We start from the raw sequence: 57671 nt of genomic DNA, 5'->3' as shown, positions 1-57671 counted from the left end.
GCCATGTTTGTTCGTGGATCAGTTAAAACCTGCATAGCACCTTGAGCAACTACACCAGCAACATCAGCACTGGGCGTCATCACAGTTGGATCAGCGCCTAATTGCTTAAGTGTATCAACAAGCAAGAACATGTGCTCAGCTTCTTCATTACGGATATGCTGAAACTGTTTAATAAGTTCCTTTTCTTTAAAGGCTGTAGCTTTTGCAAGTGCTGCTTCATAGAGTCTTATACCACCACGCTCATAAGCTAGTCGTTCACCTAATTTATCAAGCAATAGCTCAGGTTGATTACCTAATAGCTTATCTAACCCAGTCTTAACGGCACCCTTTGCTGAACCTGGTAATGGAATGCTACCAAGAATATTATCTTTTTCGGTAAGGCGAGCCCGTTCTTTAACTAACTTACTGGTATCACCTTCTATATCAGCAGGGTTTTTCTTTACAAAGTCTAATAAATTTTTTGTATCCATGGGTGACATCTGCGTGCCAGTATGATTCATACCCATATTCACTGTCTTAGCCATAAAGAGCTCCTTAAATTGGGCGATTTAATTCAGTTCCTGGTTGCCAATTATAGCCTGCAGAGACTATCTCAGCAGGAATACCGTCAGCATGGTAATGTTTGCGATAAATTAAAGAATCATTATTTTCTTTTTCACGTTTGACATAATTAACACCATCAGTACGTAAATCAACTTCGGCAGCTAATACTTTACGAACAAACTCTCTTTGGCTTTTAAATTGAACCATTTTAGGTAATTTACCTGTCAAAATTTCAGCAGGATCACGATTTTCATATTTTTTTAATAAATCACAAGCAAGTTTTAAATGGGTAATTTCATAATCTAGAAAACGTTCCCAGATTTTTTTTATTCGATTATTAGTTTCTTGCTCAGCGCAAGACATATAATTGTAAATTTCCGTTGCTTCATGCAATATCCATTTTTCAATAAAAGTTTCTCGCGTATCCATGAGTGAACCATACTGAGTTACATGCTGCTCTTCGATAGAAGCGATTTCCGCGTAAAGTTGCCGAGCAATGGGATCTGCAAATGTTGGCCCTATGTTCATGTAGTAATCATGAGTCTGATATTCAGCAGCCGTAATCATCGTGGCATGCAATTTCGTAATTAAAGTTGCTTTATCCTTATTATAAGAAGAGCGTAAGTCATTACTTGGTGAGCGGTGATGTTCTGTTGTTGGTCGCCCTGGAACAATATCGGTATAGCCTTGTAAAATATTATTCGCATCTTTACCCTCTAACCTATCTAATAAAGCGGAGTAGCGATAAAGATGATCAAAGTCTTCGAGTAATCCGAAGCGATAAGTTTGTGCCTGATAAGGGTCAGGTTCATTTTGCGCTACCGCTGCGGTGACTTCGATTGCCACTTGCTCATAAGCTATTGTTGTTTCGAGCGGTGAATGATCGGCTGAAAGTAGCCAATTAATCATTGTCGCTTGATGCTGCTCAACACGGCGAATTTCTGCCAGAGGCAATTGTAAGCTTTTATTAAAACGGGCGCCGAAATGCTTAAGTCGTAGCGCATCTAACTCAATCCCATTCATTAGGATAATTCGTATTCGTGTAAACGCATCATCATCAAGCTTACTAATAGGCGTACCGCCCAACTCACGCCAAGTAAAATATTGTTTATTCAGTGACGATGATTTTTCCTGTAATAAATCCATAAAATTAATATCCATATAAAGCTCCTTTTAGACGGGGCTCTTCCCTAATTATAGTTGCCTTAAATTAGTATAGACTGTTCATTCATAAACTCCACAAGCTTCAGCTAATTTCATTTAAATGGTTTATAATTATTTCTCATCTAAGCAAAAATTGGTAAACTCGGCACTTTATTAGGCTTGGATAGACTTAATGATTTCTGACTTAAAGGGATTTAAATTAAATTTTAAAAAACTTAATCATTTAAACCTAGCTCTTGCTTTTTTATCGCTCCTTAGTCTAAATTTAGGAACTTTAGCAGCTAGCCAGAAAGATGTCACCGTGACTCTTTTTCAATGGCGATTTGACTCCATTGCTAAAGAATGTACGACAACTCTAGGCCCTTTGGGTTATGGGTATGTAGAAATTTCACCACCTCAAGAACATATTCAGGGTCCACAATGGTGGACATCATATCAACCTGTCAGCTATAAACTTATAAGTCGTCTAGGAGATGAGGTTTCCTTTAAAGCGATGATTGAGCAATGTCATGCAGCAGGCGTTAAAGTTATCGCAGATGCGGTCATTAATCATATGTCCATGCTAGAAAAAGGCGTTGGTGTAGGTGGTTCCATTTTTACTAAATATGACTATCCTGGTTTTTATCAAATACAAGACTTCCATAACTGTCACTCTGAAATCAAAGATTATAGCAATCGTTATGAGGTGCAAAATTGTGAATTAGGCGGACTTCCTGATTTAGACACAGGCAGTCCCTATGTTCAGGCTAAAATTGCTGAGTATTTAAATAAATTGCTTGAATATGGCGTTGACGGCTTTCGCATTGATGCCGCCAAACATATCTCAGCGCAGGATTTACAGCAAATTCAATTAAAACTTACTCATGCTAATAAGATTTGGATACAAGAAGTGATTTATGGTGAGGGTGAAGCCATTCACCCAAACGAATATATTGATCTTGGCCTCGTTGATGAATTTCGTTATGGCCGTGATTTAAAAAGGATATTTGAGCAAGAACGATTAAGCTATCTAAATAACTTTGGCCAACCTTGGGGCTATTTACCTCATGATAAATCTCGCACATTTATCGACAACTGGGACACTGAACGTAATGGCTCTACTCTAAATTATAAAAGTGGCACCAATTATATTCTTGCTAATGTATTTATGCTAGCCCATCCTTATGGTTCTCCTAATATCTTTTCGGGCTATGAATTTTCTGATTTTAACAGTGGACCTCCTAATAAAGGTAAAGTCATTGACTGTTTTCAAGATGGTTGGACTTGCCTACATAGAAGGCGGCAAATTGCTAATATGGTCAATTTTCGTAATGTAGTTGCTGGTGAGCCATTAACTAATTGGTGGTCGAATGGTTATCAAGCAATTGCTTTTGGCCGAGGTAATAAAGGCTATATTGCTATTAATCATGAAGCAACTCCCTTACAAATGACATTTCAAACGTCATTACCTGCTGGTATTTATTGCGATATTTTACATGCAGAGTATAAAAAAGGTAAAAGTTGCATTGGCCCTCAATATACAATAGATAATAATGGTCGTTTTACAGCGAGTGTCCAGCCAAATGATGCCCTAGCATTTCATATTGGTGCGACAAATTAGGGTGTATAAGATAATTCTTTTTTGGTGGCTAGACTTTCAACCGCTTCCATTACTTTTTCAAGATCTTTACCAGGCTCAATATAACTGAAATGAGGATGATCGAACTTTTTAATTGTATTTAAAAAAGAAACAATCAGATCATTATCCTCTAATTTAAGTTTATCTACTGCATACTTAAGCGTATCGGAATGCTCTACACATTTTGAAGACATTGAAGGAGCAAATAAAATCTTTCCATTTTTTAGCCACAACATCTCATCACTAATAATTAATGATTGATGATCTGGAATGATATTTTCTAATTGCGATAAAACATAATTTAAATGGGAGAAATTTGTATGTGAAACAAGCACAAATTGCACTTCTTCATGTTTATCTAAAAATTTTTTAAATTTCGTTATACGCGCCAATGAGCTTTTATCAAGTTCACACATCGAGTTAAAAATTTTATTAAATTCAGTAAAAGGCATATCTACTTGAAAATATTTATTAAATTGTTCACAAAATTGTTTGACTGTAATATTTCCAAGTCGTAAAGGTGTAAGATTATTAACCATCCATTGCCACACTACCTCACCAGAAACCTCTTTTTTCTGAGCTGCGAACCAATTTTGGAATCCAAGCTTTAAAATATCAAGTTTTGAAGAAACAAATTGCCCTAAGGAGAAAACTGCAATAATCATACATACCACCACACGCATTTTAAAATGAATACAATGATACTAAATTAAATTATAGTTGTCTTGGCTTTCCTGCCCATTAATCTGGCATTTATTCTCTAGGTCGCGCTGCGCAAATAGGCCATGTAATTGAGTAGTTGAATTTATACATTGCGCAATTTTAAGAGAATTAAGTTTGTTCTTAAAGGCATCTGTACAATTGATCAGAGTTTGAACCAGCTCATATGAAGAATTAGGATCATGCTTGCCATCAACGAATCGATACCATAAATCAGGCTTTATTTTTAATAAAGCATCTATTAGTTTCTGCGCAAAAATGGGCGGTGCCTCAGTATCTGCAGCACCTTGAACAATACGAACATCAATTTTTTTAAGATTTACTAAAAGTTCATCACTTAAAAGATTTAAGCCTTTGTAAGCCAACCTGAAAAGAGTACTTTCAAAAACAGCGAGTGTTTTATCAATGGGTTCTATCTTCTCTGGAATGTTTCTTAAATTTTCTAATGCTTCCTTAGTAGGATTGTCATTGAAATCTTCAAACATAGTCCATAAATATTGTGCCCCAAGATCATTTTCGTTAACACAAAGCTGATAGTAAGCTTCTACAAAGCTTTGTGAAGAGTTAGGATCAATAAGAAGTCCTTTTAAATGAGCATACGAAACTAAAATATCAAAAGCTTCGGCGCCCAGTTCAGGAAAACGTTCTTTAAAAAGTTTTTCATTAAAATAAACATCCATTTCCTCAATGGTGTTTAAGAAAATACCGTAAATAATAAGGCCAGTCACATATTGTGGATATTTAGCAGCATAATATAAAGAAAGAGTTGATCCCCAAGAGCCACCAAAAACTAACCATTGCTTGATATTTAAAGCTTGCCTTAATTTATCGAGATCCTGGGCCATATCATCAATAGTTAAGCTACCAAATTGTTTTGGATGAGCAGTTTGATTACCAACAGAGGGTTTGGATTGACCGGTACCCCGCTGATCATAAAGAATAATATTATAGTAATCAGGATCAAACCATTGACTACATTTAGGCGCTGAAGCGCCGCCAGGCCCACCATGATTATAAACAACAGCAGGCCCATTAGGATTACCTCGTTGCTCATAATAAATAAAAGTGTCTTTAGTTACTTCTATAAACCCAAAGCAATGGATTTTCGCAACAGGATATTTATCTAAATCAGGCATAATTATTTTTATTTATATAGTTTGTTAAATTATAAAAATTAAATTAGATTAAAAGCTATTACTATTTTCTAGCTAGTTAAATTACAACATATTTTCTTCTATGTGCTATGATTTGTTTGCGGCATCCAAGCGTAGGCTTGGTAGATACTTATGTTTGAAAATATAACAATTGGACCTGCAAGGAATTATTAACTTGACCTAATTACTCTTTTTATTAAGATTCTCAGCTAACAATTCTTTAATCTCTAACAAAATTTTATCTTGATTACTAAGCTCCGTAAACGTTTCCTCTTTCCTTCGTTGTAAAAGATTAATAAACTTAATAACGATAAAAATAGCAAGTGCAATTAAGGTAAAATCAAAAACAGACTGTAGAAAGGCGCCCCATTTAATAACCGCCTGTCCTATTCTAAATACTTTATCGGTGATATTAATACCGCCTAACAATAATCCTATACAAGGCATAATAATGCCATCGACTAACGAAGACACTATTTTACTAAATGCGCTGCCAATAACGACCGCAACCGCCAAGTCAACCACATTGCCACGCATGGCAAATTGTTTAAACTCGCTTATGAAGCCCCGCATTTAGTGCCCTTTATTTTAATGTGAATTCGACACAAAAAATACTTGATATTTTTTAGGTCGAGCTCACGTTATTTTATTTGTGCTGCGACAGTTGCTTTAACTTCATTAACTTTACTGGCGAGATCTTCTGGAACTTGACCGCCTCCTTGTGCCATATCATCTCTGCCACCCCCTTTTCCGCACAAAAGTTTAACTAATGTTACAGCTGAAGGCGCACGATTGATTAAACTTTTACTTAATCCCGCCACTACATTAATTCGTTGTCCATCAATCATATATAAAACCACCACAGCATTATTAAGACTACCTTTTAACTGATCAAGTGTAATACGTAAACCCTGACTATCCATATCAAGTTGTTTGATTAACAAGTTAACATCACCAATTTTTTCTACTTCTTTAGCTAACTCACTGCCTTGATTCGCTGCAAGTTTTGCTTGTAATTTTACTATTTCTTTTTCCTGCTGCTTAAAATCATGTAAAAATTGATCCACTTTATCTAATGCTTTATCAGTATTTACTTTGAAACGTTGTGCTACCTCTTCAAGCTGCCGAAGTTGTTGATTAACCCATTCTAAAGCATAAGCACCTGTTACAATTTCAATTCTTCTTACACCGCTTGCAATACCATATTCAGAGATAATCTTAAACAAGCCAATATCACCTGTTCGCTTGACATGCGTTCCGCCACATAACTCTTTCGAAAAATCACCTACTGATAAAACTCTTACCTCATCACTATACTTTTCACCAAATAACGCTTCAGCACCGCTTTTTTTAGCCTCATCAAGTGACATATGCTGGGTAGCGACTTCTATATTTTCTCTTATCTTATTATTTACCAAGGTTTCTAATTGTTGCAATTGATCCTTAGTTAATGGTTCAAAATGAGAAAAGTCGAAACGGGCCCGACTTGCATCAACTAATGACCCTTTTTGTTGTACATGGGATCCAACGACATTTTTAAGAGCAGCATGCAAAAGATGAGTGGCCGTATGATTTAAACGGATGGCATTACGACGTTCTGTATTAACTTCTGCTCTTATGTTTTGTCCTACCTGTAACTGACCTTGTAAAATTTGACCGTAATGTACAATAGCCTGACCGATTCGCTGTGTATCTATAACTTGAAAGCGCCCCTCAGGACTGATCAAATATCCCTGATCACCAACTTGGCCGCCGCTTTCTGCATAAAAGGGGGTATTGTCGAGAATAATTGCGCCCTTTTGCCCTTCCCCAAGCTGATCACTCTTCCGGTCTTCATGCAAAATAGCTAAGATTTTACTATTCATATGATCACTATTGTAACCATGAAATTTAGAAGATTCCTCTTGAATTAGCACGTTAGAATAATCAGCTGTAAATTGACTTGCTGACTGTGATAAGTCTCGCTGCTGTTGCATGCAATTATTAAAACCCTCAACATCTACCGAAAGACCCTGCTCCCGCGCAATATCTTGTGTTAAATCAAAAGGAAATCCATAGGTATCATATAATTTAAACGCAACATCGCCTGGGATCTCCTTGCTGCTTAGACCATTAATTTGATCTTGTAATAATCGCAAGCCTTGCTCAAGTGTTTTTTCAAATTGATTTTCTTCTTGGATAAGCACACGCTCAATTTGATCTTTATTAGTCAATAACTCAGGATAAGCCTCTCCCATTACTTCAATAAGGGGATTAATTAATTTGTAAAAAAAAGGCAAGGGTAGATTTAGCTTACTACCGTGGCGCACAGCACGACGAATAATACGTCTTAATACATAACCTCGACCTTCATTACTAGGTAAAACACCGTCAGCAATTAAAAAAGCGCAAGCTCGAATATGATCAGCAATAACCTTTAAAGAAGGATGATTGGCATTAACTGAAGGTGATAAAGCGATAATAGCTTGTATAAGATGTTGGAAACTGTCGACATCATAATTATTATGAACACCTTGAACAACAGCAGCAATTCTTTCTAACCCCATTCCTGTATCAACAGAGGGTTTTGGTAAGGGTTGCAAATCACCTGTCTTATCACGGTTATATTGCATAAAGACTAAATTCCAGATCTCTATATAACGATCGCCATCCTCATCAGGACTGCCTGGTGGGCCACCTGGAATTTCAGGGCCATGATCATAAAAAATTTCTGTACAAGGGCCACAAGGCCCTGTCTCGCCCATTGACCAAAAATTGTCTTTCTCGCCACAACGTGAAAACTGATTAGGCGAGATACCTATTTCATTTAGCCAAATATTAGCTGCCTCATCATCATTTAAATAAACGGTAATCCATAATTTTTCTTTAGGAAGTTTTAAAACGTTTGTTAGAAATTCCCAGGCATAATGGATCGCTTCACGCTTAAAATAATCACCAAAACTAAAATTACCAAGCATTTCAAAAAAAGTGTGGTGCCTTGCTGTGTAACCCACATTTTCAAGATCATTATGCTTACCACCTGCTCTCACGCAACGTTGAGCACTCACTGCGCGAGTATAAAATCTTGATTCAAGACCTAGAAAGATCTCTTTAAACTGAACCATACCTGCATTAGTAAATAATAAAGTAGGATCATTAATAGGAACAAGTGAGCTAGAAGGAACTAAATGGTGATTTTTTTCTATAAAAAAATCAAAAAATGCTTGTCTAATTTCAGAGCTTTTCATAATTACAAATTCATCGTTAATTGCTAATCAAGTTGGTATTTATTCCAGTTAGGAAATATATCGTTTTCTTAAATTTATAAATAGCTAATTTATTTTATATAAGACCTTTATTTAGTTTACCGAACTAAATAGTCTCTAATTTAGAAAGGTACTTAAACTTTTAAACTAACTCGCCTTAAACTTAATTACAGTAAGCTCAACCTAATAACTATTTTATAACTTTTACGCCGAACTTATTTATAACTTTTATGCCGAACTTAAGTTACATATCTAATAAGCCAAGTTCAGACGAAAACTTGCCACAGTATACTCATTAATTTATAAAAACTCACTTTTTATAAATTATATGAAAATATAGATTAGGTAGCGAGAAAATTATTAAGGATGCGCAATGGTCTTGGTGAGTAAATTGTAAAAGAAATTGAATAGATTATTTTTTGTTATGTACAATTTTTGCAGCAATTTCAACTGGAAAGCCACGATAAAGTAGAAAACGTATTTGTTTTTGTATATCAGAAATGAACTGGCTATTTGCATCTTTAAATTTTTTTTGCCACACAAGGTAAGCTTGTTCTTCCCACTGCTCTTGATAGGATTCTAGCGTTTGAGCTATTAATTCCTTATTAATATATTTAGCCTGTAGTTCTTGCATAATCCTTACAGGCCCATAACCTTGTTGCAACCTGGTATAACAAAGTGACTCTGCAAACCGCTTATCACTTTGCAAATCAAGTTCTTGACATCTTAAGACAGCATCTTTGCTTTCCGCTAGAGGATAGCCTTTGCTAGCTAATTTATTAATTAATTCACGCATTCCATGTTCGCGCCTTGCTAATAAACGCACGGCGCAATCATAAGCCTTAGTCATCCATAGACTCTAATTCTTCAACAGGTGCAATTGCAGCTTCAGTTTGAGCAGCAACTTTTTTATTTAATAATTCTGCTCTAATTTGCTTTTCTAACTCTGAAGTAACTTCTGCTTTTTCTTTAAGATAAACACGCACGTTCTCTTTACCTTGGCCAATTTTTTCTTGCTTATAACTATACCAAGCACCTGATTTTTCAATCAGACCTAACTGCGTACCTAGATTGATGATTTCACTCTCACGTGAAATACCTTCATTATAAAGAATATCAAAATCAACAGTCTTAAAGGGAGGCGCGACTTTATTCTTAACTACTTTGACGCGTGTCTCACTACCTAGTATTTCTTCACCCTTCTTAATTGAACCAACTCGGCGAATATCTAAACGCACTGAAGCATAGAATTTTAAGGCATTACCACCTGTTGTTGTTTCAGGGTTGCCAAACATCACACCAATTTTCATGCGAATTTGGTTAATGAAAATAACTAAGGTATTCGAACGTTTAATATTGGCTGTTAATTTACGAAGTGCTTGCGACATAAGTCGAGCTTGTAACCCTACATGCGCATCACCCATATCCCCTTCAATTTCTGCCTTAGGGGTTAGAGCTGCAACGGAGTCAATAATAATAACATCGACTGCTGCTGAGCGAACGAGCATGTCTGTAATTTCTAAAGCTTGCTCACCTGTATCAGGCTGAGAAATTAATAAATCATCAACATTCACACCTAATTTTGCAGCATAGCTAGGATCCAATGCATGCTCTGCATCAATAAAAGCAGCCGTACCGCCTGCTTTTTGGCATTCTGCAATGACTTGTAAGGTTAAGGTCGTTTTACCTGATGACTCAGGACCATAAATCTCCACAATACGACCTTTAGGTAGTCCACCGATACCTAATGCAATATCAAGACCTAATGAACCTGTTGAGATTGCTTCGATGTCCCGGCTTAATAGATGATCATCACCTAATCGCATGACAGAACCTTTACCAAATTGACGTTCAATTTGTGCGAGAGCGGCGCCTAAAGCTTTTTGTTTATTAGTTTCCATGATGTTATCCACAATAGTCTACAAAGAGTAAATTATCCCACATAACGTCACCTGCATCAAACAATTATTAACCATTTGATAAATTATTAAGACAATTAAATAGACGGTATGAACACAAAAAACGTATGCTTTTGAAGTGGTTGATTTAACGATAGAAATAAAAAATTGCGACATTTGAACACTAGCCTTGTCAATTTGTTAATTTCACTAATTAAATTGATGTAAGCTTCTTCTAGTTTAGTAAGGCTTGAATACCTTTAAAAGCTTGTTGACAGGCAAGCAGGCGAATCTTTGTCCGTGTTTTAGCTTGAAAATAATGCTGTTCAATTCGAGGTTGTTGATCTCTTAAGGCATAGGCAAAACAAACTGTTCCTACCGGTTTTTCCAGACTTCCGCCAGAAGGGCCAGCAATGCCTGTAACCGCTAAAGCAACATGAGCAGTACTTCGTGCTAAAGCGCCTTGCACCATTGCTTGAGCTACTTCCCCACTAACAGCCCCATGCTTATTAATGAGTGCTAAATCAACACCAAGCATTTCATGCTTAGATAAATTACTGTAAGTTACAAACCCTCGGTCAAACCAAGATGAACTGCCAGGCAATTCAGTTAAAAAACTTGCTATTAATCCACCTGTACAGGATTCTGCAGTAGCAATTGTAAATCGTTTTAATTGCAATGCATCAGTTAAATTTAATAACAGTATTTTTAAATCATTCATGACTAAATTAAATGAAAAATGGTGGAAGAACTAGTTTGTCTGAACTTACAAATCAGGCCAATCTCATTATTAAATTTATAGCGTCACCCACTAAGCTCTATACTGCATTGCAAGTTCACTCGGCTCAGTCATGTACTTAACACTCCTTCGCCTCGCTTCACTTGCGCCTTGTCTAAAGCTTAGTGGGCGGCGCTATACCAATTTAACCAATTAACTTATTTAACGTGCTAAAAATGATTCCTCCATCTAACTGGAGGAATCTAGCATGACCATCCTAAATCAGTCTTTAGAGCTTTATTAGAAACAACTTAGCAAAATAACCCAACCCTTTCTTATGGGTTAGTAGTACCTGTAGTACCTGTACCTTGATTTTTGTTTGCGTCGCTTGAAAGCTCAGCATTAACATCTTTATTAGCATTATTTAAATTGCTTTGTGATTGAGTATCAGTGCCAGTAGTTGGCCTATTATCTCTGTTTTCACCGCAAGCAGTTAATAACAAAGCCATAAAAGTAGAAGCGATCAATAGGGCTAAACGTTTCATAATATTTCTCTCCATAGTTAAAATTCTATTAAATGCCGTTTACTAGTCTAGCAAAAATTTATCTTAAGTGAAGGACTTAAGTTAAAAAACATCTTTATTATTATAGTCATACTTAATCTATTTTGCAGAGTTTGTTAAAATGTCCAAATTTATAGCAGTGAGTTGTTATGTCTACTAACCATACGCCAATGATGCAACAATACTTAAGCATCAAAGCTCAATATCCTGATATGCTCTTGTTTTATCGCATGGGTGATTTTTATGAGTTGTTTTTTGATGATGCAAAAAAAGGAGCTCGCTTATTGGATTTAACTCTAACTCATAGAGGACAATCAGCAGGCAAACCTATTCCAATGGCAGGAATACCTTATCATGCTGTTGAAAACTATTTAGCTAGACTCATCAAAAAAGGTGAATCCATTGCGATCTGCGAACAAATTGGTGATCCTGCTACAAGTAAGGGACCTGTTGAGAGGCAAGTAACACGTATTATTACACCAGGTACCATCACCGATGAAGCCCTATTAGATTCTCGAAGAGATAATTTATTGCTTGCTATTTACTCTCATCGCCAACAATTTGGCTTAGCTTGGGTAGACTTAAGTGGCGGCCGATTTTATCTATCAGAGGCCAAAGATAAAAGCCAATTGCAAGCGACTATTAATCGCCTCAAACCCGCTGAGATTCTTATTGCTGAGAATTTTTCGTTTTCTAACTTTCAAATCAACCAATCGGTTATAAAGAGTCGACCTGTTTGGGAATTTGATTTACAACGAGCTCGCCAATTACTTTGTGAGCAATTTGCTGTAAATAACCTTAAAGGATTAGGTGAACCAGACTATATTAATGCTTTTCCTGCTGCAGGTTGCTTATTATTTTATTTACAAGCTACCCAACGACAAAGCTTACCTCATTTAAAACACTTAACACTTGAAAAAGATGAGGATTATTTGCAAATAGATGCAGCGACACAAAAACATTTAGAGATCTTTGAAAACTATCAAGGTGAACGTACTAATTCCCTTCTCTCTATTCTCGATCAGACTGTTAATCCTATGGGTAGCCGACTACTAAAGCGTTGGTTAGGTAGGCCGCTGCGCCAACATACACTGCTTCAGCAACGTTTAGATGCCGTAAGTGAATTACTTATCAATCGGCAAGATATTAATCTTCATGCCTTATTAGGTGAATTGTGTGATATTGAAAGAATATTATCTCGGATTGCTTTACGCTCAGCCAGACCACGTGATTTGGTTAGCTTAAGACAAACATTAGCTTTATTGCCTTGTTTATTAGAAACTTTAAAAACTAATGAGACTTCTTTAATCACAAAACAAGTTAGTCAATTAGTTCCGCAGCCTGATTTAGTTGATCTTTTAACTAAAGCTATTGTTGATAATCCTCCTATTCTTATTCGTGATGGCAATGTTATTGCTTTAGGTTTTGATGAAGAACTGGATGAATTACGTGCTTTAAGCACCAATGCCAATGAGAAAGTTTTAGAATTAGAATCCAACGAAAAACAGCGTACAGGCTTATCGTCATTAAAAGTAGGATTTAATCGCGTTCAAGGCTATTATATTGAATTAGCCCGAGGACAGGCTGATAAAGCGCCTGCTAATTATCAACGTAAGCAAACGCTTAAGAATGTAGAGCGCTACATTACGCCTGAATTAAAATTATTTGAAGACAAAGTTCTATCCGCTCAGGCAAAAGCGCTTGCACGAGAAAAATGGCTTTATGATAATTTATTAACCGCGCTTATTGATTATATTCCAACTTTAAAAAATATTGCTGATGCTTGCGCAAAGCTTGACGTATTAGCAAATTTTGCAGAACGTGCTTACACCCTTAATTGGTGTAAACCAACACTCATACCAGAAGATATCATTCAAATTGATAAGGGACGTCACCCTGTTATTGAGCCAATTTTAAAAGAAGAATTTATTGCTAATTCACTTATGCTTAAACCTAAGCAAAATATGCTTCTTATTACCGGTCCTAACATGGGAGGTAAATCAACATTTATGCGTCAGAATGCCTTAATTGTGTTATTAGCACATTTAGGCAGCTATGTACCTGCAAAAGATGCTCGAATAGGCTCTATTGATAAAATCTTTACTCGTATTGGCGCAAGTGATGATTTAGCTTCGGGACGCTCGACTTTTATGGTTGAAATGACAGAAACAGCGCATATTCTGCGTCAAGCAACTGACAAAAGTTTGGTGTTAATTGATGAGATTGGTCGAGGTACAAGCACTTATGATGGTATGGCACTTGCCTATGCTACTTGTGCATATCTCGCTAGCAAAGTAAAAGCTTATACTTTATTTTCCACCCATTATTTTGAATTAACGCAATTACCACAAACTTTCTCTTGTATTAAAAATGCTCATTTGCAAGCCAAGCTAACTCAAGATAAGATAGTTTTTCTATATCGTTTGGAAGAAGGTTATGCAAATCGTAGTTATGGGTTAGAAGTTGCACAACTTGCAGGTATTCCAGCTGAAGTGCTTGAACTTGCTAATCAATATCTACAGACCGTATCTTCAGTTAAAGAGCCTGAACCTAAGGTTAAGGCTGATGAGAAAATAATTAGGCATGAAACTAATATTCTTAAGCTTTTAACAGAGCTTGATATTGATAATTTAACGCCCCGTATGGCTTTTGATCTAATTTGTAGATTAAAACTAGAAACAGACCGCGTATTGAGTTAGTATATTAGCCAATATGATCAATAAACATTCATTATTAACTAGTCTTCTTGTATTTTGCAAGAAGATTATCAAAGCGGTTGGCCACAAAAGTATAGTTGAGAATTAAGTATGAATAAAAAAGCCCGCTTGCTCATTATTATTTTATGCTTGCCGCTATTTATTGCTGCCGAAGATGTTAAAGGCATTCAAATTAATGGTGTAGGTGGGAAATTACTTAATAACATTCAAACAAGATTAACTGAGATTGCACAAAATAAACCGTTAAAAGAAGAATCAGAAGAAGAATTAAAATCCCAGGTTGAAAAAGCTTTGGCCCCTTACGGCTTTTTTAAGCCGACTATCCGAATTTCTTATCGACCTAATAAAATTATTTTTAATATTAATCCAGGGCCAAGATTAATAGTTACTAAACTATCCACCAGTATTATTGGTGAGGGAAAAAATAATCCTCGCATTATTCAAGCCTTAAAAGAATTACCCATTAAACCAGGTAAACCGTTCAATAGCGCTCATTATGAAACAGTTAAACAAAATTTAATGAGTGCAGCTGAACATGAAGGTTATTTACGAGCTTCTTTTGAAAAATCTGAAGTATTAATTGATAGAAATCAATATACAGCTAGTATTATTCTTATTTTTGATACTGGGCCACAATATTATTTCGGTCAAGTTCGTTTTGACCCAACTTATATTTCACCTGATCTTTTACATCGCTTTATTCCTTTTAAATATGGTCAGCCCTATTCAGCTGATCAAGTTTTAGAATTGAATAATTATTTAAGCGGTAGTGGTTATTTTAAAGCTGTTACTGTGCAGCCCAAACAAAATGAAAATTCACAAACTATTCCTATTGATGTTCACTTGCAGCGAGCAGGAAGAATTAACTACTCCTTAGGTCTAGGTTTTGGCACAGATACGGGCCTTCGTGGTAGAGCCGGTGTACATGTTGTACCCGTTAATCGAGCAGGACATAAATTTAATGCAGTTGCTTTAGGCTCGTTTAATGAAAATACCTTACAAACTCAGTATATTATCCCTGGCAAAAATCCTATTACCGATCAGTATGAAGCGCTAGGTAGCTTTTCAAATTTAAATTACAATGCAGCTTATAGTAATTCGCTATTACTTTCCTTAGCACAACGTCACAATTTACCTACATTCCAGCGTTTACTGTCTTTAAATGCTCTTAATGAACGCTTTAATTATGACAATCAACCTGTATTTGAAAAAAAGACTAAAACCACTTTATACCCTAAAGCAACCTTTACTTGGCTTAATAAATCTGACCAACTTTTTTCACCCAATGGTTATAAGTTAACTTTAACTGGCTTAGGCGCAACTAAAGCGCTGCTTTCCGATATTAATTTTTCACAAGCACTTCTTGATGCACGGGCTGCCTATAGGGTAGAGCCTATAAGAACTCGTTTCTTCTTGCATACTATTCAAGGGATAACACTGATTAATGATATTTATCAACTGCCTGTGTCTTTAGGTTTTCTATTAGGTGGCGCTGATAATTTAAAGGGTTATAATTATAATGCCCTAGGCCCTGGTAAAATTTTAACCTATGGCGGTATCGAGGTTCAGAAAGAAACAATAGAAAATTGGTATGTTATTGGTTTTTATGATGTCGGTGATGTGTATAAACCTCGCTTTAAAGATATTAAACAAGATGTTGGTATTGGCTTGATGTGGGTATCCCCGGTTGGGCCTATTAAAATTGGTATAGCACAAGCGATTGAGTCAGACTTTAAAATGACTTCCGGTAAAAAACCTAAGTTAGTTATTAATATAGGACCTGATTTATAATGCGTGTTATTTATCGAACACTTAGAATTTTCTGTTATAGTTTGCTAATTACTCTTTTACTATTAGCGAGTACTGCACTTTTTTTATTAGGAACCAGACCTGGTTTATGGACGTCAATAAAGATCGTTGAACGCATCGTACCAGGAAAATTAAGGATTAATACTGTTAAGGGCAACTTTTTCAATCATATTGTACTTAAAGATATCGCCTACTCTGATAAAGATCTAGCTGTAAACATATCTAATTTAGATTTAAATTGGTCTTTATCTGACCTATTAAATCGAAAATTAATAATTAATAATTTACAAATTGATAAAATTAACCTTGTCACAGTCTCAACAGAACAAGAAAAAGTATCCTGGGAACCGAAACCTAAATTTAGTTTACCTCGTTTAAATTTACCTCATTTACCTCTAACTATTGTTATTCATAACGCCGATATTAACAGTATTAAAATTAGCCAAATTAACTCTACTAAGGAAATAGAGGATATTCATCTACAAGCTAAACTAACTAATCAGCAGTGGCAATTTCAGAATATTAGCTTATTAACTAATGGTCATATTATTCAAAGTAATGCAGTTATTAGCTCAATGATGCCATATCCGGTGACTGTATCTGCTCGAATTCAGCCAGCTCATTTAACTCAAGTTGGTTTAAATGGAGAAATTCTCTTAAGCGGTAACTTTCTCGATTATTCCCTCACCGGGCAATTTACCAACCCAACACCTTTTACTTTTAAAGGCGATATCATTAATGGTTCACATCTAAATTTAGCTGGCGACTGGGAAAATCTGGCTTGGCCTATTAATAAAGATTATCAGCTCGTTAGCGAACACGGCCAATTAAAGGTTATGGGGGAATTACCTAATTTAACCCTTTCACTAAATGGAAAAATTAGTGAGCCTCTCTCCTCTACTCTACATGTAGACGCTTCTACCAGCGCTACAGAGGTACATGCAAACGCAACACTTTCATCTAAAGCAGGTAACGTCAACTTAGATTTATCTTACGATAATAGCCACCTACCTCACTTAAAAGGGAATTTAAAATCCCGCTTGATTGACGAGGATGAACGATTAGGTTTACCGATTAAAGAGGTTCAAACTGAAAATTATTTTTCTGGTGAATCACTCTCTACTCTCTCACTTCATAGCCAAATTACGGGGCGCTATAATGACAATCCGGTTAAAGTAATAGTTCATTATAATAAACAAACGCTAAACGCTGCCCTAGATTTAGGGCCTAACCATTTTCAAGTGAATGGCTCTGCGCCATTCCCCTGGCACTTGAAAGCATCTATACCACAACCATCACTATTACATCCTTCTTTAAATGGCCTTAATACAACCATTACAGGTCAAGCGGCACTTTTAGGCGAGCAGAAAGGTGATTTACAACTTTATATCAACAAGGGCGAGTTTAAATCACCTGAGTTTTCTAAGGTAAAATTCAGCGGTGGTAACATCGCTGCAAAGCTTGATGAAACACAACTAAAAGCGACTGGGAATCTAATTCTCGATGACGCCAAAAAACTGCTCTTATCATTTAGTTTACCCAAGTTTAATTATTTTAAAGGTGACTTAAAGCAGCAAAGCGTTAACGGTAATTTAAAACTTATGGTAAATTCCTTAGCCTTTTTAAGTGATTTCAGTCCAGAGATTAATAGCCTTCAAGGCCGTCTAAGAGCGAATTTAAAAGTAACAGGTACACTTGGTAAACCTACTATAGATGGTGAAGTGCAACTAAGGAAAGCGAGCATAGCCATGCCTAGCTTAGGTATTAATCTTAACCCAATCCAATTAACTCTACTAAGTAGCAATAAAAAATGGCAAGCGCAAGGTGAGGCCCTTTCACAAGGGGTGCCTTTAATCATTAATGGCAATGGTGAACTTTCGCCTACTGTTAAAGGAGCACTTACAGTTAAAGGTGAGCAAGTTCCTTTAATCTCGAACAAAGAGTATTTAATCCATGTTTCACCTAATTTAAACTTTGAATTTACACCTTCTGATCTAAAAATGAAGGGACATGTTCTTATCCCTAAAGCTATAATTAAACCGCAAACATTTTCAAACTCGGTAAGTTTAACTGATGATGTAGTCTTTGTAGATAAAAAGGAATCGTCAAATCCTTTTAATATTGATACCGATGTTAAAATTAAAATGGGTGATAATGTTATGCTGACTGTGAAAGGGTTAGAAGGCCATTTAATTGGCGCAATTAACCTTCGCCAGTTTCCCCAAGGACCTTTAACAGCCACAGGTGAACTAAACGTAAAAGATGGTAAATATCAAGCCTATGGACAAGATTTGACTATTGAAAAAGGCCAGCTCTTATTTACTGGTGGATTAATCAATAATCCTGCTATTCAAGTACGTGCCATTAGAAAATTCAATAATACCACTAGTAATACGCTTGCAGGTTCAAATCATTTATTTGATTTTAATTCTTCTAATATTCAAACACTCGATTTTGGTAAGCACACAACCGTGGGCATTGAGGTGAAAGGACGTTTAAGTAAACCTAAAGTAGAATTATTCTCAGTCCCAGCCACCTTATCTCAAGCTGATATTTTATCAATGCTTCTCCTAGGCAGACCAGTAAACCAGGCTGATAAATCAGGCGCCCAATTAATATTAGCTGCAGTCTCAGCTCTTAACCTTGACTCCAGCCGTGGCGGTACGCAGCTACTATCACAGTTAAAACGAAGCTTAGGTGTTGATTTTAATATAGAAAATAATATTCAATACAATCAAAAAACTAACGAAAGCACCGATAGCACAAGCCTGGTTATAAGTAAATCTTTGTCAAAAAGGTTATCTCTAAGTTATAACGTAGGTTTATCAAAGACAGATACAAATGTTTTAACGCTCAAATATTTACTCAATAAATTTTTTAGTGTGCAAGTAAATGCTAGCACGACAGGTAGCGGCATTGACTTACTCTACACTCATCAAAAGGAATAAGTTGTATGATAGATTATCATTTGCCTTTACGTTTAAAGAGATTACGTCGCACCCCTTTAATTCGAGCACTTGTGCAAGAAACTCGTCTGCATCCACAACAGTTTATTGCCCCAATCTTTATAGATGAAACAATTGATGTTAAACGTGAAATTACTAGTATGCCAGGTCAGTTTCGACTACCCATTTCTGCGTTAGCACAAGAGATTGAAGAGATTTCCAACCTTAATATTCCAGCTGTTTTATTATTTGGTATCCCTACTCATAAAGATGCTGTTGGCAGCGCCTCTCTAAAGTCCGCAGGAATTATTCAGCAGGCCATTCAACGTATTAAACAAATTAATCCTAATCTAGTAGTTATTGCTGATGTTTGTTTTTGTGAATACACAAATCATGGCCATTGTGGTGTTTTACAAGATGACTTTATTGATAATGATGCTACCTTGGCACTATTAGGCGAGCAAGCAGTTAGTTATGCAAAAGCAGGCGCAGATTGGGTTGCTCCTAGTAGTATGACCGATGGCATGGTTGGCGCCATTCGTCAAGCGCTTGATAACGCAGGTTTTCAGCAAATAGCCATTCTAAGTTATGCTGTAAAATATTGCTCTAGTTTTTATGCTCCTTTTGGTGAAGCTGCGCAAGGTGCCCCGCAGTTTGGTGATCGTAAAACTTATCAAATGAATCCTGCTAACAGCAATGAGGCTTTAAGAGAGGCGGCTATCGATTTGGAAGAAGGCGCTGATATGCTTATGGTTAAGCCTGCTATGAATTATCTAGATATTATCTATAAGATTAAAAATCATTTCCCTGAAGTACCCTTAGGTGCCTATCAAGTGAGTGGTGAATACTCCATATTAAAAAATGCTATACAGCAAGGTTTAATTAATGAGGAACGAGCAATAATCGAAAGCCTTTTAGCAATCAAACGTGCTGGAGCTGATTTAATTATCTCCTATTTTGCTAAAGACATAGCTCGTTTGTTAAGTCAATCAATGTAACTTGTCTTGAAGTCAGCCACTAATTCCTAATTACCATGGTTCGCTCTTAAAGAGACGAAAACTGTTTTGGGGCACTACGTGAATGCTATTCTATAAAATGCGAAATATTATAAGAAATCTCAAGCAAAAATAGGCATTCATTAATGAACAAAAATATTACTCACTTTCATAAGGTTATAAAAATGAGCTTTGTAAGCTCACCTTTTTAATGAGTATATTTATAATTTTAAGTCTAATGATTTAAACCAAGCTTATTCTAAAGCTTTATCCCTTGTAGACATGCTCACATTGACCGGACACTGCTCTTTTACTGACCTAACAGAGTTAAAAACTCTATTAGGTCAAAATCATATTATTTAGTCATGACAGGTGGTTCAACACTATCCATAGTCCATACAGCTTGTAGCGCAACTAAATCTGCAGAACCTTTAGCTCTTGCATTAATAGTATAAGTACTACCAGCGCCAGCAGGATCAGTTTTATTAATAGGCGCTCTTCCTATACCAAATAAATGAGTATAACCTAGGTCAACACCTAAATTTTGATTATATTGATAATGTGCACCTGCTGCTAATGCCCAACGATCAGCATCGGCTATTCGTATATCACGAAACTCATCAACCGTTGGCGTCTGATCATAACCACCGCCCACACGAATTAACCATTGAGGATTAACTCGATAATTAGCACCGATAGACGCACGCCAAGTATTACGGTAGTCAGTAACAGATTCTGAAAATAGTCTAGCTTGCCCTAGTCCAGAAGCAAAACCAGCTACTTTGTATAATTGGATACTACGTACAGTATGCCAATTGGTATATACAACTGAACCTAATAACGCCAAACTTTCATTAACATCGTGGTAGCCACTTAAAGTAACGATGTCTGGAAACTCAACACTGTTACTAGAAAGATCCGTACTCCAGAATACAGCATCGCCTCCCGTTCTATTCGCAAAAATAGCGCTTGTTGGGGTCACACTAACTAGGCCCGGACTTGCTAGTGGGCCTGTTAAACGGCTCCAACCATGAAATTTATGATTAACTTGCGATTGATAAGTCAAACCAAGTCGTGAGTGGTTCTCATTAAACATAGCCATAGCGCCAGCATGGAAACCAACCCCAAATGAATCCCCTTTGTTATAAGAGTAAGAATCAAGAACAGTTGGACTTAAGCCTGGTATAGGTAATTGACCAAAGGCTGGTGCTCCAAGTACGCGATTAAATTTTACTCGTGAATATTGTAAATCAATACCAAGCCCTAAGGATAAATTTTCAGTAACTCTACCACCTATTTCAGGTGCAATATTGGTTGTAATTAATTCACTGTAGGTCGCCGCATAACGGACAGGACCTGTTCGACTCCAATTGGTTGCTAAACCAAAGGGAGAGTTAAAGGTTAGGCCAGCGGTAGCATTTGGTCCTAAAGGATAAGCAAGGTGAAAAAAGGGTACAAATGCATCATCTGCACCATCTAGATCCCGAAATGATTGGGTATAAGTTCTTAAAGCAGGAATAGGAACAGTTGAAGTAAAAAATGTACTGGTCCCCGTAATTTTAGAGGAAGGAAATACACCTACACCACCACTTACTGCTTGTGGATTACGTATTAAAGATAAGCCAGCAGGATTATACCAGCCAGTTGATGCGTCAGCTGCTTCAGCAGCAATACCTGCACCATAATTCCCAACTGCTACAGCACTTGATTCCGTATAAAGGGAAAAACTTCCAGCATAAGTATTACTTACTAAAATAGTAGCGATTGTAGTACTCAGGATTGTTCTCATAGGTTTTTGTAGACTCGACACGCCTAACTCCTTACATTATAAAATGCATCCTAAATCTGCAGAGCAGAACATAATAAAGGAATTAGAGTTATTTTCAAATGGTTCTATTAAAAAAAGTATAATTAAATCAGTGTATTATACATATTAAATCCAAAGTGAGTATTGATAAGGCATAATGGTTTTTTATTACAAAATTAACTAGCCAACTTGTAAGATAAAGGACTCCATGATAATGTGGTTTTTCTTTGTGCGGACAATTTTATGCAACAAGTAGTGACCAAATTTGGTGGTACCAGTGTCTCTTCTCTACAAACCTGGGAAAATATTGCACAAATTACAAAGCAGCATATTAAAAGTGGGGTTCAGCCAATCATTGTCTGCTCAGCTATGGCACAAATTTCTAACAAGCTTGAGAAAGCAACTGAAGCAGCACTATTTGATCAACATAAAGCGATTGAAGATGACATTATTCAAAGTTATTTTTCCCTTGCCAAAGCGCTTGATGTTTCACAAGATTTAATTAAGATTGAGATTGCCGAACTTAATCAATGGCTAACTGGAATTGCGCTACTTAAAGAAGCGCCCGCTAAAACACGAGCCCAAATTTTAAGTTTAGGCGAATTGATGATGACGCGCCTTGGCCATGCTTTTTTACAAAAAAAAGGAATTTCCTGCCTATGGTTTGACGTACGTGAAGCCTTAGTTTCAGTGCCTGTCCCAGGTAATGATACTTTTAATTTTTTAACAGCCCGCTGTCATTGTGAGCCAAACCCTGAACTTAGAGAAAGGTTACTTAACTCAGGTACGCAAGCCATTATTACTCAGGGTTTCTTTGCTGCTAATCCGCAAGGTGATACTGTTTTATTAGGCCGCGGTGGCTCGGATACATCGGCAGGTTTACTTGCCGCCATTGTTGGCGCTCAAAGTTGTGAAATTTGGACCGATGTACCTGGGATTTATACAGCTAACCCTCATCAATTCCCACATGCGCGTCTTCTTAAGCAGCTTAATTATGATGAAGCACAAGAAATCGCCTCTATGGGCGCTAAAGTTCTTCACCCCAATTGTTTGCCGCCAGTACGACAAGCAAATATACCCATGATTGTAAAATATACTCATATGCCTGAACATTCAGGCACACGTATTACTCAAGATAGTGATGAATTAGCTCCGCCAATTAAATCAATTCAGATTAAACATAGTATTGTTTTAATTTCGATTGATACCTTAAATATGTGGCAACAAGTAGGCTTTCTAGCTGATGTTTTTGCCGCATTTAAACAACATGGTTTTTCAGTCGATTTATTGTCTTCATCAGAGTTTAATGTAACCTTATCATTAGATAGCAATGCAAAACTTCATGAAAGACACAATCTTGAAGCACTTATAGAAGATTTGAATCGATTTGGTAAGGCAAAAATTATTGAACCTTGTAGTGCTATTAGTTTAGTTGGCCATCATATTCGAACAATTCTCCCTCAATTAGGTCCTACCCTAGAAGTCTTTGAAGCTAAGCAAATATACTTAATGTCCTTGGCTTCAAATGACTTAAATTTAACCTTTGTTGTTGATGAATCACATGCAGAAAAACTATGCCAGAAACTTCACAATTTACTTATTGAAAGTAATCCGCAGAGTTTTTACTACTCAAAAAGTTGGCATGAGGAGTTTGGCAGTCCTGGACAACGTAATATTCCTTGGTGGGAAAACAAACGTGATAAGTTACTTGATTTAGCGTATAGTCATTCGCCCTGTTATGTTTATGATCGAGAAACTCTCGCAGGAAGAGCAGATGAATTATTAAAATTGCAAGCAATTGACCAACTTTTTTATTCGGTTAAAGCGAATGCTAATAGCGAGATTCTAAAAACCTTTTATAATAAGGGTTTAGGGTTTGAGTGTGTCTCAATCAATGAATTGCAATTTATATTAAAGCTATTTCCCGATATTGATCCAAAGCGACTCTTTTTTACCCCTAATTTTGCGCCTAAGCAGGAGTATGAATTTGCTTTGTCTCTCGATTGCTATTTGACTATAGATAGTTTGTATCCTTTAGAAAATTGGCCAGAATTATTTAAAAATAAAGCTATTTTCTTACGCGTTGATCCAGGAAGCGGTGCAGGTCATCATAAATTTGTCTGCACAGCTGGAAATGAATCAAAATTTGGTATACCGCAAAGTGATTTAGAGATAGCACACAAACTCCTTGCTGAGCACCAGATTTCGGTTGTAGGTCTTCATGCCCATTCTGGTAGTGGTATCTTAACAACAGAGCTTTGGCAGAATACCGCCCAAATGTTAACCATGTTATTGTCCTTATTTCCCGATGTAAAAATTGTAAATTTAGGTGGCGGTTTAGGTGTGGTTGAAAAACCAGGACAACAACCTTTAGATTTAGCAGCATTAGACGCAGCATTACTTGCTGTAAAAACCCGTTTTGCACATTTATCCTTTTGGTTAGAACCTGGGCGCTATTTTGTTTCCGATGGCGGTGTCATTCTAGCTAAAGTCACGCAGTGTAAAGAGAAAGGTAAAGTACGTTTTATTGGTATTGAAACCGGTATGAATTCCTTAATACGTCCTGCACTATATGGCGCTTATCACGAAATCGTTAATTTAACTCGCTTAACAGATGAAAAAACTGATTTTGCTCATGTTGTTGGTCCTATTTGTGAATCTTCTGATACCTTAGGATATGATCGTATTTTCCCCAGAACCTTTGAAAACGATATTATTTTAATTGCTAATACGGGCGCCTATGGCTATTGCATGAGTTCCCATTATAATTTAAGGCCTCCTGCACAAGAATTAATAGTAGATTAATATGCTTAAGGATAGTAAGCAGCGTGAACAAGCGACCGATCCGAGTTACTCTTTTATTGTTCAAGCGCCAGCTGGCTCAGGTAAAACAGAGTTATTAACGCAACGCTATTTAAGACTACTCAGCACGGTCACTTCTCCTGAGCAAATTGTTGCTTTAACCTTTACACGTAAAGCAGCCAGTGAGATGCGTGAGCGGATTATAACAGCCTTACAACGTGCAGAAGAAGGTGTTGAAGCCAATACACCTCATCAGCAATTAACCCTAGGCTATGCTAAGGACGCTTTAAGGCATAGTCAAAAATACAATTGGCAGCTTCTTAAGCAGCCTGGCTGCTTAAAAATTATGACTATTGATGCACTATGTCAAACTATTAGCCAAGCTATTTTTTTAAATGACGAACAAATTCCTTATGCTAAAGTAAGTGAAGATCCGTATGATCTTTACCAACAAGCTATACGCGATTGGTTGACTGATGTACTTAATAAGGATTTTTTGCATGAGCCATTAAAAATATTACTTCATCATCTTGATAATCGGCAAGATCGCCTGACTCTCTTATTAAGTGATCTACTTAAAACACGTGAGCAATGGTTACCTGCCGTTTATGCAGCGCATGAGCAAACAAAGGAAAATTTTGAACAAGCTCTCTGCTTAATTGAGCAACATGAATTACAACGTTTTCTTTCTAGTTTGCCTCTAACCGAGTTTGAAGAGTTACGTAAGCTATGCTCTCAATTTGCCATGCTTGACTTAGAGATAAACCAAACAAGGCAGCCACTACGAGAGTGGACGACAATAAATCAATTTAATCGCGCGATAGCAAATTGCTTAGCTTCATTATTACTGACTAAAGACAATAAGCTACGTAAAAGCTTTGATCATCATGTTGGTTTAAAACGAGATAATTGTAAAAAAGAGATCTATGAGGATTTAAAAGCTAGAAGTAAAAATATTTTATATAAATTAAGCACCATACCGCATTTTTTAAAATTATTAATTCGTTTAAAAAATCTTCCAGAACCCTATTATAATGATGAGCAATGGGAAGTTTTACAAGCGTTACTTGCGCTTTTGCCTTTGTTAGCTGCTCACCTGCATGTTACGTTTTGTACCAAAAATCAAGTCGACTTTACCGCTATCTCACAGCAGGCGTTACTTGCACTTGGCGATGATTTATATCCTACAGACTTAGCCCTTTACCTCGATCATACAATTCATCATATTCTTATTGATGAGTTTCAAGACACGTCTTTGCAGCAATTTCAGTTACTTAAAAAGCTTGTACAAGGCTGGAGCCCAAATGATGGTAAAACATTATTTATTGTGGGTGATCCTATGCAATCAATCTATCGTTTTAGACAAGCTGAAGTAGGATTATTTATTAAAGCCCGTGAAGAAGGGCTAGGTAGTATTAAGTTAACGCCGCTTGAGCTTAGTGCTAATTTTCGCTCCACTTCTGTTATTGTTGATTGGGTCAATGAGCGCTTTAACGCTATTTTTCCTCCTAATGATGACATTGAAACAGGCGCTATTTCCTTTCACGCTTCTACTGCTGTAATAAATTCAACATCCGATAGCTGGATAAATGCGCAGCAATTTAATGATAAACGGCAAGAAGCAGAGGCAGTCATCCAATTAGTTGCACAAGAATTAGTTAAATACCCACAAGATACTATTGCTATATTAGTGCGATCGCGTACCCACTTAGCAGAAATCATCCCCTTACTAAGACGAAAGAATATTCCTTTTCAAGGTGTAGAAGTTGAAAAGTTATCTAGTCTAGCTCACTTAGTTGATATTTGGTCATTGACTAAAGCACTACTTATGCCTGCTAATCGTCTAGCTTGGTTAGCTGCTCTAAGAAGTCCTTGGTGTGGACTCTCTTTAAAAGATTTATATCATATTGCTAATTTTAATAAACATCGCTCAATTTATTACGCGCTTGCTCATTTAGATAAATTAACGCAGTTAAGCAATGAGGGTTTAATTCGCGCACGCTATTTTTATACCGTTATGCAAAGGGCTTTAAACGCCCGTCAACAAAAACCGTTAATAGAATCCTTAATTGAACTTATTAAGCAATTGCACGGGGATTTAATTTTAAGTGATTCGCAACAATTAGATATTGAACAGTTTTTTACTTTGCTAAATAAGTTTACAAAAGATGGACAAGTTAATGATATTAAACAACTTGAAATAGAGTTCAAGCAGCTCTACTCCCAAAAAACATCGTCTTCACGATTACATATTATGACCATTCATAAATCAAAAGGCTTAGAGTTTGATACGATCATTCTACCAAGTCTAGGCAGTAAATCGCAGCAACAAGATAAACCCTTACTTCGCTGGTTAAAACTGCCTAGACAGGTTGGCGATGATTTACTTCTCATGTCTCCTATTCGCGCAGCACAGCAAGATCAATGTCTTTTATATAATTATTTATCGGATATTGATGCTGAGAAAGACAGCTATGAACAACAACGCCTGCTGTACGTTGCTGTAACGCGAGCTAAAAAAAGACTTTATCTTTTTGATAATCAACAAAAATTAACGTCTAATACCTTACGTGAATTCTTAAATAAGCAATCATTTACTTCCATGGATTGGCCGACTCAAACATCGAATTTACAGATGCTATTGCCCATACTAAGGCGCCTACCTTTAGAGCACTATATGCAACAGCCGCCCATAGAAATATTACCGCTAGCAAAATCACGTATAGCGATTGAGCAAGATATATGTACAAACCAAACAAACAAAGCTATCTATGAATTACTTTATTGGATATTTAGCAATCATCCAAAAGATATTAATGAATTACCTTGGACTATACTTCAGAAACAATTGCAAATGATGGGTTTTACTCAAAGCGAGCAAACTAACGCTATCAGTACTATTAAGACCCAACTTGAAACTATGCTAACAAGCGATCTTGGTCAATGGCTTTGTAAACCGCATACAGATGAACATAATCAATATGAATTACTTATTTATGAAGACGGTTATGTTAAAACAAAATTAATTGATAGAACTTTTTATGATCAAGGTGCCTATTGGCTAATTAATTTTAAAACAATGCCAGCTACCGAAGAGCAGCAACGACTAGACCAAGAAGAATTAAATAAAAGTGTAGAAACCTTAAAAGAAATTATTAAAGCACCGCTACAGTTGGGAATTTATTATCTTCCAGCCCAATTATGGTTGACCTGGACAGTAGACGTTAAAACAGAAGTTAGTGCTTCTGCTTTAATATAAATGACAATACATTTCTATTATTTAATATTTATAATATTAAATAACTAGTCCAAAGTTAGCAGTAGATGCATCCTTTTCTACACTTCTAGAGAAAACTTGTATACCCTGTTGATGACATTTTTGCAGTTGCTTACTAAAATCATCTTCATTAGGGTATAACTCATGTAATCTTTTCTCTGAAATTCTATCTATTCGGTTATATTCTAAATCTTCTTCAAATTCTTTACGATCATAATAGAGCTTTCGCGCTTTTGATTCTGCTAGCTGCTCTTGATAATATTTATTTTTAAAAACAGGTTCGTTTAAAATCTTTATATAGAGCTTAATTAGCTTTATACATTGAGTAATCTGCTGTAATAAGGATTTAACCTGTACATCCTGTGGCGCTGTAGTAAGCTTGGCTTGCTGCTCATCACGCCATAAATTAAAGTGCTTTATAAAATTATCAATGGCTTCTTCTTTTTCTTGTATAACACCATTGTCGCAAAGCTGATTTAAAGGATACTTCATCTGCAAGAAATGACGTTGTAATTTATAGAGACATGGTTCTTCACTAATCTTGCTCCTGCCTAAATCATCAATTAAGTCAAGAAGTGTCAACTTATAGGTTTCAGCCTTTTGAATTAAATAGAAGTAATAATTATCTAAAGCTTGATTATTTTTTAAATCATCAAACACACTACTGACTAGTTGTTCCTGTTCAAAATTAAGTTTATCAATAATGATTAGCGCAATTTGCGTTAGTTCTGGTTGATAGGGTTTAGCTCGTGCCTGAGAAATTAAATCTTTCGCTAGCTTAATATGTACTTCATTATTTTCTAAAGTTTGTAATAATTTTTCTACTTTTTCCTGAAAACCGCCTTCTTTTAGAAAACGCTCTATCTCGATTATACACCTATTAAAAAGCACTAAATTATCTTGATGGTGTTTCGCAATCTCAGGTAAAGCAACAGGTGATAAATTTTCTTTTATAGTATTAAATGAATTATTACTATTTTGCAGCGACTTAATGTAGGCTAATTCTTTACGAGAATAATGATAAAAAAGCTTAAGATTATATAAAAAATAATCTAAATGAAGTCTATAGTATTCACAATATCTATAATCTTGTTTATTAATTTTAGCTTGATTAACTAAAGTTCTTAACTCTTCTATTCGTTCATCAATAGGCGAAATGAAAGGCAAAAAACTAAAGAAGTTTTGAACTTTGATTCTAAAAGAGCTTGGTAACTGCTTATCTAAACATGTTTTTAAAGACCTAGAAGACTGAAATTGCATAATTTTACTTAATACGCCAGAATTTGGAGCAATATTATCCACGTCGACAAAATTATGTCAATATGAAATTATAATTTATCAATTTGAATAAATTTATATTGATAAGTTAATCTATTTTACTTCGATTATTTGAAGCCTCTGATTCTTCTTTTATTAATTGATCAATAACACTTTTTTTAACTGGCCAATTTTTAATAACAGTTTGATTAATTGCATCACAATTATCGCCAAACCAGGGACCTAGTTGTACTATAAGCAAAGGAATACTAGTCTTTAGACAATTATTAACTTCTTTTTGTACTTCTTTTTTACATAAATCGCCTTGTTGATAACAAGAATCAATAAGGTTATTAGCTAATGTTTCCCAATTTTCAGGAGGCTCAGCACCTAAAAATTCTTTATTGAGTAGTTTAGGTAAACTATTTTTTACTATCCATTTTGCACGCGCAGGTGACATAGGTTGTTTACATATTTTTTCTTCAAAATCTCGTTTTAAATCTTTTCCAATAAGAGATGTTTTTTTTAAGTCTGGGCAAGCTGATTGTTGAGGTTCAGCAAATAAAGGAAGACATAAGAAACTAAAGGTTATCATTAGAATTATTTTTAATAATTTCATAAGAATCCTTAAAATTATTTAATTGAAAATGGTCAATTTACAAATGTATCAATTCAGTTATTATAGTCTAAAAATAATTATCCTATTATTACTATGACTATTTCTTCCTACTCTGATGAAGTTTTGCAATCGACTAAAGATGAACTGCTTAATTTAACGGCAGCAGAGATGGGCTTTAAATTTAACGAAGAAAAAGAAGGAAGCCACCTTGCTGTCTATTTACAAGCCGGTTTTCCTGTTAATTTCTTACAGAAAAATTACTTACCTACAATCAAAGCAAAATTAGAACATATTTATCCCTCTTTAAAAATTGACGTTCATTTAGATTTTTTTATTAAAGCCCATCGAACTCAGTTAGTCGGTAAAGGATTACGCGGCGTTAAAAATACAATTGCTATTGCCTCCGGAAAGGGAGGTGTGGGTAAATCAACCGTGACAGTTAATTTAGCTATCGCGTTAGCTCGTGCTGGAGCGCGTGTGGGCATTTTAGACGCTGATATTTATGGACCTAGTATCCCCTTAATGCTTGGTCAACATAAACCGGTTGAAATTAGTGGAGAGCACTATTTACCTGTTAAAGTACATGGGATCGAAGCGATGTCTATTGGCTATCTTATGCCAAGTGATGAACAAGCATTAATCTGGCGCGGCCCTATGCTTGCTAAATCTCTCATTCAAATGCTTGATTTGACTTTATGGGATGAACTGGATTATTTATTTATTGACTTACCTCCAGGTACTGGCGATATCCAATTAAGTTTGGTACAGAAAATTCCTTTAACGGGTGCAGTTGTTGTTACAACACCACAACCTATAGCAACATTAGATGCTCAGAAAGCAATTCAAATGTTTGCTAAAACAAATATTGATGTATTAGGTATAGTGGAAAATATGGCTTATCATACGTGTAGTCAATGCGGGCATCAAGACAAGTTATTTGGTGAAGGCGGCGGCCAAAAATTAGCTTCTAATTTTAAACTTCCTCTACTTGGCCAGTTACCTTTAGATCAGCGTATTCGTAACCATTGTGATATAGGCCAGCCTACAGCAATACTAGCTAATAGCGAATTAGCAACAATTTTTGCTAAGACAGCATTAAACTTAGCTATCAATGTGGCAAAAAAACCTTTAAATTATGCTGATCGATTTCCACCCATTGTTGTGGAATAATTTACTTATGGAGATAAAAGTTAAGAATAATATGACCTAATTAACTTTAAATTTATTTACTTTTTTTCTCATCCCTACCTGTTGAACGACGACTAGTATTTTTAAGGCTGTTTTTAAGTAAAGTCATAAAATCAATTAAATCATCATTTTTTTCAGTAGGTTCTTGTGCTTTTCTTTTCGTTGACTTAGTCGGTTTTTTCTCTTCAATCCATTTCATTAATGCATCACGATATTCATCGTGATACTTTTCTGGCTTCCACTTAGCACTCATTTCATGAATTAAATCAGTAGCAATTTTAATTTCACGATCATTAATATGGTAAGCTTTTAAACTTTCATCAGGAAAGTCAAATTCACTTTCACTACGAATCTCTTGATGATAGCGAATCACATATAAAATTAAAGCATCCTTATAGGGCAGGATTAAAGTTAAGTATTCTCGGTTGCGAATCACAATTTTAGCTATACCAACTTTTTCAGTTTTCTTTAAAGCCTCACGCAATAAAACATAAGCCTTTTTATTAGAACTATCTGGAACCATATAGTATGGTCTATCAAAATAAAGACAGCTAATTTCACTTAAATCGACAAACTCTTCTATGTCAATCGATTTAAATGCTTCAGGTTGAGCGTGCTCAAAATCCTCATCATCAAGAACGACATAATTACCCTTTTGAAACTCATAGGCTTTAACAATTTCATCCCAGGGAACTTCTTTGCCTGTCTCAGCATTAACACGCTCATAGCGAATACGCGACCGATCGCGGGCATCTAAAAGATGGAAGCGCAGCTCATTTTTTTTCTCTACGGGATATAGATTGACAGGAATTGCTACTAAGCCAAATGAAATATATCCTTTCCAAACTGGTTTTGTCATAATTATTCCTGCTATTGATTTTAAATCAATTCTTAATTGAGTATAGAATAAAAATATCTGAAGTAAATCAGTCAATATGCTTTTTTTGAAATTTGCTGCGGCAAGTGTTCAATGCTGATATTTAAGATGAGGGTGATATCCAGCAAATTTTGCTGGATATCATGTCTAGGCGATAATTTGATATATTGTCAATTAAGTGCCAGCGCCTGTTCCAGTAGCACTACCTCCAGTTGTGTCAGTAGCACCACCTGTAGTACCAGTCGTTCCGCCAGTTGTGCCAGCAGCTCCACCCGTGGTACCAGTCGTTGTGCCAGTTGTACCAGTAGCTCCACCCGTGGTGCCAGTCGTTCCACCAGTTGTGCCAGTCGTTCCTGTAGTCGTTGTAGTAGTACCTGTTGTATTCGTTGTATCAGTGCCACGCCCAAATAAAAAATATAGTATAAGTGCAGCGATAATAATAATCCCAATTATCGTTAAAATCCCAGTACGTTCATTGTTAACCATGTTGTTCTCCTTCACTCACAATTATTAAATAGATTAAATTACCAAATAAACTTAAGCTTATTGTCCAGCGCCTGCACCACCAGTTCCAGTGCCGCCTGTAGTGCCAGTGCCCATTGAGCCTCCCGTTGTACTCATTCCAGTGCCATCTGTCGTGCCAGTACCCATTGAACCATCTGTAGTACCAGTGCCCATTGAGCCACCTGTTGCACCAGTGCTACCTGAAGTACCATTGCTCATTGAGCTATCTGTAGCGTCAGTACCCATATCAGTGCCTGTGCCAGTTGTTGTATCGACTCCCGGATCCGTACTCATGGTATCGTTAGTGCCATCACCTACAGGCTCTGTACCTGTCACATCACCACCAGTACCGGTCGTATCAGTACCCATAGTGCTGTTGTTCATGTCCGCACCAGTAGTATCTGTGCCAGTAGTGTCAGTACCTGTGCTATTAGTTGTAGAATAGCCACCATTTACTGAATTATTAGTAATATCTGAATCAGAAGACACAGCAGCGTTAACAGAAGAAAAAGCCATTGTAGTAAGCATTACTGAAAGTATCCGTTTCATAGCAGCGACTCCTTTAATGGTTAATTTAATCATTTATAGTTTAGGAAAATGATTAGAAATTTAAACTTCCTCTCTTTCAATGACTAGTTGAACAGTTATTTAGCGTTGATTTGTTACAGATTCTAACCATTGTTTATGCCGTCTCTCATCAGCCCACCCTCGGCTTAATAGTTCAACAGCATCAGGCCATATATATTTATGAGAATTAATGCGTTCATAAGCTGTATTTGTATCCACTTCATTGCTTATCATGGCTTTTAAAATAGCTTCATCACCAAGCATATTTGCTAAGACCACTTTACCTTGGGTAAGTAATTGTTTAGGGCTAGGACCATCAGGAAAGTCTGCTTGATGGCTTTTTAAGAGGGCAGTTATTTCTTGTACATGCCTTTGATGATCATTTTTAAATTCAGTTAATTTACTGCGATACTCAGCATTATCAACCCGATTAATAGCTGCTTCGTAAGCTTCAACAGCATCATAATCAAGTTCACAAAGCTCATATAAAGCATCATGAAAATGCTCTTGCGTTCCGACTAATGTTGTCATTATCATTCCCTTGTTTATAATTTATTGACATCCATATCGAACCATACCTTAGTAAATCCTTTTTACTTCAAGATAAAGTCCTTTATCATAATATTACAAATTTAATAATTAGCAAGCGATTCTAAGAAATCAAGCTTGCGTATAAATAATAATTATTTTATACACAAGTATTTTGTGAAATAACGCTCGTTTAACGACATAAAAGAGCTTTCGCCTCTTTTATGTCGAACTTACCTTACTATTCTTCGTTGCGAAGTGAAATATCTATCTTCTTTTCAACTGATCTTTTTTCCTTTTGCATCGCTAATTCCATTTGTTGGGCTTCATCAGAAGATAATTCTTTCTTAGCATCTTTAAAAATTTCATTTTCTTCTTCTTCAATATGATGCATTAATGAATCTGCCATTTTTTGAAATAATTTTGCCCATGCAGCCCCATTTAAAGATTTATCTGATAAACGTTCTAACATTTGTTCAACTTCTTCATGCTCCTCTTTAGCATGAGGAATTTCTTCTTTAGTTGCCTCTTCCTTTTTTAGAGGTTTATAAAATACTTTTTCTTCTGCTTTACTATGAATAATAATTTCTTTTTTTAATTGATTAAATAATTCATCTCGTTCCTCAGTAGCATTGGAACCCAAGTTTAATATTTTATTAATTAGGTCTTTGGCAACTCTATGATCTTTTTTCAAATAGGTGAAGATGCTCATTTTATTCTCCTTATACTTCAATAAATTAATTTAAAATTTGAAGTAGTTTCATTACTTAAATGGCACTAATTTTCTAGTAAAAACAACAATTTCTGCTGTTGTATCTCTTTAGTATACACTAATTACCTTGAATTAAAATTTGTTTAAAATTAAATCAATATATGAATTAAGTATAGAAGTAAAATAAGGGAATCAGACAATCAGAAATTAACTTAACCTTAATTAAGGCTAAGTTATCTCAGTTAATATGAATTTAACAATAAAAGATATTTAATATCTTTTATGTCGAACTCACGTTAGTTATTATTGATTTTTCGGAAGATTTAAAGATTCTTCGATATGCTGTAAAGCATCTGCTTTCTTTAGGCCAAAGAAACTAAAAATACGATGATAACCTAATGCTTCTCTTACACCCTGGTCATTTCTTACATCTTGACCTTTTTGAATTGCTTCCTTTAAGGCTGTCTCTATAAGCTTAGCCTTTTTCTCACATCTAATGGCAAAAAAGCTTGTTGAAGCCTTGCGCAACCGTTCAATCTCTTTCTGGACATAGTTAACGCTCATTGAAAAATCCGGAGTATTCTCGTTTGGATTATTTTCTTGGGTCTTAATTGTGTTAGTATCTAACAACGCTTGATGTTGCTTATTTTCGCCTTTTTCTACTGGAATGGAAGTCATTAATTGTTCAGGCTTGCTCCTATTTTCATCCTGTTTAAAATGGGGTGATAACTTAGGGGATGGATGAGACGTGACGTTAATCTTTTCAAGCTCTCTATCTTCATTGGTTGCTTTGGTTGCTGGTGTATTACGGCTATCTTCTACAACTTCTTCATTGTCACTTAGGTCCTCTTCTTCATCGCTAATAGCTTCCTCTTCGTCATTTAGATCATTATAAAATTCATCATCATAAAAGTCATAATCATCCTGTGAGGAAAAATCATCTTCGTCAGATTCTTTTTGAACCTTAGCGCTCCCTTGTTTTAACCACGCTGCTAATCCATCAAACATTGCACTAACGATAAATTTATAATCTTCATCCAATTGATCTAAATCATGCTCTGTAACTTGCTGCAATAATTGATCATGTTGGAGGCGATACTGTTTAATAGTTTCTTGGTAATTTTGTTCTAAAGGAGCGAGAAAATTGGCAGGGAGGTTAAAATTTTCATTAAGCTTAGCTAGCCAATCTAGATCAGATATTGCCAGTCGTAGAAACTCTACACAAATAGGACCGCATGAGACTAGAGGGCCATCATCTTTCTCTTTTTCAGTACTTTGAATAGTATGCGGAGATGATATTATCTTAGCTATTTTAAGACCCTCTTTATCAAGCTTAGCTAACTCTTTGCCTATTCTATCGTTTTTAGATAATCCTACTGGATTAAAGATAATTAAATCGACTTGACCTTCGGTAGTTCTTCTTAAAATACCCGCTATATAATGTGCACTACCTATTTCTGGCTTAACCATAAAAGGAAAATAGCGTTTATGTTGATTCTCTTCTTGCTGAAAATAGTTAATTAATACAGTAAAAAAGTTAACAACATCAATTCTCTCACTATCAAATGAAACATAAGGTGGCAACATTAAATTTTTAATTAATTGATTTGTGCCAGGTACAGGCCTATTTTTTACATCATTAAAATGCTTCCAGAGAAGTCTTTGAGCATCATCTATATGATACCAAGTCTTGAAATCGCGACCGTCTTTTATGAGGGCGCCTTCTTTACGATACCTGAATTCTTTTGATGCTTTTTCAATTGGTCTATCATTCTTAAATAATTCATCGGGTCGAGTTGCCATATAACTGCCTTAATTCATATTTATTGTTAAACAAGCGAGCACAATGATAATTTGTTCTATTTATAAAATAAAACTAATTTCATCTATAATTTAAATGATTTATTAACTTAAGCTAGATTTTGCTAAAATTAAGCTGAATTATGTTATAAACGCGAGTTTCATTCCTATTTTGAGTGCTTTTTATGCTAAAATAGCTCTCTTTAAGAAGAAGTGATCAAGTCATGTCTGATAATTATACGGCTCAAGCAATTGAAGTATTAAGCGGCCTTGAACCAGTACAACGCCGGCCAGGAATGTATACGGATACAACTAGGCCTAATCATTTAGCTCAGGAAGTCATCGATAATAGTGTTGATGAAGTTATTGCTGGTTTCGCCAACAGTATTACAGTTACACTCCATCAAGATAATTCTATCGAAGTTGAAGATAATGGCCGCGGCATGCCGGTTGATCTCCACCCACAACTTGGACTCAGTGGGGTTGAGGTTATTATGACGCGGCTACATGCAGGTGGAAAATTCTCTGATAAAAATTATACTTTTTCAGGTGGATTGCATGGTGTAGGTGTTTCTGTAGTTAACGCTTTATCTGAGCGTGTGGAAGTTACCATTAAACGTAATGGTGTTGTTTATCAAATGTCTTTTGCTAATGGCGAAAAGACACAAGAATTAAATGAAGTAGGCATTGTTAAAAAACGAGATACAGGCACTACAATTCGTTTTTGGCCTAATCCTAAATATTTTGATTCGCCAAAATTTTCAACTAAACAATTAATGCACGTGCTAAGAGCAAAAGCGGTGCTCTGCCCCGGCTTAGCTATGACGTTTGTTAATAGCATAACGCAAGAGAAAACCTTCTGGTGTTTTGAAAAGGGACTTGTTGATTATTTAAAACAATCTTTGCCTACAGACTATTTCCCTGCTGAACCTTTCACCGGTGAATTTGCTAGCGATGATGCTACCGTTGACTGGGCTGTTGCTTGGTCTCCTAATAACTCCTCTTCTGGATTAAATGAAAGTTATGTGAATTTAATTCCAACCATTCAAGGCGGGACTCATGTTAATGGTCTGCGTGCTGGACTATTTGACGCCTTAGCTGCTTTTTGTGATTTACGTAATTTACTGCCTCGGGGTGTAAAATTAGCTGCCGATGATTTATGGGAACCTTGCCACTATATTTTGTCAGTAAAAATGAAAGATCCGCAATTTGCCGGTCAAACAAAAGAGCGACTTAGTTCAAGACAAACAGCAGCTTTCGTATCTGGCGTGATTAAGGATGCTTTTGCTGTATGGCTTAATCATCATCGAAACTTCGGTGAAGCAATCGCTGCATTTGCTATCGAACGTGCGCAAAGGCGACTTAAACAATCTAAGCAAGTCGCTCGTAAGCGTGTAAGCCAAGGTCCGGCTTTACCAGGTAAGCTTGCTGATTGCTTGCAACTTGATTTAAAACAAGCTGAATTGTTTTTAGTTGAAGGAGACTCCGCTGGTGGCTCTGCAAAGCAGGCACGTAATAAAGATTTTCAGGCCATATTACCATTGCGGGGTAAAATACTGAATACTTGGGAAATTGACTCTTCTCATGTTCTAGCTTCACAAGAAATTCATGATATATCTATTGCTATTGGCGTTGATCCGGGCTCTGAAGATATGTCTGGTTTACGATATGGAAAAATTTGTATTTTAGCTGATGCTGATTCAGATGGCGCACACATTGCCACCTTAATTTGTGCACTCTTCTTGCGTCATTTTAAACCACTAGTAAGTGCAGGACATGTTTTTGTTGCTATGCCACCACTTTATCGAATCGATGCTGGCAAGCAAGTTCATTATGCCCTTGATGATGAAGAAAAACAAAAGATTATCGCTAAACTTAATAAATCTAACGCAGGTAAAATTAATGTACAGCGTTTTAAAGGGTTAGGTGAAATGAACCCTATGCAGTTACGTGAAACAACAATGGATCCTAATACGCGGCGCTTAGTTCAGTTAACGCTTGAAGATGAAGACGATTCAATATCTATTATGGACATGATGCTTGCTAAAAAACGAGCTAATGATCGAAAAGCATGGTTAGAAAGTAAAGGAAATTTAGCTGATCCAGCGCTATAAATGCTGGATTAGTTAACAAATTGAACCTAAACAGTCAGTCAACTATTTAACCGCTAGTGATAAAAAGCTAAACAAAAACTACTGTTTCAAAAAAGGGTCGGGCCTGTTGCAAAAGAGGCTTTATAATACGATGGATACTCGCCTCATTGTTGCTTAAATAAGTTTGAGAGCTAATTACAACCAAAATGATCCTAGGTCATCCTCGCGCTGGGCGGGGATCTATTCATAAATTAGCACTGAGGTTAATTTTAGATGGATTCCCGCCTGCGCGGGAAAGACATTCATTATCCATGCAACAATGCCATGCGGGTATGATAGTAATTTTTACAAATATATAAGTACTAGTAAAGTATTCACTCACAAAATTCTGACATGAATAAACTAAAACTTCTTATATTTAAGATAATTAAAATATATAGTGGATAGGAAACAGTCGCCTAAAGTAACACTTTTTTTGTACACTCATTTTATTTTTTGCAACAGAGATGCTAATCCTACTATTATAAAGCCTTATAATTACTTGATGAATGCATTATGTATCTTAGCAGTCTTTTTCTGAGATTTTTAAAAAGATGTTACTTTAAATAACTCTAATGATTAATTATTACCGTGAAAAAGTGGGAAATCTATTTAAAGAGATAGAACATTTATTGGAAAACCTGATTAATATAAAAGAGTCTCTTAAAGCAAATAGCGACAATCAACTCATAAACAGCCTTTAAACTTAAAGTGCTTTACGCGGGGCCGGTCGCCAAAATTATTCGCTTAATATTAGAATGAAATATTCTCAAGAATTTTATCTTCATCTTCAACATCTCAAACAATATAGACACTTAACTGTCAGATTAAGGCTGAACTACTTCACTTTACAAAACGCTATTAGAGTTGTCCAAATCTTCTTGTAAAACCTTTATATAGCGGTAATCTGTTACTTCGATATCTTTATAACTTAGTGAGATTCTGCCTTGTGAATAATCTAATGAATACAATTTTGCTACAATTGATTCAATTTGGTTTGCGTATTCGCGAGCATTATTTTTAAAAACCTTTAAGCCATAACGACTATCCATATAAATGATCAAAGCGCCATAGGAATCACTTAACTGCAATTCAATACTGTCAGACATAATAATTTGAACATCTGGAGGATTTTTAATCAATGCCTTATTTGTATACTCTGTATCCCAACCATGTTCTCTACAGAGCAGTACTGCCGCAGAAATTTTCTCTTTACTATTTAATTCTATATATTTTATAGGACTATCTGCCCCAATTTTAAAAATTGAATGCTTCACAAGTCTGCGTTTATCTTTCGGTAATTCCAATCTACCACACTCTTGCCAAGGAACAGACTTATGATGCTTCTGCATTTCGCCCTTGCTTAAAATGTAAGCCGCATGATGTACAACAGCGGAAGTAACGCCAACTTGCTGAGCAGCCGCTTGAGCAAGTTCTTTTTGCTCTTCTGTATGACTATCTATTAAACTTAAATCCTCGTTTTTCTGATAATTATCAAGAAGTTTCCTCTTTTTCGATTCTTGCTTTTTAGAGTTTAATACTTGCAGTGTATAGAAAGAAAAACTACCTGGAACTAAAATTAAGTTTTCATATTCCTTGACATAACCCTGTAAAATTTTAAGGCATTGATTCTTTTCTTCTTTAGTTACTGAAGAAGTTGTTAATGCATATTCTTGTAAAACAATAATGACTACGTATGAATCACCGAGTGCGACTTTAGCATCATGATTAATCTGCGCTAAATTTTTTCCAATATAATAGGCTTTATCTACTAGTGATAATTTATTAAAATTTAATAAATCAATACCACAAATATAATATTTCATAACAAAACTAACCGAGGTCTATTACATTCTTATTATAGACAAACACCTAATTTTGCCTCTAAATATTAAGTTATCTTTAATTATTAAAAAATATTTACAAACCAGGTTTGACAAAGTGCGCCTTACTAAAGCTTGGTTTAGGACTTATAAATTAATTTTGTTAATAAATAATTTTTACTGCTTCAACAATGGGATTATATTAGAATAATTATCAGTCCATAACATGGTCTTTTGATTAGTAACAAGCTTCCATCCAGCCAGATTTCGCACCACTGTTGCTGCAAATGGCTCATTTGAAGTTAGCAAGACCCATTGCGAACTCAACTGGCCCTTTTTAGGCTCACCTAAGTCATTATTATTAAGCACAATCCAATCCAATTTTTGCCCCATCGCTGTTAAAACGGGTAATAAGTTTAGATGACGATTACTAATGTGCACTAATAAGAGGCCATTTTCAGATAGCGTTTGCTTATAAAGCTGAAACGCTTCATAAGTTAAAAGATGCGTGGGAATTGCATCTGAAGAAAAAGCATCAATCACTAATAAATCTAAGCTAGCTTTAGCCCGTTGCCGTAAAACCAATCGGCCATCTCCTTGAGTAAGGACAGGTTTAGCCGAGCAATTTTGTAAATAAGTAAAAAAGTGTGGATTATTAGCAATGTTAATAACCTGTTCATCGATATCAACCACTTCAACACTGTCAGAAGCCCTGAATTGACAAACCATTGTTCCAGTCCCAAGCCCAATAATCATAGCTCGTAGGCTTGGATATTGTTGTTGTAATAAATGAATAATAGATGCCGGTGGACCATAATAGGACGTTGCACCTAACATAGCAGTGGGGGTATTAAATAATTGAAAGCCGTGTACTGTGCTTTGGCTAATTAAAGCATGACCGTTAGGTATTTTTACAACTTGCTTAATCCCATAAAAGTTACGTTGCTGCGTTAGAATTGGTAAGCGCTTAAACCAAGGGCTAAATATAAAAATAAAGAGGATCAAAATTGATAGGCAAAGGTTTAAGCGGCTTCGAGTCCAGGTAAAGATTATAAATAATGAAAAGATCTCAGCTATGCAATATTTTCTAAGCCAACTTAGCCAAGGGATGTTGGATAATAGGTAAGAGCCAATTAGAAGAGCAACTATAATTATTGGTACTTTATTAAATCCTCTCATTGGTATAGGAAAACATAGAAAGGATAGGGCAAAGACTAAAGGATATTCATAAGGGCCATTAAAAATACGTGGTGCCAATACACCGTTAAACAAACCAGCTAAAACCCCTCCTAAAGCTATGCATAAATAAAAACTGGTTAGCTGAGAAGTGTTAGGGCGGCGGCGTATTAATTCGCCATGACAGAGCAGAGCAATAACAAAAAAGCCAACTAAATGAATAGTAATCAATAAAAGAGAGGATAAATTAGTAGGCCCAATAATAAATGCTAAGATGGGAAAAACAGCAAAAATGAGTGCATTATTTGTTATCCATTGATGAGATACTATAGGTTTTTGTGCGAAAGTAATAATAAAACTTACTAAGTAAAGCGCTAAAGGAACTACCCAGAATAAAGGTGTTGCTGCTATATCAGTTGATATATAAAAAGTTACTCCTAGCATTAAACTACAAGGAACAAAACTATAACCGATCCAGGAAGCCAATTGAGTGAAAGAAATAAAATTTTGTTTAACACTTGTTTTACTGGCGTAAGAAAAAGGGACAATTAGTAAAATAACAGTAAGTAATACAAGATAGATAGTAAAACCTATTCGCCAAAACTTATATTGAATATCTAAGCCAATCCACCATTCAATAAAACCAGGATAACTAATTAGAGCAGCTAAGCTACCAAAGTTACTCGCAACGTATAAAAAATAAGGATCAGCGGCCTTTCTACTTTTTGTGCAACTAAAAGCATATTGCAGTAATGGCGATGCTGAGGCAATCGTTAATAATGGTAAACCTAATTTTACAAATAATTCTTTTAAAATAAATAAATCAGGAGAGTCAGCTAGTTTACTTGCTTCGGGTGTAAAGTCTAAAGGTAGATATAAAAAACTTATTAATGAGGTTGTTAAATAGACTAGCCGCCAATACCAGCGACTACCAAAATAACTCAATACCCAAGCATAACCGTAACCTAACAGCAATATTGCCTGAAAAAACAACATACAGACAGTCCATACAGCTGGCGTCCCGCCATAAATAGGCAGTAGATTTTTGGCAACCATTGGTTGAATTACGAATAATAAGAAAGCACTTAAAAATAAACTTAGAGAAAACAGTAACTGAATCAAAGTAAAATCCGTTTTTAATTCTTAAATCAAACAATCTAAGCTGCTTTTAACGAGCTAACCTTACTGCTTAGAACAGATTGCTTAACTTAATTATTATATGAAAGCTCCCTGCTTCTACAGGGAGAATAATTAAATATTTTGCAATAAATTATTAAGCTTCGAAAGAGGCACTCAACATCCAACGAGCTTTTTCGTGTGCGGCAATTCGATCACTTAATAAAACTACGGTTCCTTCATCTACTTGGTCTTGCGCTATCTTAAGCGATTTATTTAAATCTTTAATTAAGGTGCCATGATCATGCGCTAGTTCCTTTACCATTTCATTTGCTGAGAGACTTGAATTACCATCTTTCACCCGTTTTAATTGATTAAATTCACTAAAACTTGCAGGTGCTTTATGCCCTAATATTAAGATACGTTCTGCAACCTCATCTATCGCTTCTGCAAGTTCTCTATATTGACTCTCAAACAGCTCATGTAATGCTTTGAATTGCGCGCCTTTAACATGCCAATGATAATTTTGAGTTTTTAAATATAAAGCATAGGTATCTGCTAGTAGTATAGAAAGTTGATTAGTAACCTCATCCATATCAAGCTCCTTAGTAATAAATAGTAATAATGAATTTAATCATAGAACAAATAAATGATATTTAAAAATCAATTATTTATATCATAATCATTGGGGTTATTTATAATTAAGATTGAAAAGCTTCATCTAATATCCTTTTCCATATGTTTAAAGAGCAGACGTCTTGCTTTAAGAAACGAGAATGCTATATATAATCTATAATTAATAGCCTGATTGTAAATTAAAATAAGGGTAGGATGATCCAAAGAGATGAGCGTACAAGACTTTCTAAATTAATTGTACCTGGAATCCTTGGTAATATCCTTGAATGGTATGATTTTTCACTATATGGTTATTTTGCTCCTATTATTGCTAAACTTTTTTTCCCTACTTCTGATAAATTATTATCATTACTAGCCACGTTTGGTGTATTTGCAACCGGATTTATAATGCGTCCAATAGGCGCTTTATTGTTCGGTTATTTTGGCGATCGTCATGGCAGGAAAAAAACATTAGCAGCTTCTATTATTTTGATGGCTATACCTACTACCCTAATTGGTTTGTTACCTACCTATCAACAAATTGGCATTTTTGCAGGAATATTATTATTAATATGTCGTTTATTACAAGGATTAGCTGTTGGTGGTGAATTTTGTGGATCTATTGTCTATATTACGGAACATTCTCCAATAAATCGCCGTGGTATGTTCGGAAGTTGGGCTATGTTCAGCGCCTTTGCAGGCTTGTTATTAGGTTCAGGAGTAAGTGCGTTATTTAATACACTTCTTTCTCTTGAGGAGCTTACTAATTGGGGCTGGCGTATTCCATTTCTTGCGGGACTATTACTAGGTGCTGTAGGACTTTATTTTAGGCTGCGTATGCCAGAAACACCCAATTTTGTTACAATCCAGAATAAACAGCAAATATTAGTTAATCCGGTTAATCAAGCTTTCAAGTTTGCTGTACAACCGATGGTAATCTCAGCCGCTCTTGTATTTTTACCAGCAATGAGCTTTTATCTGCTCTTTGTTTATTTACCTTCTTATATGACTGAAATCCTAGGTATGTCATTACGTAGAAGCCTTACGATTAACACTATTAGTATGTTAGGAATTATTCTTGTAATTCCTTGGATAGGCTTATTATCCGATATAATTGGACGCAAACCCGTTCTACTGATAGGCGCTATAGGATTTAGCATTTTTTCCTATCCTTTATTTCTATTGATTCAACATACTACTTTTATCTCTGTATTATTAGCTCAAGTTATTTTTGCCATCTTAGTTAGTTTTGCTTATGCAGCTATTCCTGCCACCTTAGTTGAACTTGTAGGCACGAATATTCGTTATACGGCAATGTCTTTTCCTTACAACCTTTCTAACGCAGTCTTTGGTGGTACAGCGCCTCTAATTGCAACTTATCTTATTGAAAAAACCAATAACCCCCTAGCTCCAAGTTTTTACTTGATATTTGCTGCGATTATAATGTTCTTTGTTGTGCTCTTACTACAAGAAAGTCATAGAAAATCACTTCAATAATGATTCTATCGAAGAATAGAATAGCTAATATAGCTATTGGTGTTGCCACCACAATAGAGTAAAAATCTAGTATAATAGGTCCTTAAACCTTTAATACAGAGCGATATGATGGATGAACAACTTTATACTATCCCAATTCAAGATTTAAATCAGATCAATAATGATAGCCAACAAAACAGTATAAAGGCACTTGAAACTGAAAGAATTATTTACTTTCCTACTTATTATTTTAATTTCCCTCACATCAATAATTTTTTAACAGAAGAAATTTTAGACGGCAATCGGAAAAATATTAGCTTTGATTATCAAACAAAAAATTTAAGTGGGGTTAAAAAGCAAGGAAATAATTCATTTAAATTACAAATTGAATTAAAAGAGTTTATGCAACAATATGCTAATTTCGCAAGAATCTTAGTTAATACACTGTTACCCCAATATCAACCTCATTTACAGTGGGGAAGAACTAGTTATAGGCCTGCGCAAATTTTAGGCCGCTCTATGTCTAAGCGTAAAGATGATACAAGATTACATGTTGATTCCTTTGCTTCTACACCTGTTAATGGCTTAAGAATTTTACGTGTTTTTTGTAATATTAATCCTTTTGGAGAACCTCGCGTTTGGCATTTAGGTGAACCTTTTGAACAAGTAATGCAGCGATTTGCTAAACAAATTCCTCATTACCGAGCTTCAACAGCAAAATTATTAAAGTTCCTTAAAGTAACCAAAACACTACGCTCAGCCTATGATCATTATCAATTACAATTACACGATCGCATGAAATTAGATGATAATTATCAACAGACAGTGAAGAAAACACAAATTGATTTTGCTGCTCAAAGTACCTGGTTGGTCTTTACAGATCAAGTCTCTCATGCTGCATTAAGTGGCCAGTTTTTATTAGAACAAACATTCTATTTACCCGTCTTAGCAATGGCTAAGCCTGATTTATCTCCACTTAAATATTGGGAGCGTGAAAAATCAGCTCAATTGGCAACTTTATGATATTACTTATAAAAGTCACTATTAAGTTTACTTTTTCTCAATAATAGTTTGATAGAATTGCTGATTGCTTGGTGCTGCAGTATGTATATTCTCTGCTACTGTTTCTATCAAACTTAACTGCTCTTTAGCTGATTTATCTTTACTTTTTAATAAGTTATAGATTATCGCTACGCCCTTAGGAACTCGCTTTCTTGTTCCATCTTCAAAGCATATATTTTCTCCGCCTCCGTTAGATATAAAGCTATAATCCTCAACTTTAAACGGAGTTTTTTTAATCAACTCCTCAATAGATTTTAAACGTTCTAAATTTACCTGGTCTGCTTCAATGTTTTCTTTAAGCGATTTTTCTGCCATAAAAAAATTATAAATTAGTTAAACCTATAATTAATTATAATTGCTAGTTAAAAAAAGTAGAAAAAAATAGCTGTTTTTTTGTTAAAAATTTTTAATTAATTTTAATAATTTTAAATTAGAGCTCCTGCATAACTTGTAGATTTTACTTTAGTGCAAGGCGCAAGTGAGCGAGGCGAAGGAGTGTACAAATAAGTACATGACTGAGTCGAGCAAGCTTGCAACGAAGTATAAAGCTTAATAGGTGGCGCTATAAAAGGTAATTTTTTATAAATTTCTTTAACTTAAGCAGGTATGCATTCGTTTTAAATCCACTTTCCTTCATTTCAGGATAATTTATATTGTTTAAATTTAATTCTTAATTTATATTCTCAGTGCACTGTGAATTTATTTTGAGGCGAAAGATATGAAGGTCAATAGTTTATATGGCACCCTAACGCATAAATTAACTCAAGTTCCTAATTTTAAATTAAAAAATGAAATAGTACCTATTAAAGCTATAACGTTAGATAGTAAAAACTATTATCGTCTTGCTCTACCTTCAAACCAATTAGAATTAACAGAAGGCTGGCTACCTGCTGAAGTTCACCTTAGTATTTATGAAGAATTTGATCCTAAAAATCCTGTCTTAGGACCTAGTCACTTCACGGCAATATGGCACAATGGAGAAGGCGAAGCTTATCGATTGCATATCTTTTTAAATGACAATGATATATTAGCTTGTCAACCGTATTGGGACTATATAGAGGAGTCAGGGCAATTTAGTAGAGCAGAGTTACCGGCTGAAATAGAAAGCTTAGTTCAAGTTACCTTACAGCTTGGCTTACCTTATATGCAACAGTTACGCCAAGAACAAGCCCTTATCATTCAGTCACTGGAAGAAGAATGCTCTAAGCATGAACAAGCACTGCAGCAAACATCACTACATTTACCTCAAAGTCAAGAATTATACTTAGAACAGGTTGCAAAAATTATACCTGTCCTTAGCGACTTGTATCAGGTTACAGGCCATATTAAATGGTCTCGATTACAAAATTACTTTAATAAATTCTCAGAAGCTCTTGTTAATCAACCTAGTGCTTCAACAACGATATCTAACGATACATCAGAAAGCTTAAAAGAACCAACAGTGACTCAAACAGGATTAACTCAGCATAGCTTATTTAATTCACCAAAAGCTAAAAAACATAAAGACATGACAGCACCTCAATTCCTCTTTAATGAAATACGTTCGTTACATGAGGTTTTCCACCAATATAAAGAGGATAAAGATAAAATAACTAGTATTGAGAGTATTATTGAAAAGATTTATCTTTTTGATTTCAATAATTGGAATTTATCCTTTAGAGAAATGGAAAAATTAAAGAAAATTGAAACAGAAATTGAAAAAGCGGCCTACTCACTACTACAAAAAGCGCTTATTACTAACGATTTTGAAAAAGCGCGTTCATTACATACTTTCTATTATCTTTTAAATTCAAATATCTATGCGTTTAGCTTAAAGCAGAATAATCACCAATTATTAAACTTTTTAATTAATGAGCTTCATATTCCAATCAATAATTATAAATTTACTATCAATGAAATAAGCTACTCTAACGCGTTAATTTACTGTCTACAGAAGCATACTAAAAATAATAACTTAATAGATTGCTTTGCTGAACTTATCAAGGGAGGAGGCAACTTAATGCAGCCTATTGCCCCAAATAAAGCGCCTTTAGCCTATATTCTATTGTCAACACGCCCTACTCATCCTTTATACCCTGCGTTAGAAAAAACAGCTGACTTAACTATAGAAAATCAAGCATTTTATCAACGACTCATTACAGCAATGAAGACTTATAGAAATCAAGTGACAAACCTAAAAGAATTAAATGATATTGATGAAGCTATTTTTAATTATCAACAAAGGCTGAGTAGTATTAATCTTACCAAACAATTTTTTACTGACCAAAGTCGAACAGCCCTTAAGGAATTATCTAAAACTGCTGCAATCTGCACTTCACCCTCCTTTGTTACTCAATTACAAACAGATAGAGACATAGTAAATAGTGAGCGTGCTCTTAACTTAAGATGGCAAAACCTATTAAAAAAAATTAAGCAAGCTAAGCATTCTCGCCTAAACATGCCTCTAAACTCGTTACTACAGGCTAATTTGAAAGAAATTCAGCAGACTTTATTAGACATCGGTCAAATCAACTGTAGCTTTGAAGAATTAAAAAAAGCAGCACTTAATAATTATCGTCTCCTTTTCAACCTCTGTGATGAACTTGATACGCTTGTCGATATTTCACATGAGTTAAGTGCTAAACCCATGGTTGTAGGGAAAAAAAATAAACAAACTAATAAGCTCCTTAAGATGAAAGAAGAAGTAGAAAGCAGAATACGAGACATTAATAAACAACTACCCTCGAATGTATTAAAAGAATTAAATCTTTCAGGTATTTTTACTGATTTAAAGGATATAGCCCAAAAATTAAAAAATTTAGAAAATGAGCTTACTCTTACCTCGCAAAAACTAGCTGAACTTGGGTTGTTTAATAGTGATAAAGTGAACGCGATTTTAGAAGATTGTAGAAAAAAATTCGGTCTAGACAGTTTAGATCTTGGCAAACTTGAAGATGAGAATGATCCTAATTCATGTCATACGATGTAACTTAATATTTAAATGATAAAATAAAAACCCGCTTTTGGCGGGTTCTTATTTGGGTTGAGAGGAAAGGCTTACATCATACCACCCATGCCGCCCATACCACCCATGCCGCCCATAGCGCCAGCGTCCATAGCACCTGCTGCGTCACCTTTCTTAGGTAAATCAGCAATCATGCACTCTGTAGTAAGCATTAGGCTAGCAATAGATGCAGCATTTTGTAATGCAGTACGGGTTACTTTAGTTGGATCTAAAATACCAAACTCAATCATATCACCGTACTCACCAGTTGCAGCATTAAAGCCAAAGTTATCTTTGCTCTCAGCAACTTTATTCACTACTACAGATGCTTCATAACCTGCGTTAGAAACGATCTGACGTAGAGGTGATTCAATAGCACGACGAAGGATATTAATACCCATATCTTGGTCAGTGTTATCACCTTTTAAACTTTCTAATGCTTTTTGAGCACGGATTAAGGCAACACCACCACCCGCAACGATACCTTCTTCAACAGCTGCGCGAGTTGCATGAAGAGCGTCTTCAACGCGTGCTTTCTTCTCTTTCATTTCAACTTCAGTTGCAGCACCCACTTTAATTACTGCAACACCACCAGCTAATTTAGCAACGCGCTCTTGTAATTTTTCGCGATCGTAATCAGAAGTCGTTTCTTCCATTTGCGCACGAATTTGAGTAATACGCGCATTGATATCTTCAGCTCGACCTTCACCGTCAATAATGGTAGTATTTTCTTTAGTCACTACAATACGTTTTGCAGTACCTAAGTCCTCTAAATTAGCACCTTCTAAGCTCTTACCAATTTCTTCAGAAATAACTTGAGCGTTAGTTAAAATAGCAATATCTTGCAACATTGCTTTACGACGATCACCAAATCCAGGCGCTTTTACAGCACATACTTTAACGATACCGCGCATATTGTTAACAACTAATGTTGCTAATGCTTCACCTTCAACATCTTCAGCGATAATTAATAAAGGACGGCCAGATTTCGCAACGCTTTCTAAGACAGTTAACATATCGCGAATAGTAGAAATTTTCTTATCAACTAATAAAATGTATGGATGCTCAAGCTCAGCACTCATATTTTGTTGATTATTAATGAAGTATGGAGAGATATAACCACGATCAAACTGCATACCTTCAACAACAGACAGTTCATTTTCAAGGCTGTTACCATCTTCAACAGTAATGACGCCTTCTTTTCCTACTTTTTCCATTGCTTCAGCAATAATTGCGCCAATTGCTTCGTCAGAATTTGCAGAAATAGTACCTACTTGCGCAATTGCTTTGCTATCTTTGCAAGGTTTAGACATAGAGTGTAATTGCTTAGTAATAGCAGTCACTGCTTTATCAATACCACGCTTTAAATCCATTGGATTCATACCAGCAGCAACAGCTTTATGGCCTTCAACCATAATTGAACAAGCAAGCACTGTAGCAGTAGTTGTACCGTCACCTGCTGCATCAGAAGTTTTAGAAGCAACTTCTTTTAACATTTGAGCGCCCATGTTTTCAAAGCGTTCTTCAAATTCGATTTCTTTTGCAACTGACACACCGTCTTTAGTAATAGTAGGTGCACCGAAAGAGCGCTCGATAACAACATTTCGACCGCGTGGGCCCATAGTTACACGTACAGCATCAGCTAACCCATTTGCACCAGCAAGGATTTTCTGACGTGCTGAGTCACCAAAACGTAATTCTTTAGCCATTTAAGTCTCCTTTAATTCGTTTGCTTACTTCTCAATTACACCGAAGATATCATCTTCACGCATAACGACTAATTCTTCACCATCTACTTTTACTTCTGTACCGGAGTACTTACCAAACAGAACAATATCATCAACTTTAACAGCTAATGCCCGTACATCACCATTATCTAAGTTTTTACCTGCACCAACCGCAATGACTTTTCCACGCATAGGTTTTTCAGTAGCGCTATCGGGAATGACAATACCACCAGCTGTGGTACGTTCTTCTTCCAGACGACGAACAACTACTCGATCGTGCAAAGGACGAATTTTCATACTTCTCTCTCCTGATTGGTTAATCACCTATAATTTTCAGATTGCTCTGACCTTTTGGTAATCCATGTAAAGTATGAATTACCGATGACTGCCATATGGGGACAAGTACAATTATTTCAAGGGGAGGAAGTAAAAAAATTTTGGTTTTTTTAGCGCTCGCACTACAATGAAAAACTGTATAGTAATCCTTATAGTAATCCTTCAGAGGTATTCATGAAAAAATGGCTTTTATTCTCATTAAGCTGCCTATTTTCTATTCTTTGCTTTGCAGAGCCTCTGCCTGTAGAAGATATCTTTCAGGTGCACGTTAGCCGACTTAATCCTAACCAGTTTTTAATTAAATGGGACATTAAAGATGGTTATTTTTTATATAGAGATCGTATTAGCATTAATGTACCAGATAATAGTAATGTTCAAGTAGGTGATATTCCCTTTCCACCCACCTTAACTAAAACAGATCTGCAAGGAAGAACTTATACAATTTATCGTAATCAACTAAATCTTCCTATTGGTGTTTTAGGTAAAGAACCTGGTGAAACACTCATTGATTTACATTATCAAGGCTGCGCAGATGATGGTTTTTGCTATCCACCTCAAACCAAGCAAATAAAATTAGCGATTGCTAACGATTTGTCTTTAAGTAGTGCTGAGTTATTTCAAGACCAGCGCTTGAAAGATGATAACCCTACAGTTAACGGTGCAAATGATACCAATATAGACTCTGTTTTCCGCAATCATAATCTATTTGTGACATTCCTCATTTTTTTCGGCTTTGGATTATTACTATCCTTTACACCTTGTATTTTACCTATGATACCTGTTCTATCTGGAATCATTGTCGGCCATAGTAAAAATATAACAACTGGGAAAGCATTTCTCTTATCGTTAAGTTACGTATTAAGTATGTCGGTAACTTACGCAATAGTAGGCGCACTAGTTTCCTTATTAGGAAGTAACCTTCAAATTATTATGCAAGCGCCATGGGCAATTGGTTTATTTAGTTTTCTTTTTGTTTTATTGTCACTATCTATGTTTGGCTTTTTTGAGCTGAAATTACCTGTTGCATGGCAAGCTAAATTAGCCCAATTAAACCGCCGCCAAACGAGCGGACATTATTTAAGCGCAGCCATTATGGGCTGCCTATCTACTTTAATATTATCGCCTTGTGTGACAGCGCCTCTTATTGGTGTTTTGGGTTACATCGCTAATACGGGTAACGTTATTTTAGGCAGTTTAAGTTTATTTTTCTTAAGTCTTGGAATGGGAACACCCCTCATTCTAATTGGAACTTCTGCCGGACGCTGGTTACCTAAAGCTGGCCAGTGGATGAACACAGTTAAGTCTTTTTTTGGTGTCTTATTGCTTGGTGTTGCTATTTATCTTTTAAGTCGCATTTTGCCTGGTATCATAAGTATGATTCTATGGGCAGCTTTATTTATTTTCTCCGGTATCTATTTAGGCGCCTTAGTACGTGCTTCCACCAGTTATACAAAATTTTGTCAGGGATTAGGTATAATCCTTCTCGTTTATGGATTATTGATTTTAGTGGGTGCGAGCATGGGAGGAACTAATCCCTTACAACCCTTAGCACACTGGTCTCAAACAAAACACAACAATAATATTGGTTATCAACCTGTTAAATCAATTAACGAAGTCGAGCAAGCAATTGCAAATGCCCAAGGCAAACCAATTATACTAGATTTTTATGCTGATTGGTGTCTAACCTGTAAATCTATTGAGACCCATATTCTCCAGAATCCAGAAGTTAAAGCACTTTTAAAAAATTTTGTTATTTTAAGGGCAGATATTACTGCCAATAATACAGCTGATCAGGCCTTGTTGCGTAAATATAATGTTGTTGCACCGCCTACCTTTTTATTTTTCAATAAAAAAGGAGATGAGCTAGAGCATTCTCGTTTAGTCGGTGAATTTAACGCTCAAACATTTATTAAACGCTTACAAAGCGTACAAGCTCAAGCTTAAAGTAATCCCACTACTGCGGAACTTCAGTCTCCGTAGTTGTACCTGGTTGAATAACTGTCGTTTCAGGCGGTAGTGCCTCTTGCGGTGGCATTTGTTCAGGCTCTACAGGAACGTCGGCGGGAGCAGGAGCTACTTCCTCAAGACTAGGTTGGATTATAACCTCTTGAGGCTCTACTACAGTGGCCGGTTGAGTTTCATCTGGGACAACAGTTTCAGCAGGAACAGTTGTCGTTGTCTCATCGACTGGTGGCTGGGTCACTTCTTGTTCTGGCTGAACAGTAGGTTCCTCAGAAGTTGTTGGATTAGCCTGGCTAGTATCAGGCTCAGTGCCCTCCGGTTGCTGAATTACTTCAGGTTGTGTTGTCTGCTCCTCAGGGCTTGTTACAGGCTCTTGTATTATTTCTTGAGGTTCTGAATTATTTGGCTGCTGTACATCAGCTGGCGCTACTTCAGGTTGTGTAACTTCAGGCTGTGGAGGAGTTGATTCATTACTACCTGGAGCCGTGATTGTTTCAGGTTGTGGCGCAGTAGGTTGATTAGTTACATCGGCCGGAGGGATTGTTGTTGGCTGTAGCGCGTCAGGTTGGTTAACATCCTGACCGCTTTCCTCTGGCTGTTTAGCAGGCTCTGTAACTTCAGGCTGAGCATTTATTGGTTTTGGTTCTTCCTCAGGACTAATAACCTTAACTTCATTATTATCCGACTGCTGCGTTGCCTCTTTGGCCGGTTGTAACTGTTGCGCTTCTTCAACAGTTAGAGGTTTACCTGGATCTTTATTTAATAGTTTTTGCTCCTCGGCAAATGGTGCTGGCGGTGCTGGTGGTGGCGTTAGAGCAACAGCAGGTTGGTTTTCAATAGCAGCTGCCGGTTGTGCCGTCTTCTCATCAGCACCACCACCCAATAAACTTATAGGCTTAGGAGCAACTGCTGCAATGGGTGTTTTTGGTGCGTCAATAACGGTTTTAGTAGGGATATTAACCAAAGATTGACTAACAGGTTGAGAAGAAACAAAAGTTTGAACTGGTACTGCCGTGACAGCATTATTAATATTAATATTTTGATAATTAATGACTGTAGTAGGATTGTTATAAATATTTGTTAAGTAATTCTGATTTATATAAGTATTACCTAGATTAAGCTGTGTAAAATAGTTTCGACTAACAGGATAAGGTGGAATATAGACCTCACCAGGCGCTAGTGGAAACCAGGCAATACCACGTCTACCTGCAGGCAAACTAAGATAATTTCTACCGCCTACAAAAGCAACAAGAGCAGGCGCATAAATAGGTTCAATATTGGCAGGGCCTGGAACCCAAACCCATCTTCTTTCTACGAAAGCCCAGCGACCGTAATGAAAGGGCGCAAATCCCCAAGGCTGGTCATCGACCCAAGTCCAGCCCCAATAGCGAACCCAAGTCCACTGGCCTACTCGATAAGGTGCCCAATTAGAACTTACCTCATTAGGAACCCAAGCTCGACCATATTTTTTAGTAACAATCCATTTGCCATGATAGTTAAGATCTTCATAGCCAATCATAGATTGAGAGACATAAGTAGTAGTTATCTTTATTAGGCGCTCATCACGTGCTAAGCTCCACCGATCAAAGCTATCAGTTGGGCCAATCGTCACACATTGGAAACGCTGTAAATTGACACCCCAGAATTTACAACTACGACCTAAATTTAACTTATAAGCCCTTTTTTGCCCATAAACAATAGCACCTCCTTTACGTACAGTAACGGTAGTTAGCTGTTTATTTACATCAATACGATAATAGCCAGGTTGTCGAATCACCAGCGCTAAGTTTGGTGTGTCAATTTCATAAAATTGTTGGGGCCTAACCTGGCGTATGCTTAAAACTAAAGTACCTTGAGTAAGCTTAAATTGGGCAACTTTATTATTAAGATTTAATATCTTCATATAAGTCTTTGGGCCCTGTCTAAGCACGCTTAAACCAAGTTGGAGCTCAGCTTTAGAATCTAAATCTGTCCATAGACTATCACCTAGAATAAGAGGCCTATTTAATCTAGCTTTTACCCACTGATTTGCACCAGCAGGAAGAAAACTCACTACATTATCAACAAAGCTAATACGAGCAACACGATTAGGTGGATCAGCGAAAGCGATATTAGTCACAGACAGGGCAATTAAAATAAAAAAGGAATATAAAAATGGCCATCTTTGTATATTTACTTTCATAAGCTAGATCCTTATATGAAATAACTTAAACTTACTTTTTAATGTCCTTAAGTTATTTTTATAGTTTGGGACTAGTCAAATGAATTAATTTATAATCCTAAGTTATTGTTTTATTTTAAATAATAATTCTATACTGATAGGGTAATTTAGATTAATCATTTAAATTAATATTTTCCTTAAAAAGGTATTTTTTGATTAAATTTTATACTTAATATTAGTAAGTATGGCCTCAATTTTACTTTTTTTCACTAGGTTGTAGTGAGATATTTAAAAACTCGACATTTAATTAAAAATATCAAAATGATTAAATTTCCAATTTAAGCGGCTGAAAATTGCTTGATGAATTCACGCTCTTATGATGTACTTACTAGCCAGACAATTTCCATTGTCATTTATCAGCCTGCTTTGTTTCAGGGCCATACCCAAGATGGATACTCGCCTACGCGAGTAGGCATTGTTGCGTGGATAATGAATGTCTTTCCCGCGCAGGCGTGAATCCATCTAAAAATTAACCTTAGTGCTAATTGATGAATAGATCCCCGCCTGCGCGGGGATGACATAGGATTTGCGGGGATGACATAGAATTTGCGGGAATGACATAGAATTCTTGGGATGATATAGGATCATCTTGGTTATTATTAACTCTCAAACTTATTTATGCAACAATGCCACGCGGGTACGATAAAGAATAAAAAGTAGCTATGACAATTTTTTATATTTAAGAGAAAAATAATTTAGCAAAATAGACATCTTTAAGCTAAAAAAGATATAATTATTCACTTTTTTTACAAGAAGCCCTTTTAGTATAGGCATTTATAGAGCTATTGAGTTAGATGAATCATAAAGTAGGTTTTGTTAGTCTTGGTTGTCCTAAAGCATTAGTCGACTCTGAAAGAATTATTACGCAACTGCGAGCACAAGGCTATGAATTAGTCTCTACTTATCAGGATGCTGGTGTCGTTGTTATTAACACTTGCGGATTTATTGATGCCGCAGTTACTGAATCACTTGAGACCATTAAAGAAGCGATGGCTGAAAATGGCCGTGTTATTGTCACAGGTTGCTTAGGTGCTAAAGCTGAGATAATCCGACAAGCTTGTCCAGATGTACTTCATATTAGTGGTGCCCATGCTTATGAAGAAGTGGTCAGTGCTGTACATCAGCATTTACCGCCACCTAAAAATCCTTTTACCCAGCTTATACCGCCGCAAGGTATTAAGCTTACACCCAGACATTATGCTTACTTAAAAATTTCCGAAGGCTGTAATCAAAAATGTACTTTTTGTATTATTCCTACAATGCGCGGTAAACTGCAAAGTTATTCTTTAACGCAGATACTTACTGAAGCTAAACGACTTAAAGAAGCAGGTGTAAAAGAAATCTTAGTCATTTCGCAAGACACGAGTGCTTATGGGGTAGATACTCGCTATCAACCTATAGAATGGCAAGGTAAGCAATTAAATACTCGCTTTTATGATTTGTGCCAACAACTTGGCGAGCTTGGTATTTGGATTCGCCTACATTATGTTTATCCCTATCCACATGTGGATGAGATTATTCCACTGATGCGTGATGGCTTTATTTTACCTTATCTAGATATTCCCCTTCAGCATGCTAATGCACGTATATTAAAAGCAATGAAACGTCCTGCTAATCGAGAAAATACGCTATCACGTATTAATAATTGGCGTGCAATCTGTCCTGAAATTACTTTACGCTCTACATTTATCGTTGGTTTTCCAGGTGAAACAGAAGAAGAATTTGAGGAATTATTAGATTTTCTTAAATTGGCCAAACTTGATCGGGTTGGTTGTTTTAAATATTCACCCGTTGAAGGTGCAAAAGCAAATGAATTAGCCTCGCCTATTCCAGAGGAGATAAAGGAAGAACGTTATCATCGTTTTATGCAAGTTCAAGCTGAAATCAGTTATCAAAAATTAAGAGAAAAAATTGGCTCGCGTCAAACAGTTCTGATTGATGAAATTACACCCGAACATATCATTGCCAGAAGTAAAAGTGATGCACCTGAAATAGATGGCTTGGTATATTTACCTCCTAATGAAAAATTAACTATTGGTAGTTTTGTGAATGCTAACATTGTCGATAGCGATGATTATGATTTGTATGGGGAGGTTGTGTAATCCTGTATGAGATAACTACATGTAGCAAACGTAGTTTCACTTCACCTAGGCTACTTTATAGTAATTTAGTTTTTTTAAATGAATGGCTCTAATGAAAGTTAATAATAGATAAAACTTCCTTACATTTATCTTGGTAATTTATAACTTTAGAAGAAGCTAGAATATTTTGATGTAATACTTTGTGGTAGAGCTTGTAAGCACTAGTAAGTATTTTAAATGCGTCAGCTTCAATCACTTTATATTCAGCTAATTTTTTAATTAGGCTTAAGGTATGAGTATAACGACTTAATTCTTGAATTGGATTTGCAAGAACTAAAAATTGGACAAAAAACTCCAGATCAATTAAGCCACCTGGCGTATATTTAATCTCATCCTCTCCTTTAAAGTAACGATTTATCTTTTGGCGCATAGCTTTTATCTCATTAAAGACCCATTCCCTTGGTCGTTCGATCGATAATGTACTCTGCTTTAGCTTCTTAAATAGAGAGTGGATATTAGTATTACCAACAATAACGCGCGCACGAATTAATGCTTGGTGTTCCCAAAGCCAAGCTTGGTTTTGTTGATAGTCAATAAATGATTTTATGGCGCTCACTAAAAGTCCTGCTTCACCTGAGGGCCTTAAGCGAGTATCTACTTTATAGAGAAGACCTGATTGTGAACGTGTTGTTAACATATGCAAAATCTTCTGAGTAAGCCGCGTGACTAAACTTTCTTCTTGCGATTGATTATCATAAATAAAGACTAAATCTAGGTCAGAATTATAATTCATCTCCTGACTTCCTAATTTACCATAGGCAATAATAGCAAAATGCGATTTAATATCACGAATTTGTGGATAACGTTTAGCTAAATCTATAAAAGCTAATTTAACAACTTGTTCAACAATGACCTCAGCTACTATTGATAAGAA

42 protein-coding genes (2 of these 42 cut by a window edge) are annotated in these 57671 nt (G+C 35.9%); 15 read left to right on the top strand and 27 right to left on the bottom strand.

Annotation, left to right across the window (positions count from 1 at the left end; genetic code table 11):
- Both ACQUW5_RS07615 and ACQUW5_RS07610 read right to left on the bottom strand, forming a co-directional pair.
- Positions 1–524: the 5' portion of a demethoxyubiquinone hydroxylase family protein gene (locus tag ACQUW5_RS07615; protein WP_444990635.1), read on the bottom strand. Its footprint begins 181 nt before the window's first position; only the first 524 of its 705 coding nucleotides appear in the window; its start codon is at positions 522–524; its stop codon lies beyond the left edge, outside the window.
- A 10-nt stretch (positions 525–534) separates the two neighbouring features.
- On the bottom strand, positions 535–1704 hold the full coding sequence (locus ACQUW5_RS07610; protein ID WP_444990634.1) for a hypothetical protein: 1170 nt from the start codon (positions 1702–1704) through the stop codon (positions 535–537).
- Between the two features lie 175 nt (positions 1705–1879).
- On the opposite strand from ACQUW5_RS07610, the gene ACQUW5_RS07605 reads away from it, so the two are divergent.
- Positions 1880–3307: an alpha-amylase gene (locus tag ACQUW5_RS07605; RefSeq protein ID WP_444990633.1), complete on the top strand. Its 1428-nt coding sequence runs from the start codon at positions 1880–1882 to the stop codon at positions 3305–3307.
- On the opposite strand, the gene ACQUW5_RS07600 is transcribed toward ACQUW5_RS07605, so the two are convergent.
- From ACQUW5_RS07600 to ACQUW5_RS07565, 8 genes are all read right to left on the bottom strand, one after another.
- On the bottom strand, positions 3304–3990 hold the full coding sequence (locus ACQUW5_RS07600; protein WP_444990632.1) for a hypothetical protein: 687 nt from the start codon (positions 3988–3990) through the stop codon (positions 3304–3306). The two genes, ACQUW5_RS07605 and ACQUW5_RS07600, sit on opposite strands and share 4 nt — an antisense overlap.
- A gap of 39 nt (positions 3991–4029) precedes the next feature.
- The gene (locus tag ACQUW5_RS07595; protein WP_444990631.1) at positions 4030–5181 is read right to left on the bottom strand and encodes an alpha/beta fold hydrolase; all 1152 of its coding nucleotides are present in this window, start codon (positions 5179–5181) and stop codon (positions 4030–4032) included.
- A 198-nt stretch (positions 5182–5379) separates the two neighbouring features.
- Positions 5380–5772 (bottom strand): large conductance mechanosensitive channel protein MscL, encoded by a 393-nt coding sequence (mscL, locus tag ACQUW5_RS07590; protein ID WP_444990630.1) that lies wholly within the window; start codon positions 5770–5772, stop codon positions 5380–5382.
- 68 nt (positions 5773–5840) lie between these two features.
- Entirely contained in the window at positions 5841–8426 is a 2586-nt protein-coding gene (gene alaS, locus ACQUW5_RS07585) for an alanine--tRNA ligase (RefSeq protein WP_444990629.1), read from the bottom strand.
- Positions 8427–8856: 430 nt separating this feature from the next.
- Entirely contained in the window at positions 8857–9294 is a 438-nt protein-coding gene (locus ACQUW5_RS07580) for a regulatory protein RecX (RefSeq protein WP_444990628.1), read from the bottom strand.
- Positions 9287–10345, bottom strand: a complete 1059-nt coding sequence (recA, locus tag ACQUW5_RS07575; RefSeq protein WP_444990627.1) for a recombinase RecA — start codon at positions 10343–10345, stop codon at positions 9287–9289. Before recA ends, ACQUW5_RS07580 begins: the two co-directional genes overlap by 8 nt.
- 232 nt (positions 10346–10577) lie before the next feature.
- The gene (locus tag ACQUW5_RS07570; protein WP_444990626.1) at positions 10578–11063 is read right to left on the bottom strand and encodes a CinA family protein; all 486 of its coding nucleotides are present in this window, start codon (positions 11061–11063) and stop codon (positions 10578–10580) included.
- Between the two features lie 332 nt (positions 11064–11395).
- Positions 11396–11605: a hypothetical protein gene (locus tag ACQUW5_RS07565; RefSeq protein WP_444990625.1), complete on the bottom strand. Its 210-nt coding sequence runs from the start codon at positions 11603–11605 to the stop codon at positions 11396–11398.
- 167 nt (positions 11606–11772) lie between these two features.
- On the opposite strand from ACQUW5_RS07565, the gene mutS reads away from it, so the two are divergent.
- The 4 genes from mutS (at position 11773) to hemB (ending at position 20092) form a co-directional block, all read left to right on the top strand.
- Entirely contained in the window at positions 11773–14322 is a 2550-nt protein-coding gene (mutS, locus tag ACQUW5_RS07560; RefSeq protein ID WP_444990623.1) for a DNA mismatch repair protein MutS, read from the top strand.
- 108 nt (positions 14323–14430) lie between these two features.
- A complete protein-coding gene (locus ACQUW5_RS07555) occupies positions 14431–16131 on the top strand; it encodes an autotransporter assembly complex protein TamA (protein WP_444990622.1) in 1701 nt (566 codons plus the stop codon).
- Positions 16131–19097 (top strand): translocation/assembly module TamB domain-containing protein, encoded by a 2967-nt coding sequence (locus ACQUW5_RS07550; RefSeq protein ID WP_444990621.1) that lies wholly within the window; start codon positions 16131–16133, stop codon positions 19095–19097. Before ACQUW5_RS07555 ends, ACQUW5_RS07550 begins: the two co-directional genes overlap by 1 nt.
- A gap of 5 nt (positions 19098–19102) precedes the next feature.
- Complete coding sequence (hemB, locus tag ACQUW5_RS07545; RefSeq protein WP_444990620.1) at positions 19103–20092, top strand: porphobilinogen synthase; 990 nt, start codon at positions 19103–19105, stop codon at positions 20090–20092.
- A gap of 352 nt (positions 20093–20444) precedes the next feature.
- On the opposite strand, the gene ACQUW5_RS07540 is transcribed toward hemB, so the two are convergent.
- Positions 20445–21899 (bottom strand): OmpP1/FadL family transporter, encoded by a 1455-nt coding sequence (locus ACQUW5_RS07540; RefSeq protein ID WP_444990619.1) that lies wholly within the window; start codon positions 21897–21899, stop codon positions 20445–20447.
- 240 nt (positions 21900–22139) lie between these two features.
- Between ACQUW5_RS07540 and ACQUW5_RS07535 the strand changes: the two genes are divergently transcribed.
- Both ACQUW5_RS07535 and ACQUW5_RS07530 read left to right on the top strand, forming a co-directional pair.
- The gene (locus tag ACQUW5_RS07535) at positions 22140–24701 is read left to right on the top strand and encodes a bifunctional aspartate kinase/diaminopimelate decarboxylase (protein ID WP_444990618.1); all 2562 of its coding nucleotides are present in this window, start codon (positions 22140–22142) and stop codon (positions 24699–24701) included.
- Position 24702: 1 nt separating this feature from the next.
- Complete coding sequence (locus ACQUW5_RS07530; protein ID WP_444990617.1) at positions 24703–27957, top strand: UvrD-helicase domain-containing protein; 3255 nt, start codon at positions 24703–24705, stop codon at positions 27955–27957.
- A gap of 36 nt (positions 27958–27993) precedes the next feature.
- Here the strand turns inward: ACQUW5_RS07530 and ACQUW5_RS07525 are convergent, their stop codons facing one another.
- Together ACQUW5_RS07525 and ACQUW5_RS07520 are read right to left on the bottom strand one after the other, a co-directional pair.
- Positions 27994–29235, bottom strand: a complete 1242-nt coding sequence (locus ACQUW5_RS07525; protein ID WP_444990616.1) for a hypothetical protein — start codon at positions 29233–29235, stop codon at positions 27994–27996.
- Between the two features lie 106 nt (positions 29236–29341).
- Positions 29342–29851: a hypothetical protein gene (locus tag ACQUW5_RS07520; RefSeq protein ID WP_444990615.1), complete on the bottom strand. Its 510-nt coding sequence runs from the start codon at positions 29849–29851 to the stop codon at positions 29342–29344.
- 93 nt (positions 29852–29944) lie between these two features.
- On the opposite strand from ACQUW5_RS07520, the gene apbC reads away from it, so the two are divergent.
- Entirely contained in the window at positions 29945–31021 is a 1077-nt protein-coding gene (gene apbC, locus ACQUW5_RS07515; RefSeq protein ID WP_444990614.1) for an iron-sulfur cluster carrier protein ApbC, read from the top strand.
- 52 nt (positions 31022–31073) lie between these two features.
- On the opposite strand, the gene ku is transcribed toward apbC, so the two are convergent.
- The 6 genes from ku to ACQUW5_RS07485 all read right to left on the bottom strand — a co-directional run bounded on the left by ku (position 31074) and on the right by ACQUW5_RS07485 (position 36030).
- Positions 31074–31898 (bottom strand): non-homologous end joining protein Ku, encoded by an 825-nt coding sequence (gene ku, locus ACQUW5_RS07510; protein WP_444990613.1) that lies wholly within the window; start codon positions 31896–31898, stop codon positions 31074–31076.
- Between the two features lie 192 nt (positions 31899–32090).
- Positions 32091–32402, bottom strand: a complete 312-nt coding sequence (locus tag ACQUW5_RS07505) for a hypothetical protein (protein WP_444990612.1) — start codon at positions 32400–32402, stop codon at positions 32091–32093.
- Between the two features lie 57 nt (positions 32403–32459).
- A complete protein-coding gene (locus tag ACQUW5_RS07500) occupies positions 32460–32969 on the bottom strand; it encodes a hypothetical protein (RefSeq protein ID WP_444990611.1) in 510 nt (169 codons plus the stop codon).
- Positions 32970–33068: 99 nt separating this feature from the next.
- Positions 33069–33518 (bottom strand): DUF892 family protein, encoded by a 450-nt coding sequence (locus ACQUW5_RS07495; RefSeq protein WP_444990610.1) that lies wholly within the window; start codon positions 33516–33518, stop codon positions 33069–33071.
- A gap of 238 nt (positions 33519–33756) precedes the next feature.
- Positions 33757–34209, bottom strand: a complete 453-nt coding sequence (locus ACQUW5_RS07490; RefSeq protein WP_444990609.1) for a hemerythrin domain-containing protein — start codon at positions 34207–34209, stop codon at positions 33757–33759.
- A 321-nt stretch (positions 34210–34530) separates the two neighbouring features.
- The gene (locus tag ACQUW5_RS07485) at positions 34531–36030 is read right to left on the bottom strand and encodes a hypothetical protein (protein ID WP_444990608.1); all 1500 of its coding nucleotides are present in this window, start codon (positions 36028–36030) and stop codon (positions 34531–34533) included.
- A 221-nt stretch (positions 36031–36251) separates the two neighbouring features.
- Between ACQUW5_RS07485 and parE the strand changes: the two genes are divergently transcribed.
- Positions 36252–38141 (top strand): DNA topoisomerase IV subunit B, encoded by a 1890-nt coding sequence (parE, locus tag ACQUW5_RS07480; protein ID WP_444990607.1) that lies wholly within the window; start codon positions 36252–36254, stop codon positions 38139–38141.
- Between the two features lie 866 nt (positions 38142–39007).
- Here the strand turns inward: parE and ACQUW5_RS07475 are convergent.
- The 3 genes from ACQUW5_RS07475 to ACQUW5_RS07465 form a co-directional block, all read right to left on the bottom strand.
- Positions 39008–39985: a hypothetical protein gene (locus ACQUW5_RS07475; protein ID WP_444990606.1), complete on the bottom strand. Its 978-nt coding sequence runs from the start codon at positions 39983–39985 to the stop codon at positions 39008–39010.
- Positions 39986–40159: 174 nt separating this feature from the next.
- On the bottom strand, positions 40160–42280 hold the full coding sequence (locus ACQUW5_RS07470) for a spermidine synthase (RefSeq protein WP_444990605.1): 2121 nt from the start codon (positions 42278–42280) through the stop codon (positions 40160–40162).
- Positions 42281–42431: 151 nt separating this feature from the next.
- A complete protein-coding gene (locus ACQUW5_RS07465; RefSeq protein ID WP_444990604.1) occupies positions 42432–42869 on the bottom strand; it encodes a Dps family protein in 438 nt (145 codons plus the stop codon).
- Between the two features lie 236 nt (positions 42870–43105).
- Between ACQUW5_RS07465 and ACQUW5_RS07460 the strand changes: the two genes are divergently transcribed.
- Together ACQUW5_RS07460 and kdoO are read left to right on the top strand one after the other, a co-directional pair.
- Positions 43106–44386 (top strand): MFS transporter, encoded by a 1281-nt coding sequence (locus tag ACQUW5_RS07460; protein WP_444990603.1) that lies wholly within the window; start codon positions 43106–43108, stop codon positions 44384–44386.
- 105 nt (positions 44387–44491) lie between these two features.
- On the top strand, positions 44492–45388 hold the full coding sequence (gene kdoO / locus ACQUW5_RS07455) for a Kdo hydroxylase KdoO (protein ID WP_444990602.1): 897 nt from the start codon (positions 44492–44494) through the stop codon (positions 45386–45388).
- A 27-nt stretch (positions 45389–45415) separates the two neighbouring features.
- On the opposite strand, the gene ACQUW5_RS07450 is transcribed toward kdoO, so the two are convergent.
- On the bottom strand, positions 45416–45742 hold the full coding sequence (locus ACQUW5_RS07450) for a hypothetical protein (protein ID WP_444990601.1): 327 nt from the start codon (positions 45740–45742) through the stop codon (positions 45416–45418).
- Positions 45743–46145: 403 nt separating this feature from the next.
- Here ACQUW5_RS07450 and ACQUW5_RS07445 point away from each other — a divergent pair, with 403 nt between their 5' ends.
- Complete coding sequence (locus tag ACQUW5_RS07445) at positions 46146–48395, top strand: hypothetical protein (protein ID WP_444990600.1); 2250 nt, start codon at positions 46146–46148, stop codon at positions 48393–48395.
- Between the two features lie 68 nt (positions 48396–48463).
- On the opposite strand, the gene groL is transcribed toward ACQUW5_RS07445, so the two are convergent.
- Both groL and groES read right to left on the bottom strand, forming a co-directional pair.
- A complete protein-coding gene (groL, locus tag ACQUW5_RS07440; RefSeq protein ID WP_444990599.1) occupies positions 48464–50119 on the bottom strand; it encodes a chaperonin GroEL in 1656 nt (551 codons plus the stop codon).
- A 24-nt stretch (positions 50120–50143) separates the two neighbouring features.
- On the bottom strand, positions 50144–50434 hold the full coding sequence (groES, locus tag ACQUW5_RS07435) for a co-chaperone GroES (protein WP_444990598.1): 291 nt from the start codon (positions 50432–50434) through the stop codon (positions 50144–50146).
- A gap of 213 nt (positions 50435–50647) precedes the next feature.
- On the opposite strand from groES, the gene dsbD reads away from it, so the two are divergent.
- Positions 50648–52417: a protein-disulfide reductase DsbD gene (gene dsbD, locus ACQUW5_RS07430; RefSeq protein ID WP_444990597.1), complete on the top strand. Its 1770-nt coding sequence runs from the start codon at positions 50648–50650 to the stop codon at positions 52415–52417.
- 10 nt (positions 52418–52427) lie between these two features.
- Here the strand turns inward: dsbD and ACQUW5_RS07425 are convergent, their stop codons facing one another.
- Positions 52428–54617 (bottom strand): DUF6600 domain-containing protein, encoded by a 2190-nt coding sequence (locus ACQUW5_RS07425; protein WP_444990596.1) that lies wholly within the window; start codon positions 54615–54617, stop codon positions 52428–52430.
- 339 nt (positions 54618–54956) lie between these two features.
- On the opposite strand from ACQUW5_RS07425, the gene ACQUW5_RS07420 reads away from it, so the two are divergent.
- Both ACQUW5_RS07420 and rimO read left to right on the top strand, forming a co-directional pair.
- A complete protein-coding gene (locus tag ACQUW5_RS07420) occupies positions 54957–55112 on the top strand; it encodes a hypothetical protein (RefSeq protein ID WP_444990595.1) in 156 nt (51 codons plus the stop codon).
- A 338-nt stretch (positions 55113–55450) separates the two neighbouring features.
- Positions 55451–56758 carry a 30S ribosomal protein S12 methylthiotransferase RimO gene (gene rimO, locus ACQUW5_RS07415; RefSeq protein ID WP_444990594.1) on the top strand — a complete coding sequence of 436 codons (1308 nt, stop codon included), beginning with the start codon at positions 55451–55453 and terminating at the stop codon, positions 56756–56758.
- A gap of 88 nt (positions 56759–56846) precedes the next feature.
- Here rimO and glnE read toward each other — a convergent pair whose 3' ends face one another.
- Positions 56847–57671: the end of a bifunctional [glutamate--ammonia ligase]-adenylyl-L-tyrosine phosphorylase/[glutamate--ammonia-ligase] adenylyltransferase gene (gene glnE, locus ACQUW5_RS07410; RefSeq protein WP_444990593.1), read on the bottom strand. It continues 1902 nt past the right edge of the window; the window shows 825 of its 2727 coding nt (coding positions 1903–2727); its start codon lies beyond the right edge, outside the window; its stop codon occupies positions 56847–56849.

The sequence above is a fragment of the Legionella pelazae genome (genome assembly GCF_052527395.1).
Note: the sequence above shows the minus strand (reverse complement) of the source record. Positions and strands in the feature narration are given on the sequence as shown.

Coding starts and splice junctions, on each gene's coding strand:
- ACQUW5_RS07555 (WP_444990622.1), top strand. CDS start 14,431: ATGAATAAAAAAGCCCGCTTGCTCATTATTATTTTATGCTTGCCGCTA.
- ACQUW5_RS07485 (WP_444990608.1), bottom strand. CDS start 36,030: ATGGCAACTCGACCCGATGAATTATTTAAGAATGATAGACCAATTGAA.
- ACQUW5_RS07475 (WP_444990606.1), bottom strand. CDS start 39,985: ATGAAATATTATATTTGTGGTATTGATTTATTAAATTTTAATAAATTA.
- hemB (WP_444990620.1), top strand. CDS start 19,103: ATGATAGATTATCATTTGCCTTTACGTTTAAAGAGATTACGTCGCACC.
- apbC (WP_444990614.1), top strand. CDS start 29,945: ATGACTATTTCTTCCTACTCTGATGAAGTTTTGCAATCGACTAAAGAT.
- ACQUW5_RS07445 (WP_444990600.1), top strand. CDS start 46,146: ATGAAGGTCAATAGTTTATATGGCACCCTAACGCATAAATTAACTCAA.
- ACQUW5_RS07580 (WP_444990628.1), bottom strand. CDS start 9,294: ATGACTAAGGCTTATGATTGCGCCGTGCGTTTATTAGCAAGGCGCGAA.
- mutS (WP_444990623.1), top strand. CDS start 11,773: ATGTCTACTAACCATACGCCAATGATGCAACAATACTTAAGCATCAAA.
- ACQUW5_RS07460 (WP_444990603.1), top strand. CDS start 43,106: ATGATCCAAAGAGATGAGCGTACAAGACTTTCTAAATTAATTGTACCT.
- groL (WP_444990599.1), bottom strand. CDS start 50,119: ATGGCTAAAGAATTACGTTTTGGTGACTCAGCACGTCAGAAAATCCTT.
- groES (WP_444990598.1), bottom strand. CDS start 50,434: ATGAAAATTCGTCCTTTGCACGATCGAGTAGTTGTTCGTCGTCTGGAA.
- ACQUW5_RS07605 (WP_444990633.1), top strand. CDS start 1,880: ATGATTTCTGACTTAAAGGGATTTAAATTAAATTTTAAAAAACTTAAT.
- ACQUW5_RS07450 (WP_444990601.1), bottom strand. CDS start 45,742: ATGGCAGAAAAATCGCTTAAAGAAAACATTGAAGCAGACCAGGTAAAT.
- alaS (WP_444990629.1), bottom strand. CDS start 8,426: ATGAAAAGCTCTGAAATTAGACAAGCATTTTTTGATTTTTTTATAGAA.
- ACQUW5_RS07565 (WP_444990625.1), bottom strand. CDS start 11,605: ATGAAACGTTTAGCCCTATTGATCGCTTCTACTTTTATGGCTTTGTTA.
- ACQUW5_RS07505 (WP_444990612.1), bottom strand. CDS start 32,402: ATGGTTAACAATGAACGTACTGGGATTTTAACGATAATTGGGATTATT.
- mscL (WP_444990630.1), bottom strand. CDS start 5,772: ATGCGGGGCTTCATAAGCGAGTTTAAACAATTTGCCATGCGTGGCAAT.
- recA (WP_444990627.1), bottom strand. CDS start 10,345: ATGGAAACTAATAAACAAAAAGCTTTAGGCGCCGCTCTCGCACAAATT.
- ACQUW5_RS07500 (WP_444990611.1), bottom strand. CDS start 32,969: ATGAAACGGATACTTTCAGTAATGCTTACTACAATGGCTTTTTCTTCT.
- ACQUW5_RS07525 (WP_444990616.1), bottom strand. CDS start 29,235: ATGCAATTTCAGTCTTCTAGGTCTTTAAAAACATGTTTAGATAAGCAG.
- ACQUW5_RS07420 (WP_444990595.1), top strand. CDS start 54,957: ATGAATTCACGCTCTTATGATGTACTTACTAGCCAGACAATTTCCATT.
- ACQUW5_RS07530 (WP_444990617.1), top strand. CDS start 24,703: ATGCTTAAGGATAGTAAGCAGCGTGAACAAGCGACCGATCCGAGTTAC.
- ACQUW5_RS07610 (WP_444990634.1), bottom strand. CDS start 1,704: ATGGATATTAATTTTATGGATTTATTACAGGAAAAATCATCGTCACTG.
- ku (WP_444990613.1), bottom strand. CDS start 31,898: ATGACAAAACCAGTTTGGAAAGGATATATTTCATTTGGCTTAGTAGCA.
- dsbD (WP_444990597.1), top strand. CDS start 50,648: ATGAAAAAATGGCTTTTATTCTCATTAAGCTGCCTATTTTCTATTCTT.
- ACQUW5_RS07465 (WP_444990604.1), bottom strand. CDS start 42,869: ATGGATGAGGTTACTAATCAACTTTCTATACTACTAGCAGATACCTAT.
- ACQUW5_RS07595 (WP_444990631.1), bottom strand. CDS start 5,181: ATGCCTGATTTAGATAAATATCCTGTTGCGAAAATCCATTGCTTTGGG.
- ACQUW5_RS07535 (WP_444990618.1), top strand. CDS start 22,140: ATGCAACAAGTAGTGACCAAATTTGGTGGTACCAGTGTCTCTTCTCTA.
- ACQUW5_RS07425 (WP_444990596.1), bottom strand. CDS start 54,617: ATGAAAGTAAATATACAAAGATGGCCATTTTTATATTCCTTTTTTATT.
- ACQUW5_RS07600 (WP_444990632.1), bottom strand. CDS start 3,990: ATGATTATTGCAGTTTTCTCCTTAGGGCAATTTGTTTCTTCAAAACTT.
- kdoO (WP_444990602.1), top strand. CDS start 44,492: ATGATGGATGAACAACTTTATACTATCCCAATTCAAGATTTAAATCAG.
- ACQUW5_RS07570 (WP_444990626.1), bottom strand. CDS start 11,063: ATGAATGATTTAAAAATACTGTTATTAAATTTAACTGATGCATTGCAA.
- rimO (WP_444990594.1), top strand. CDS start 55,451: ATGAATCATAAAGTAGGTTTTGTTAGTCTTGGTTGTCCTAAAGCATTA.
- ACQUW5_RS07495 (WP_444990610.1), bottom strand. CDS start 33,518: ATGACAACATTAGTCGGAACGCAAGAGCATTTTCATGATGCTTTATAT.
- ACQUW5_RS07520 (WP_444990615.1), bottom strand. CDS start 29,851: ATGAAATTATTAAAAATAATTCTAATGATAACCTTTAGTTTCTTATGT.
- parE (WP_444990607.1), top strand. CDS start 36,252: ATGTCTGATAATTATACGGCTCAAGCAATTGAAGTATTAAGCGGCCTT.
- ACQUW5_RS07550 (WP_444990621.1), top strand. CDS start 16,131: ATGCGTGTTATTTATCGAACACTTAGAATTTTCTGTTATAGTTTGCTA.